The sequence below is a fragment of the Paenibacillus sp. XY044 genome (assembly GCF_002257645.1).
Classification (GTDB): Bacteria; Bacillota; Bacilli; order Paenibacillales; family Paenibacillaceae; genus Paenibacillus_AQ.
The window spans coordinates 461,371-519,041 of sequence record NZ_NQMO01000005.1 but is presented as its reverse complement, the minus strand read 5'-3'; the positions used below and the strand labels follow the sequence as shown (position 1 = coordinate 519,041).

Sequence of the window (57,671 nt, the reverse complement as noted above, 5' to 3'; positions counted from 1 at the left end):
CCCCCGCAAAATCTGGAGGCGGAGCAGGCGGTTCTAGGTGCGATTCTGCTGCAGAGCGAAGCTATGATCACCGTGATGGAGCGGGTAACGCCCGAGGATTTCTACGATGTCCCGCATCAGCTGATTTATGAGGCGATGATCCAGCTTGGAGAAGAGAACCAGCCCATTGATCTCATTACCTTAACCTCGCGTCTGCAGGATAAGGGGCAGCTGGAGGAAATCGGGGGCGTCAGCTACCTGGCGAAGCTGGCACATGCGGTGCCGACGGCAGCTAATGTGGAGTATTACGCCCAGATTATCGAAGAGAAGTCCATGCTGCGGCGGCTCATCCGCACAGCGACACAGATCGTCAGCGAAGGCTACACCGGCGGCGAAGACGTATCCGGCATGCTGAGCGACGCCGAGCGTCGCATCCTGGAAATTTCCAACCGGCGCAGCGGCAGCGGCTTTGTCGCCATCCGCGACGTCCTGATGGAAGTGTTCGAACGCGTTGAGGTGCTGCATCAGCAGAGCGGAAGCACCAGCGGCATACCGACAGGATTTGTGGATTTGGACCGGATGACTAACGGATTTCAGCGTTCCGACCTGATCATCGTGGCTGCACGTCCTTCCGTCGGGAAAACGGCGTTTGCCCTGAACATTGCCCAGAACGTGGCGGTGCGCGCGAAAGAAACGGTCGCGATCTTCAGTCTGGAGATGTCGGCGCCCCAGCTCGTCAACCGGATGATCTGCGCCGAAGCGAACCTGGACGCCAACCTGATGCGTACCGGTGATTTCAAGACCGATGAAGATTGGGCCAAACTGACCATGGGGATCGCTTCCCTGGCGGAGGCCGAAATTTATATCGATGATACGCCAGGCATTACCGTTGCGGATATCCGTTCGAAATGCCGCCGTCTGAAGAAGGAGAAGGGGCTTGGGATGATCGTGATCGACTACCTGCAGCTGATCCAGGGACGCGGCAAAGCAGGCGAGAACCGTCAGCAGGAAGTATCCGAAATTTCCCGTACCTTGAAACAGATCGCGCGTGAGCTCAGCGTGCCGGTTATTGCACTGTCCCAGCTCAGCCGGGGCGTGGAGCAGCGGCAGGACAAGCGTCCGATGATGAGTGACCTTCGTGAATCGGGTTCCATCGAGCAGGACGCCGACATCGTTTCGTTCCTGTACCGCGACGACTACTATAACCAGGAGACGGAGAAGAAAAACATCATCGAGATCATTATCGCCAAGCAGCGTAACGGTCCGGTGGGCACCGTCGAACTGGTCTTTATGAAGAATTTCAACAAATTCGTCAATTATGAGCGGACGCATACCGACGCATTCGCGATGTAGCGAAAGCCGGGCGTTGTCGTTCGCGAGAACGGATAAATGGATCAAATCGGCCTTATATACGGTAATCCATATTTCTGAGAATGCTTGTCTTATTTCCGAACAATTGTACTTTAGACAGTGCAATTGTTCGTTTTTTATTTGACTTTGAAAATGGGGACTGTTACACTGGTAATGCTGCTTTAGCACAGTCCAGCGCTCATCTTCGCAAAAGAAGTGCCGGGTCTTTGTGTGCCCTTAACCGGAGGCAGCTTGAAATGGTGCATAATCAGACTTGCAGGTAAACATAATGAAATAAGCTTTTAATTAAAATGCGGTGGTACACACCAAGCGGGGGAATGAACATGTCAACAGTAGTCGTTGTGGGAACACAATGGGGAGACGAGGGCAAAGGCAAGATTACGGATTATCTTGCAGAAAGCGCCGATGTGGTGGCCCGGTATCAGGGCGGCAACAATGCCGGTCATACCATTCTGATTGACGGTAAAAAATATAAGCTCAGCCTGATTCCATCCGGCGTATTTTATTCCGATAAAATTTGCGTCATCGGCAACGGGATGGTTATCAATCCGGCGGCACTGCTCGAAGAGATCAAATACATTCATGATAACGGATTTACGACGGACAATCTGAGAATCAGCGATCGCGCGCATGTCATTATGCCGTATCACATGGTGCTGGATGGTCTGGAAGAAGACCGCAAAGGGCCGAACAAGATCGGCACGACCCGGAAAGGGATTGGCCCATGCTACATGGACAAGGCGGCTCGTAACGGCATCCGGATCTCCGATCTGATGGATCCAGAGGAGTTCGAACTGAAGCTCCGCCATCTGATGAAAGAGAAGAACCAGGTCATCGAAATGTACGGCGGGGAGTCGCTGGACGTGGAGGAAACGCTGAAGCAGTACCTGGACTACGCGGAGCAAATCCGTAAGTACGTTACCGATACCTCGGTCGTCCTGAACGACGCGATTGACGAAGACAAGAAGGTGCTGTTTGAAGGCGCGCAAGGGGTCATGCTGGACATTGACCAAGGCACATACCCATACGTTACTTCGTCCAACCCGTCCGCGGGCGGCGTATGTATCGGTTCGGGTGTAGGCCCGTCCAAAATTCAGCAGGTCATCGGCGTGGCCAAGTCCTACACGACCCGTGTGGGCGACGGACCGTTCCCGACCGAGCTGAACAACGAGATCGGCGATTATATCCGGGAAAAGGGCCATGAGTACGGCACCGTAACCGGTCGTGCGCGCCGTGTCGGCTGGTTTGACAGCGTTGTGGTTCGCCACGCCCGCCGTGTCAGCGGCCTGACAGGACTGTCGCTGAACTCCCTGGACGTGCTTACAGGACTGGATACGGTCAAAATCTGTACCGGATACAAATACCGTGGGGAAATCATCACGCACTACCCGTCCAGCCTGAAAATGCTGGGCGAATGCGAAGCGGTGTACGAAGAAATGCCGGGCTGGCACGAAGATATCTCTGGCGCGAAGACGCTGGACGATCTGCCGGAAACGACTCGCAACTATGTCAACCGCGTATCCGAGCTCACAGGCATTCCGATTGCCATCTTCTCGGTAGGACGCAACCGCAACCAGACCAATCAAGTGCTGACGATCTATTAATCGTCAATAGGCCTGGAAGCAGGCGAATATATATCAGCTTTTATCGAGGAGGTCACCTCGCTGCCAATTGCGGCGGGGTGGCCTTTTTTTGATTTATAGAATTTATATTTTCCGGAGTCCCACGAAGTACCTGAGTAAGCATCGAAGCCAAAGCCTCACGGTGTGGGGTTATTTTGCGTACCGCAGGATTGAATCCTCCCCATCCCGTCAATACTGCTAGATATATAGAATGAATTGAAGTTTACAGGATGTCTTCAGTTCATTCTATAGGGTAGAGCCATTTCATAGAGTTCAGCCATGTGCCTCTGACAGAGTCGGAGCAAGGTAGATTCGGGGCGGCTTGGCCCAAGGCGTTTATGCTCTAATCAATGGACGATTTTACGTATCGGCAAGAATGGGTCGCAAGGACTAACGGCTCGATTCCGGGAAACGCCCGGACAAGGGCCGGAAAGGGCAAAGGAGGAGGGACGTCATGAAGATTGCGCAATGGCTGCTGAAAACGGTGCTGACTGTGGTGCTGATCAGCGGCTTGACGGTGCTTACGACGGGAGCCGTCGTGAATATGTATGTCCAATCGCTGCTGGCCAGCTTTAACATTCAGTTGGAGGGCCAGCCGGTGGGGTTTGGGGGCATGATGAAAGGGATGCTGGGTTTGAATACCGCCAAGGATAAGAAACCTGTTCAAAAGACGGCTAGTACTGCTGAAACGGCGGGCGATAGCAAGACCTCGGAGGGAAGTGCGAATACAGCAGAAAACGGAACAGGCAGCACGGCGGGAGCGGGAGAAACTACCGGGTCCGAGGCTGGAACCTCCGGCAGTACGGCCGGTACGGAGACGGGGGGAACCGCGGATGCTGAGGGTGCGGATGCCCCGGATGATGCGCTGCCCGTTATGGGACAAGGCTTGAGCGAATCGGCCATGGGCGGACAGTCTGCAGCGGATCAGCAGGTCGTCATGAGTCCGGACGAAATGATTCAGAAGAAGGATGGGCTGACCGCGTCCGAGAAGGAGCAGATTTTTAACATTTTGATGAAAAAGCTGCCGCAATCGGAAATGCAGAAAATTTCGGCTGCCATGGAGGACGGCCTGACCGAGCAAGAATTATCGACAATAGAAGACACGATTTCCAAGTACTTGACGAAGGAAGAATATGCCGCGCTTAGCAAACTGCTGGAGCAATAGACAGCTGGAAACACTGGGCGATCAAACCCAGTGGAGGAAGTTGTAACCTTTTAATAAATTAAAGCGATGCAATCCACATATAGGTAAATAACAAAAACCCGCGCCGGATGCGGGTTTTTCGCTTTGTACCGAGAGTTGAATTGTTTGTAAACGTTGTGTTAAAGTATAGATTGTGTTAAAAGGTATCAAAAATTTAACTTTTTCGTCATTTTTGAAAAAGCATACAAAGCAAACAAGGAGAGACTTATGAAGGGTTTTAAGGGTAACCGCTGGAAGGAGAATAATCAAGTTTCGACAAATTCCGCGCAACTCTCCGGAAAGCAGGATGAACATCAGGATATGGGCGCTGCGACGCCTGGAACCGAACCTCAAGGGCGGAAATGGAGCGCTCCACGGAAATGGATCGCGGGGACGGCCGGTGCGGTCATCGTTATCGCTGGACTTGTGTATGCAGGCAATCAGTACGTCAATGCCAATATGGTCCCGTATTATCATGTCCTTGTACATAATCAGGAAATCGGGACGGTCAAGGATCCCTCTCAAATCGATAAGCTGTTCAACCAGAAGCAGCAGGAATATCAAGATAAATATCCGGGCGTGGAGATGGTGCTTCAGACAGACGGCATCACGACGAAAGTCGAGAAGGCGTTTCAGGCCAGTCCGGATACGGATAATACGCTCAAGAAGCTGGACGGCATGCTCAAGGCTTACGCCGAAGGCGTGGAGCTGAAGGTGAACGGCAAGGTCGTCGGCATTGTGAAGGACCAAGCCACGGTAAATACCGCGCTGGAACAGGCGCAGATGAAGTTCGCACCAAAGGCTGTAGTCACGGCGGCCAGCGGGAAGGATAAGGCGGAAGCGAAGTTGAAGAACATGGCAGCCACCTCCTCCTCTGCGAAAGTCGAGAGAACGCCGGGAGCCTCGGTCCAAAAGGTGTCTATTGAGGAGAAGGTGACAGTGGCGCCGGTCAAAGCCGACCCGAACAAAGTGCTGACCGCAGCGGAAGCGGCCAAACTGCTAACGACGGGGCAAGAAGCGCCGCTCGTGTACACGGTGGAGGAAGGCGATACGATCAGCACGATCGCGAACCAGTTCAAGATCAGCCAGAAGGAGATTTTCAGCAACAACCCGGATGTGAAGGAAAAGTACCTGCAAATCGGGGATCAACTGAAGCTGACGGTACCGAAACCGCCGATTACGGTCAAGACGGTGGAGAAGGTGACCGAGCAGGTATCGACCGCGCCGGAAATCGAAATCCGCAAGAGCAAGGACCTGCCGGCCGGCAAGACCAAGGTCGTTCGTCCCGGACAGGAAGGCCTGAAGGTCATGACCTATCAGGTCACGAAGGAGAACGGGCAGGTCGTCAACGAGCAGTGGCTCGGACAATCGGTCGTGAAGGCTCCGCTGAAAGAGATCGTCCTCCAAGGAACAAAGGTTCCGGGCAAAGGCTCCGGACAGTTCGCCTGGCCGGTGAGCGGCCATATCATATCCAGCTCCTACGGCACCCGCTGGGGCAAGATGCATAAGGGCATCGACATGGTATCCGGCAACCGGACGATCATGGCGGCCGATGACGGCACGGTAACCTTTACAGGCCAAATCAGCGGCTACGGCAACGCCATCATCATCAGCCACGGCAACGGCTATGAAACGCTGTACGGGCATTTGAAGAGCATTTCCGTTCACAGCGGCCAGAAAGTGAGCCAGGGTGAAAAGATCGGCATCATGGGCAGCACCGGGCATTCGACCGGCACCCATCTGCATTTTGAAATCCACAAGAACGGATCGATTCAGAACCCGATGAAATATTTGAACTGAGTTTTGTGCAGTAACGTTAAGCTGGTCCGGAATATGGCTATCATACGTTTTATATTCGAAGCATGGTCTCCTGAGGGAGGCTGTGCTTTTTTTATGTCATGAGCGAAGGTTTGCAAGAAATTTTCATGAAAAGGAAAGGATTACTGTCAAAACTGCGGTTATGCGGGATGTGACGGGCTTCCAGGTATGGTAGAATAAAAAGGACAGTTTCAATAAGTACGGAGAGAAAACGAGGTGGGGTCAGCCGATGCAGGGAACCATTTTGGTCGTGGATGATGAACAGCCGATTGCCGATATTTTGAAATTTAATTTGGAAAAAGAGGGGTACGAGGTCATCTGTACCTTTGACGGCGTCAGCGCCGTGGAAATGGCCTTGTCTGCGCAGCCGGACCTGATGCTGCTGGATCTGATGCTGCCCGGCAAGGACGGCATGGACGTGTGCCGCGAGGTGCGCGCCGCCGGGATGGAGCTGCCGATCATTATGCTGACGGCCAAGGACGAGGAGATCGACAAGGTGCTGGGCCTGGAGCTTGGGGCGGATGACTATGTCACCAAGCCGTTCAGCACGCGCGAGCTGCTGGCCCGGGTCAAAGCGCAAATGCGGCGCCAGAACAAGCCGGGTGGTACGGAAGCGGCCGCCGCGCCTGCCGCGGAAACGGCTAAGCAGGGCGTGCAGCTGTTCAGCCTGTTTATCGATACGGATATGTATTTGGTGTACAAGGACGGCGAAGCGCTGGATCTGACGCACCGGGAGTACGAGCTGCTGTATTATTTAGCCAAAAATGCGGGCAAAGTCATGACGCGGGAGCATCTGCTCCAGGCGGTATGGGGGTTCGAATACTTCGGCGATGTTCGTACCGTCGATGTGACGATCCGGCGCCTGCGTGAGAAAATCGAGGAGAATCCGAGCAAGCCGGAATACATCCTTACCCGGAGGGGGCTAGGTTACGTCATGCGGAGCCCCAAAAACGGAGGCCTGTAAATGAAATGGCCCTCCTTTTTCCGCACGATTCAGGCGAAGCTGATCATCATTTATGTGCTGCTCATTCTGATCGCGATGCAGCTGATCGGGGTGTATTTTGTCAGCGCGATGAAAAATTCCCTGACCAGCAACTTTACGAAGGACTTGCAGGAGCGGGCCGAGCTGCTGTCGGTGCTTGCGGCGGATAAGCTGGGCGGCACCGGGGACACGGGAGAAAACAATCCGGTGGAGAGCCTGGGGGCGATCGTCAACAACCTGTTCAATCTGAATGGGGCGGAGATTCAGGTGCTTGACGCCAGCGGCAAGGTGCTGATCACGTCTTACCCGTCGCATGCGGACTATGTCGGGAAGAAGAACACGCAGACGGTTGTGAGCCGGGCGCTGCAGGGCATCAAGGACAATGAGGAATATGTCATCGATGAAGACAATGTGCGAAAGAAGGTCGTCGCGAAGCCGGTCATGAACAATGGGAAAATTGTGGGTGCCATCTACATCGTCGCTTCGATGAAGGAGCTTTACGACACGATGGGCCGGGTGAACAATATTTTTATCTCCGGCATCCTGCTGGCGCTGGGGATGACCTGCGTGCTCGGCGTCATTCTGGCTCATACGATCACTCACCCGATCAAGGAAATGACCAACCACGCCACCGCTGTGGCCGAGGGCAGCTTCGACCAGAAAATGCCCGTATTCGGCAACGATGAAATCGGCCAGCTCAGCGAGGCGTTTAACTATATGACTTCACGGCTGCGCGAAGCGCTGATTCAGAACGAAGAGGAGAAGGAAAAGCTCGCTTCGATCCTGACGAACATGAGCGACGGCGTGATCGCGACGGATGACGCCGGCAAGGTCATTCTGATGAACCGCCGTGCCGGAGCGATTCTGGGCGTCGACGAGGATGAGCTGGCGGGAAGCGATATCGCTCAAGTGCTCGGGCTGACGCCGGAGCAGGCGGATACGTTCACGGAAGGGACTTACGTGACGATGCTGCTGCAAATCAGTCCGGAAGAGGAAAAGGAGAAATCGCGCCATTATATGGTGCGCGTAACCTTTACACCGATTCACCGCCGCGAATTCGGCATCACGGGCACGATCGCGGTACTTCAGGACGTGACGGAGCAGGAGAAGCTCGAGGCGTCACGCCGTGAGTTCGTGGCGAACGTGTCGCATGAGCTGCGCACGCCGCTCACGACGATCAAGAGCTACACCGAAGCGCTGGATGACGGTGCCCTGGACGATCCGCCGCTGGCGGCGCGGTTTGTCGGGGTCATCCAGAACGAAACGGAGCGGATGATCCGCCTCGTGACGGACCTGCTCCATCTGTCCAGGCTGGACAACAAGGAAGCGCTGCTGCGCAAGCAGCCGACCGATGTGCTGGAAATGCTGGAGGACGTGTCCGACCGGTTTTCTTTTCAAATGCGGCAGAAGGGCATTCAAGCGGCAGTTCGCGTGGAGGAAGGTGTCCAGAAGGCGCCGTTCGACCGGGACCAGATCGATCAGGTGCTCGACAACCTCGTATCCAATGCGCTGAAATATACGCCGTCCGGCGGAAGCATCACGATGGAAGCGGCGTTAACCGAAGGCCGCCTGCTCGCCATATCGGTGCAGGATACCGGCATCGGCATTCCGAAGAAGGACCTGGACCGGATCTTCGAGCGCTTCTACCGGGTAGACAAGGCCCGTTCCCGCAATATGGGCGGCACCGGCCTCGGATTGTCCATCGCCCGCGAGATCGTGCTCGCCCACGGCGGCACCATCTCCCTTCAGTCGGAGCTGGGGCAGGGCACGAAGGTAACGTTTACGCTGCCTCTGAGTGACGAAGGGGGGAGCGCCTCATGAAGGAGAAGATGAAATCGATCCTGCTGGCGCTGCTCGTTGCCGGCAGCCTGGTGCAGAGTTATTATCTGATTTACCGGCTGCCGGGAGGGGACTCGATCGCCAAAACGGAGAACAATTATATCAAAACGGACAATATGGGACCGGAGGAGAGTGCCGAGAACCTGATTTATCCGGATAAGATGCTGATTCATATGGGAGAAGGCAAGCACACGGTCTTCTACCCGAACTCTACGTTCTATAACTTGATTTACTCGCGTCTGAAAGGACGCAGCTTCGAGAGCTTCCAGCGCCGCCCGGTGGAGAACACGGACTGGAACAAGATTAGGAGCGAGGATCCCGGCATCGAACTGACCTTCGGGTCGGGCATCCCGGTATCGCTGCTCCAGCGCGTCATGCAGATCGCGCCGGATTCGCTGTTTGAAGCCGAGCGGATCGACCGGATCTGGATTTACACGTCGCCGAACGATTCCAAGACGCATGCGATGTTTTTCAGTACCGAAGGCGACGTCGTCTATGAAGCCGGCAAAGTCGACCTGACGGTGCAGGACGTGCAGCAGCATGTTGATTTCGGAAAAGAATGGACGGCCTACTCCTCCGAGGCAGGCGGGAAGTATTATGTGCCGGAGTCGTCCGTCCAGATGGTGGAGGCCGAGGTCAATATCGGGGTCTATACGGTGGAGCAGATGCAGCAGAGCCTCTTCTTCGATCCCGGCATTACGCGGTACATCCAGGAAAAGGACGGATCGGAGATTTATACGGACAGTAAGCGGAGCCTCCAGGTGCGGCAGGAACAGAAATGGATCAGCTACACCGATCCGGCCGCGCCGCCGGCGGGTGAGAGCAGCGCCGGGAAGGATGCGCTGGCGGCCGTTGATTTCGTTAACGAGCATGGCGGCTGGAACGGGACATACCGGCTCGGCCAGTCCGGTACTGGAGAGGACCGGAGCCAAATCGTGTTTCAGCAGTATTACGGCGCTTATCCGATCCTGGACACGCTCAATTTCCATTACGGCACGATCCGGTTGAACCTGCAGCAGGGAACCGTTTCGGCCTATGAGCGGTCCCTGATCTATATGAAATCCGGGGAGCAGCATAAGACGATGGTGAAGCTGCCGGGCGGTGCCGGGCTCAAGGAGAAACTGAGTCAGATTGCCAAGGGTTCGGCGATTGAGGATTTGTATCCGGCGTATTTGCCGGTGCTGACCAAGACTGGAACGGGTCTGAAGCTGACGCCGGTCTGGGCGGTGAAGCAGGAGAGCGGAGCCGTGACGGTGATCCATTAAAGGACGCCATCCTTGGCATGATTCAGGTTGACCTATGGAAAAGTGTGGCGTAAGGTGGGAGTAGCCGGAAATGCTGCTTGGCAATCCTAATTTGACTACTGCAAAAGATGAGCTATACCGGACGCAGCATCAAGATACGAAGGTTTATTCGGAAGGAGCGCAGCTCCATTTTCATAACGATGGGAAAGACCCCGGGCTAGCTGAAGTTTTGGGAAACAAGGCTTGATCCAATTTCGGGTAAAAGGAGGGCAAGGGATGGATTGGGGAAGGGCCAAAAACGTGCTGATTTACGCTTTTTTGCTGTTGAACCTCGTGCTGGGCTATCAGCTGTGGGCCGACGTGCGCGAACAGGCGGACACCAATCTGGACTTTGCCTCCCTGGCGGACAGTACGCAGAAGGCGATGGAGGAAAAATCGATTCAGCTGCTGTGCCCGATTCCGAGCATGACGCCCGCGCTGCCCAAAATCTCCTACCACTACCTCAGCGGGGAAAGCATCGGTAAGCCGGTCACGCTGAAGAAGCCGGTCGAGAGCAAGCTGATCTTTATGGACACCGACCTGGTGGAAGCCATGGGTGACCAGATTCCCGAGTTCGGCAACTACCGGTATGACCCGCAGGCGAGTCAGGAAATGACGAATTCGGAGCTGGAACGGGTCAAGGTTGCCGGTGCCGCGGGCCGCTTCGTGCTGCATACGCTGGTGGACGGCAAATGGCCGCTGTTCAACGATCAGCTCGAGCTGTACTACAGCGAGCAGAAAATCGTGTCGTACCGCCAGTCACTGGTGGAAATCGCCCCGATGGGGGACGAGCAGGAGCAGAAGATTTTACCGGCATCCGGTGCGTTGAAACGGCTTGTGGATGCTTTTATCCCGGAAGGTTCGGCCATTAAGGATATTCAGCTCGGCTATTACGGCCAAGTATTTAACTCGGAGAGCCAGGTGGCTGCGCCATCATGGCGGTTTACGCTGGAGAGCGGGGAAGTCTATTACGTACAGGGGATCAGCGGTGACGTGACCGTGAACAGCCCCAAGAGTGAAGAGGGAAAGGAGCAGGGATAATGGGCATATCTTTTACTGTCCTGTCGAGCGGTTCGACGGGAAACGCAACCGTGGTCAGAAACGAAGACACGACGTTGATCATTGATGCCGGGCTTAGCGCCAAGCGGATTGACGAGTTGATGGAGCAGCGGGAGCTGTCGGGAGAGGAACTTGACGGAATTCTCGTCACCCATGAGCATTCCGACCATATTAAAGGGCTCGGTGCCGTGGCCCGCAAATACGACCTGCCGATCTATGCTAACGAGAAGACATGGGAGGCGATCAACAAGTCCGTCGGCAAAATCGCCGAGGAGAAACGCATCGTGATGGACAGTGGCGAGGTGCGGGACTTCGGATCGCTGCGGGTGGAATCTTTTCAAATCTCGCATGACGCGGCAGAGCCGGTGGGCTACTGCTTCTACGACGGTGACGAGAAGCTGAGCGTGGCCACGGACCTGGGCTATATGAGCGATAAGGTGAAGCAGGCCATCAGCGGCTCAGATGTGCTGGTGCTGGAGGCTAATCACGATATCGAGATGCTCCGGATGGGCCGGTATCCGTGGAACACCAAGCGCCGCATTCTGGGCGACCTCGGGCACTTGTCCAACGATGCCGCAGGCGAGGCGATGAGTGAACTGCTGACCGGAGACCTGAAGCGCACCTATCTGGCGCATTTAAGCCGGGACCACAATCAGATGGATTTGGCGAAAATGACCGTACGTGCCGGGATGGAAGACCGGGGATGCTTTTATAAAGACAGCGAATTTAAACTGTGCGACACCTATTACGACCGGCCTACACCGTGGGATAAGGTGAGTGAGCCATAAACGCGTCTAGCTCCGCCGCTTTTCTCTCCACCTCTTCGCGGGTGAGAATACCCTTGTCAATGAGCAGCTCGATGATGGTGCTTAGGGCAAGGGTGTTGCGGTAGTGCTCGTCCTTTAAATCCCCCAGCTTGGCCATCATATTGACATAATCCATAGAAGACGGAAAACGTTCCATAAGGCAGTTCCTCCTTGTCGTTTCATCATCATTTCAATTCCATAACCCACCAATTACGCAAGCGATAAAAAATTAGGGCAACCGCCGCACTTATGTTACAATAAAGTCTGCGAGGGCTTGCAGAAAGCGGGTTTGACTACGGAGTCCACCCTGCTGTAAACAGGTCATGCTTCGCCCATTTTCATAGTTTCATCAGGTTTTACTTTTATTCTAGTCTGTTTATCCTGGAAACATTCCTGTTTCTATGAAATAAATCTCATGTGCTATATAGATTGAACTAAAGAAAGCCACATTTTTGACACGGTTATTCCCCGTGGATCAAGGAATGACAAGTAAAAACTTTAATTCATTCTATATATATAGATTGAACTAGAGTCTTGCCTTGAACATGTTATAACGGCCCCATACGGCCAATAACATTCATTTCTTTAGTTTTATTCTATCTAGAATCCGAAATCGACGTGGGTGAGTCCCATACATATGTGAGTGACAGGCACTCGGTTGCTTCAAATTTGCTGCTTAGATTCAGCCCAATGTGGTAATGTAAAAAATAAAGGGTCTGCCGCGTGCAACCTTGATGTACTAGAAGCAGTTATTAATAATATAGGCAGTCCGAGTTAGAAGCTTACAAGAACATGCCGCCACGTCAAAAGTTATACAGAATCGGCCATAGGCGATGAAAGACTTTATTTCCGCCAAAGTCGTCTGTATGGATGAATCTCACACGATTTTCGGGATGTGTTACAACAAAGGGGAGAGGATCACATGGGGCTGTTTCGTGACGATTTTTATTCGACCAAAATTTCCAAACGGCGGCGAAGCCTTCGCAAAGTTTATCCTGCGCAAAAAGTCTGGGGCAGAAGCAGGCGCGGCCGGGGGACGTCCACATTATTCGTGGCGACGGTCAGCTCTGTCATCAGTGCGGTGGTAGCGGTGCTTCTCTTCAGCCTCATCACCGGCCTTCCTTCCCATACGAGGGAACTTGCCGCAGTCAGTGCGGTGAATTCGACCCCGCTGGACGGCAGCGGAGATCCGTTCGACCGGCTGGTTCAGGCAGCGGCCAAAGTTCGCCCGACCGTCGTCAGTATCGTAAACTATAAGGACGCGAAGGACGCGGAGAAGGGAACGACCGACCTGGAGGATTCGGCGCTCGGATCGGGGGTCATTTTCAAGAAGGCGAACGGCAAGGCTTATGTCATTACCAATAACCACGTCATTGAAGGCTCGCAGGACCTGGAAGTGATGACGGTCGGCGGGGATATGAAGAAGGCGACGCTCGTCGGTACCGATAAAGTGAGTGATATCGCCGTCCTTTCAGTGGACGACAAGAATATCACCGATGTAGCCGAAATGGGCGATTCTACGAAGCTTCGTCTAGGGGAGACGGTGTTCGCCATCGGTAACCCGCTCGGGCTCGGAGATACGCTGACGTCTGGTATTATCAGCTACACCAACCGGGTTGTGCCGGTGTCGCTGAACCAGGACGGCGTGTACGACTGGGAGCAGGAAGTGATCCAGACCGACGCGGCCATCAATGAAGGCAACAGCGGCGGTGCGCTGGTGGACCTGAACGGCAAAGTGATCGGCATCAACACGATGAAGATTTCCGATGCCGGCGTGGAGGGCTTGGGCTTTGCCATCCCGGTCGATCAGGTGATGAAGACGGTGGATGAGTTGATGAAAGACGGCAAGATCTCACGACCTTATCTGGGCGTGTACACCGTGGACCTGAACAACCCGTACGCTCCACTGGATGACGATCAGCGTAAGGAGCTGAAGCTTCCGGCTGACGTGAAGGACGGCGTGGTCGTGCTGGATGCTATCGGTCCTGCCAAGGATGCCGGGCTGAAGCTGAACGACGTCATTACGGAATTTAACGGGGACCCGATCAAGTCTACGCTGGAGCTGAAGAAGTATCTGTATGATCATGTGAAAATCGGCGATATGCTCAAGGTCACCTTCTACCGGGCAGGCCAGCAGGAGACCGTAGACGTCAAGCTTGCCGACAAGCCGGATTCCTAAAATAGGACGTGTGATCCGGTCCAAAACCGGATATAATGAGAGCCATAGGTTTTCGGATGTTCAACAGCCAGAAATACGTACATTGTGTGCAATTTTAGAGGGGATGCCATTCTATGTTTGTCGTTTGTAAAGACCATGTGGAGCTCGCGATCGATATGTTCGTCGACGAGTACGAGGACGCGCCGGATATCGTGGACCTGAAGGAGACGGAGTTCTCCGATTGGGACCCGCCCGTACAGTGCGCGCACTGCGATCAACCGGCCAAGTTCCTGGTCGTGTAGCCGCAGGGTCGGCAGGAAATGCTATGAAGAGATGAATAGCGATGGGGAGAGCGTGGAGACACGCTCTTTTTTACTTTCAGGGAGTGAATCGGAATAGGGCTCCGAAGAATAAATAGGGCCCTGGAATAGATAGGATTGTGGAATGGATAAAGAGTGGAGGGGTATTCATGCTGATTCAAATTATCGGCGTCGGCAAGCTGAAAGAGAAGTATCTGGTGCAGGGCATCCAAGAATACGCTAAGCGGCTGACGCCTTACATTAAGTTTCAGATGGTGGAGGTCGCGGATGAGAAGGCCCCCGACACCTTGAGCGAAGCCGAGGTGTCGATCGTAAAGGAGCGCGAGGGCGAACGCATCCTCGCGCACATTAAAGAGAGCGCGCATGTGATCGCGCTCGCCATTGGCGGCCAGCTCTGGAGCTCGGAAGAGCTGGCCGCTGAGATCGACCGGCTCGGCACCTACGGGACGAGCCATGTCGTGTTCGTGATCGGAGGGAGCCACGGGCTCTCCGATCCGGTGCTGCGCCGCGCTCAGCAGCGCTTGAGCTTCGGGCGCATGACGCTGCCGCACCAGCTGATGCGGTTGGTGCTGGTAGAGCAGATTTATCGTGCGGTGAAGATCAATCGGGGGGAACCTTATCATAAGTAGAGCGAAGTTTAAGGCTTTTACTGTGCAAAGTTCAGAAGGATACTGCGCAATTTTGAAGGCTGCCGCTAATGATCTGGCAACAGCCCAGCAACTTCCTCAGTACCTCGAATTATGAGACTAACTAACAGGATTATCTATTCTGTGCACACCTGCTCTACTCCCTTTCTGCTTACGTGTGACGGAAATCGCGGCGGAAAGGAAGGCCAGCAAGCCAAAGAGTCCGGCCGCCCAAGGGTTTGCTTTTACGGAATGATAGTTGACGATCGCACCTCCTACCGCAGAACCGATGGAGATACCCAAGTGCATAAACGAAGTAAACAGTCCGATCTGAATATCCGACGATTCAGGAGCCGATTGAATCAAGTAACTCTGCACCGGTGCCGCGGGCGCAAATGCGAGTGCTCCCCAGACGATAACGACAGGCAGCAAGCTGATGAGAGAAGTTGTCGCATACGGCAATAGGAGTAGAACAGATGCAAACAAGATAAGTAAAATGAGAAACGAACGGGCACCGCCAAGTTTGTCGGTCATCCAACCGCCGATCCATCCCCCTACTACCCCTCCCATGCCGAGTAGCAGAAATACAATTCCGATTGTGCCGGAAGAGAGCCCCATCGTCGATTGGAGGAAAGGAGATAAGTAGGTGTACATTGTAAAATGGCCAATGAGCATCAATGCCACCATGAGCTGTGCAAAAATGATTTTTGAGCTTCTCAAGGCAGCGATTTGCTTGGACAACGAGGCGGATGGCTGAGGAGGAACTTTGGGCAAATAGCGCCATAGGCCAAGGAAGACGATCAGGCCGAGTACGGCAATCAAGGCGAAGGTCATCCTCCAGTTCGTCAAGCCTGCGATTAAGGTTCCAATCGGTACTCCGAGTACCAAAGAAGCGCTAATACCGGTAAAGACGAGTCCCATCGCCCGCCCGACTTTGTCAGGAACGGTAATGTTCGCCGCTAGGATTAGCGAATTGACCACGACAACCGAACAGCTTGCCGCTGTAATTGCCCGGGCCACGATCAGAATCGAGAAATTGGGGCTCACCATGGAAACCACATTTCCGACGATAAATACGAACATCGCGGCTAACAGAAGCTTGCGACGTTCAATTCTGGAGGTTAAGGCTCCGATAATGGGCGTGCCTAACGCGAAGACCAGCGAATAAACCGTAACGAGCAAACCAGTCATGCCGATCGACACGTGCAGCTCTTGGGCGATGCGGTCCAATATGCCAGCTACGACGAGCTCGACAGTGCCGGTCACGAAAGTAGCCAAGACCAATAGATAAATGCCTCGATTCATCTCTCCACTCCTTCTCAACGCTTTAATCCTTGTTTATTATGTAATGATAACAAAACTGTTCTGTTCTGTTATCACCAAGATAATACAGTACTGTTCTGTAATGTGTCAAGCGTGGCAAATCGATTGCACACGAATGTATTCCAGAAGGGAATCGGTAAGATGCCTCACCCGTAGATGCCTCCAAACATGGAATCTCTTTCTGCCTTTTCTATGGAGGACTAGCCGGCCAAAATAAAACTTTTAAGTTTAGGTATTGACACGTTACAGAACAGTGCTGTAATTTATAGATCGAACATAAAACAGAACAGTTCTGTTTTATTATTTGGGGATTTTTATTATCCGGAAGGAGAATTACGATGAGAAGTTATCACGTAAAGAATGGCAAGGGACTAGAAAGTCTTGTTGTTACCGAGCGGGATATTCCAACACCAGGTTCTCATGAAGTTTTGCTTCGAGTGAGAGCCACTTCTTTTAATTACAGAGACGGCTTAATCATGAGCGGTGCATATCCGTTGCCGGTTAAGGAACCCTCTGTGATTCCACTGGCTGACGGGACTGGGGAAGTAGTGGCGGTAGGCTCGGGAGTTACGCGGGCCCAACCGGGAGGCCGAGTCGTGGTGAACTCTCTCGTTCATTGGATCGAAGGCCCTTTTATCGGTTGGGAAGAGCACGGAACGCAATTCAGCGGTTCGCTGGACGGGTTCCTGTCGGAATATATCGTGGTGAGCGAAGAGGTGGTTTTGCCTATTCCTGAACACTTAACCTACGAAGAGGCTGCAACCTTGCCAGTATCGGCTCTTACCGCCTGGAATGCTCTTACGGGTTTTCGACAGCCTACAGAAGAAGATACGGTACTGGCGCTAGGGTCAGGTAGTGTTTCCCTGTTTGCTATCCAATTCGCGAAGTCGTTTGGTGCTCGCGTCATTGCAACAACGACGAACGAGGACAAGATCGATAGACTTGCCGCACTCGGAGCGGAGGTCATTCATTCCCGAACGACGTCCAATTGGCATGAGACGGTAAGAGATATGACGAATGGACGGGGGGCTCAAATGATTATCGAGAATACGAATCCGGGAACGCTTGAACAGTCTATCCATGCAGCGGCGATATCGGGGCTGGTGAGCGTGGTCGGATGGATTCCTAGCAGCGTTAAGACGATGGACATCAGCGCTTTCTACTTTAATATGGTGACACTCCGACCTATCATGACCGGCAGCCGTAACCAATTCGAAGAGATGAATCAATTCATTGCCGAGCACAGGATTAAACCCGTTATTGACCGAATCTTTCCGTTCGAAGAGGCAAAAGAGGCTTATGACTATTATATGAATTCCCGGTCATTCGGTAAGGTCGTCATTCATATGGACTAAGCGTTGCGGTGATGAACGTGGCCCTTGCAGCAAAAGAAACATCCGTGATATTGTAAGATCACAGAACAGTTCTGTTGTGTGAAGGAGGATGACCAACATGGCCGCACCACGTTCATCGCCGCGTCAACGTCTTTTGGAGACGGCGAGCGATTTGTTCTACCGAATAGGTATTCGTTCCGTTGGAGTTGACACGATCTCCGAACAATCGGGAGTGGGGAAACCTACAATGTACCGACATTTCTCAACCAAGGACGAGCTAATATCTGCCTATCTAGAGGAGGAGAACCGGCGGCATTGGCAATGGTTCGAAGAAGTACTAACCGCTTATCAAGGAAATGCAAAGGCTCAGTTATTGGCTTTGTTAGAGGTAACTGCACAAATGATCTCCGAACCGGGTTATCGAGGTTGCGCTTTTCTCAACGTATTAGCCGAATTTTCCGACGAGGGACATCCCGCTCGTAGACAAGCAATTGAACATAAGCAGGAGCTTAATCGCCGATTGTATGATATCTGCCGGGAAGCAGGTGCACTCGACCCTAAGGTCCTTGCCGATCAGCTCTCGCTGGTTATTAATGGGGCTCTAGCTTCGGCTCCTATATTTGGAGCTGCCGGTCCGACCGGACAACTCACTGCAATTGGGACCCATCTGATCAATCTTCAGTTTAATGCGCCAAACGGATAATTTGAGTCCATACACGAACCGCAACGAGGGTGCCAAATTCGGTATCCCCGTTGCGGTTCTCTGCTTAACTGTGAGAGTGATGACATTCGCTCGGTCAGCCAAGGACACCTCATTGAGAGCGTCCTTCGTTTCGCTCTATAGATGATAAGGAGAACCGTATCACAAGTGACGCGAAAATTTTTGCGAGCAGGTATTGATCCATTTCACTGTTTATCGAGATAATATCGTTGAGATAAGGAGGGGTTGGATTGACTACTTATGCTCGTATTCTATACCCCGATAGAGCAGAAGACATAAGACAGAACCCTGCATTACGTCAAGGATATCGTATCACTGGCCTGACTTGATCAAATTTTATACGTGCTCTTATGATATAGTAGCCTGTGAAGTACCCTCAAATTCTTCAGGATGGTGCCTCTCTATTCGTGGTATACGTCCACGTGTATTCAATCGGTTCCCACGACCAATTCACGTCGCGCTTTAAGATCCGCCCCAAGCTCGGCCAGGGGAAATGATAGGCTAGCACCAGCAGTTGTTCCTCGGCAGCGCGGTTCAGCAGCATGCGCCGCGTGCGGACGGTCTGCTCAGGGTCCAAATCGAAGACGGTAAGCCAGTCGGGGTGTTCCGGCGTCAGCTTATAATGAGACCAAGCGTCGCCGACTACCAGCATCGAATCGCCTTTGGAGGAAACAAGGAACGCGCTGTGCCCGGGCGTCTCTCCTTTGGCGGAAATCGCGGCAATTCCCGGAATAATGACTTCTTCATCATCGATCAGCCTTAGTTTTGGTTGAAGGCGAGCAAGGCAGTCCTGAGCCAATTGCACCGTTCTTTGTTTGAGAGGTTCCGGGAGTGCTAGAGAACTTAAATCGGGCTGTTCCATCCAGAACGTCCACTCTGCTTTGGAGAGTACGTAAGTGGCGTTAGGAAAAGAAAATCGATTTTCTTCGTCGAAGATTCCGCCATAATGATCGGTGTGAGCATGAGAAAGGATGATGGTATTAATCGACTCAGGAGCAATGCCGAATGCTTGCAGGTTCGAACGCACCTTACCGATGAAGTCTGCTCTGCCGCTCGGTCCCGGCAAATGTCCAAGCCCCGTATCGATAAGAATTTGATGCTGTCCTGTATGAATGTACAGAACGCTAATCTGCATCGGCACATGCGTACTCGGCAAAGCATATTCTCTGAGGGTGGCAGCTACTTCTTCTTTGGTTGCATTTGTTATGAGAGAGGTAGGCAGCGAATAGCTTACCTCATCACTGATTACAAGGCAGTAGAAATCTCCGAGCGTTAAGGGATAGACTCCGGCAGGACGGATATCCGGCGTGCTTGATTGGAAATGATTCTGCATCATGTAGACTCCTTTTTCTTTGATTAAGATGGGGGATCTCAATGTTGTTTCGCTTGTTGAACTTGATTATACTGTATTTGTGCCGGCGGGACGTGGGCGCCTTAATCATAGGTTTCCTAGTAACAGTTAGGAGCGGTGGATATGAACGATAGCGAGCGACGCAAGGTGCTCGGCGAGTTTTTACGCAATAGACGGGCAAATCTTTGTCCGGGTAACGCAGGGCTCCCGCCCACCAAGCCCCGCCGGAAGCCGGGGTTGCGCCGCGAGGAGGTTGCGCAGATCGCCAATGTTGGCGTTTCCTGGTACACCTGGCTGGAACAAGGACGCGATATTCACCCTTCAGTGCAAGTACTGGAAAGCCTGTCCCGGGCGCTCAGACTTACCCCGGACGAACGGCGCCATCTCTACCTGCTCTCCGGGCAATCGCTCCCACCTCAAGTGAATCAAATAGAGGAAAAGACCGGCTCCTTATTGCAGCAAGCGGTCAATGAACTCGGATCGGCTCCTGCCATTGTGATCGGACGGCGCTGGGATTACTTAGTGTGGAACAAAGCGGCCAACGACATATTTGCGATTTCCCAGCCTGATCGGATAAACCCGTCTTACGAATTGAATTTGCTGTGGCAGTTTTTCGCCAACCCGGTATTGAAAGGGCGATTCCGGGCTTGGGAGCAGGTCGCGAGCGGCGTGGTGGCGGAATTTCGCACGGCAAAAGCCCGTTATTTGGAGGATTCTTCGTTTGACGGGCTAATCGAGGATTTGAAGGCAGTCAATGCCGATTTTGGCCGGCTATGGCTGCAACACCATGTTCGCAGCGTCCTTGATGGATATATAGCGTTGGAGCATCCTGGGCTAGGGATTCTGGAATTCGAGCATATCACGCTGCAGGTTCCCAGCGATCCGGACATCAGAATGATGATGTTCTTGCCGTTACAGGAAACGCGAAACAATCTGGTTCATTATTTTGAACGCAATCTGTAAGGTGATCCACGTGCACCTCAAAGTGCCTCGCCACCGAATCGTCAGCCTGTCTTGCAGATCATAGAAATAAAATCCATGTGAGCATCAACGAAGGAGCATGCTGCGGCAGCTCCTTTATCGATTTTCGCCGATGGTACCGTTAAGGAGAACCGTATCACAAGTAACGTCGAAAAATTTTGAGATAAACTCATAATGAGGAGTGAAGCTTTAACCAGCTTCACTCCTTTTTTTATCGGTTTTATCAATGAAAAGTAAGTTTAGATTGACGATTGCATTAAGATAACGGGCAGAGTAGCATTGTCGGATGACAAGTATATGCTCCGATTGCCGAACCGATAATCAGGCCGCCGATTACTTCATTTTTCGGCGATAGCCACCGTGTCATGAGGTGGACGAAATTTACCTTCGTAACTATTGAAGAATTCAATAAATTACTTCTCACCTGAACTTGAAGAATATATTTCCTTGAGGGTTGCTGCTGGAATGAGAAAGTCCCGAAAGGTTCCTAGGTTAGTTTATCCGAAATCGGTTGGTATGTATAAGAAGTATTTAATTAAGTAAAGAGATAAATTTATCGGTCTAAAATTGGTAATTTAAGGTATGATGGAATTGAGATTACTAAATGGGGGGTACAAAGCATGTCTGAATCATCTTCTATAAAGTATTATTCCGACGCCGTCAATTTGAATGACCTAGAAGCGCTAGAAGCCAGATTGCAGCAGATGCTCCAGCAGGGAATTAAGTCCGTTGCCGATTTGGAGGAATGGCTCGAGGGGGAGAGGAAGTTACGGGAGGAGATTGGAGAGGCAATGTACGGTCACCAAATCGACTTCTATCGTGATACTATAAATGCTGTCATGCGCGATATCTTTTCACACGATCAAACCGCTGTGCAGCCAATGCTGATGAAATATCAGGCAGAATTCGACAAGAAGTTATTGGACAGTTCGTTTCACGAACAGTTGGACGATAAGAAATACGGCCTGATGCTTAAAGTGCGGCGAACGAAGGCGGAACTATTTCGCGAAGAGAATATTCCGCTTACCGTTCGGGAGCAAGAACTGGTCACTGAGTACAATGAGATTATGGGTGGTTTGAGCATCGAATGGGATGGCAAAACAAAACCTTATTCATTCGTGGAGGGACAATTGGACAGTCCGGATCAAGTAATTCGCGAACGAGCTTGGCGTGCATTGGCCGATGCTAGGTTACGTGTAAAGCCGCAAATGGATGAAATGATGAACGAATTGGTGAGTCTTCGGCACAAGATGGCTGTCAATGCTGGTTTTGATAATTACCGCGACTACATGTTCACGATGAAGAACCGCGAATATAGCATCCAAGACTGTTATGACTTCCATGATTCTGTGGAGAAACACGTTATCCCCGCATGGGACCGTCTTGCCGGCATTATGCAAACAAGCCTAGGCGTAGAATCTTACCGCCCATGGGACAAAGGCCCGTGCTTGATGCAAGGTGCGCCGTTCCAAACGGTTACCGAGTTGATGGACGGCGTGGATCAGATGCTTGGCATGACCGATCCCTATTTCCAGGAAAGATTCCGTCACATGCGCGGGAATGGGCTGCTCGATCTGGAGGTTCGTCAAGGAAAGGCGCCCGGCGGGTTCTTAGAATTCCTGCCAGCGTCCCAAAACGCATTTATATTTTGTAATTTCAGTCCATCGTTCTTCGCGCTCATTGCCCTGATTCACGAAATGGGTCATGCGGTGAACGCGTATCTGCAGTACGAATCCGGGGAAGGGATTCAAGATCACCAACTTCGTGCGGAAGTAGCAGAGCTTTACTCCCACGGTTTGGAGCTGTTGCTGCTCGACAAGCTTCATTTATTCTATACCGATGATAAAGAATGCAGGAATGCACAACGTGAAGAACTTAGCCGAGCATTCACCATGCTTATCGGGCCCGTCGCAGGCGACTTGTTTCAGCATTGGCTCTATACGAATCCGGATCATACACCGGAAGAGAGAGATGAGAAGTATTTAGAATTAGAAAAACGCTTCACATATCACCCTGTAGATATTACGGGTCTTGAGTCTGAAGTGGCAACCAAGTGGACCGCTATCATTCACTATTTCGGTTATCCGTTCTACAATATCGAATATTCAATGTCGATGGTGGGCGCTCTGCAGTTATTACAAATCTACCGGGAAGATCCGGCTAGAGCGACGTCGTTATACAAGCAGGGAGCAGGTGCGGATCCCAATCAAACTATAGCCGATATTTATCGCGATACGGGTATTGAATTTGACTTTACGGAACGATGTCTGGCGAAGACCTCCAAATTTGTGATGGGTTTGATTAATGAGCTGCAGTAACAGGATCAGTTCGAATGCTATATGTTTACATACGCTATTTGTCACACTCTTTGGGAAATAAATGTACAGTAGTGTTTTTTTTCGCCTTTTTGCTTGGGGATTACTATTCGCCTACTAGGCTGGCTTCTTCTAAGTCATTCCTTAAAATTTGACTTGTAGACGCAATCAGTAGTACCGTCTCTGTAGTTTTTACTAGCCAAAATATGGGGACATCTCGGTCAACTAGTAAACGCTAGCAAGATTATGAGCTTAGTAAGCAAAAACTACTGCGGATTTTTCGCCGGTAGCCCTGTTAAGCTGAACCGTATCATAAGTAGGGCGGAATTTATGCAGTTATGGTATTGAATGAGAGCCGTACCGTCAAAAAGCCCCAAAATTCTTGCTATGATTAATAAGTTGAGTCTGCACTAAACTTTTAGGTACAAAGGAGGATAACGGAAGTCAAGCTAGAATTAGTAAGCCATCACCCAAAAAAGGAAGTGCATATGGATGTCATACTTCTTCGGTACAGTTCCCAATATAATAAACAATAGAAAACTAAGGGAGCCACAAATCGAGGCTTATATAAAAATTAAGGATTACTATGAGGCAAATCCTCAAGGTGAAGCGTTAGTTGTCCTCCCTACAGGTACTGGTAAAAGCGGATTAATATCAATCGCACCATACGGTGTGTCGAATAAAAGAGTTCTTATAATTACACCAGGACTTGTAACTAAGAAAAGTGTAGTGAAAACACTTCACCCACTTGAAGATAACTTTTGGCTCAATCAAGATGTGATTTTCTCCCCAGAAGATATGCCTGTTGTAGAAGAATACGAGTCTGATATGTTAATGTCGAGTTTAGAAAAATGTAATTTTGTCATTACCAATGTTCATAAACTGGCTAAAAGTAACGCAAACTCACTGTTGAATAAAGTGCCACAGGACTTTTTTGATTTTATTATTGTTGATGAAGCCCACCATTCTGTCGCAAACACATGGGTAGAAGCGTTGGAGTATTTTTCGGGTGCCAAAAGGCTTCATGTTACTGGTACACCATATAGAGGTGACCATAAAGATCTTCCAGGAGAGGAAATTCATAATACTTCATTATCCGAAGTTATGGCTTTGAGATATGTTAAATGGCTTAGAAAAGCTACTATTAATAATGATAATTTGTTTTTCTCTATTCCAGGGGACTCTAAAAAATACACCAAAGATGAAGTACTTACAATAAAGGATAAGGAATGGGTCGAAAAATCTATAGCTTTGTCGAAGGAATGTTCCTTGGATGTCATAAATGAAAGCATTAAGCAACTACAAACAATCAGAGACGCATCCCCGAGTGTACCTCATAAAATATTAGCGGTTGCTTGTAGCATTGAACATGCTAGGGATGTGTCTCAATGGTACAAGGATAAGGGATGTGTAGTGCGGATTGTACATAGTCATATGCATTCAAGTGAGCTTGAACAGGCATTTTTAGATATCGATAACCATAAATGTGATGTTGTAGTGTCTGTAAATATGTTAATGGAGGGGTATGACCATAAATATTTGACTGTACTCTCTATATTTAGACCCTACAGAAGTTTGAATGCTTTCGCACAGGTTGTAGGAAGAATACTTCGAGCAATTCCTAATGAGGAAATAACTGATTTTGCTATTGATAACAATGCGGTTGTTATTTTCCATGAGGAAATAGGATTGAACACAATGTGGGATATATTCTCTAAAGAAGTGGAGAAAAGCAAAAAAATCCCAGTTAAAGACTATACAATACCAGGTGGCGAGTATAAAAAAAGGGAAATCGTATATGCAGGAATCGAAAAAGACGAGTATTTTATTAGTGATAAAGAATCATATCTTACAGGGCTTGATTTTAATGAAATGTTCGAGCAAGCAAGGCGTCAGATTGAGCTTGACTTAGAGAGTAAAATGCAGAAGTTAAGAGATGCTGGCCTAAGTGAAGCGGAAGTAGAGATCGCTAAAGAAGCAATTAAAAAACAATCTGTAACATCCAAAAAGTCGGAGATTGATGAGCTCCTGCTATCTAAGAGGCCGGAACTTCTAAGAAAAAAATCGAGAAGCTTCTTATACAACAATGCTAATGAGGCAGTGCAATCGATACTGGAAGAGAAAGGGATAGATCCCAAGGGGACGGAGCTATTTCCTAAGTTCTCTAAGAGCATTCGAAATTTAAAAAGTGATTGTCCCAATGATGGAATATTAGTAAGATATATTAATGCGAGGCTATATTTAAAATACGGTCCAGTAAATAAGCGAGAGCCAGAAGCATTATTAGACTCTCAAAAATACCTTGTTCAGATTGTTGATGAATTGAGGAGGATGATCTAAAAATGGAAAAACGGATTAATATGATTACTAAGAAAATTGATGAGTTAATAAACTTGTTGCTTACTAAAGGTGTGCAACCTAGTGACATTGCTAGTAATATCTTTTTAAACGATTACAGTAGTATCTGCTATAGGAAGATAGATGGAAGGGTGGTTGGAGAACTGCTTATTCAAGAGACAGATATTAGTAGTTCTAAACTTCGCTACTATTATAATCTTACTCAAGAAGTAATCAAGATAGAGGAAGAGTTTATGGGGGTCACCTCAGTTATTTGGGATAGAAACTTTGCAGAGTCAAAAATAGTCAATGAACTAGTAAGTTTACTCAAAGATGTCTATGATGAAAGGCAGATTTCTAAATTTATTTCTACACTTCCTAAGTCACTGCAAAGCAAGGTGATAGATGAGGTAAATAAATTGACAGCATAAATTTGTAATTAGAGCAGAATGTATAAACTCGATTGACAAGATCGAAAATAGGAAAAGAAAGAGAATATTAATTTCACAATGATAGAACTGTTGTTGCTTCTTTCGACAAAGTACTTTTAGAACAAATAGAAGGTTGACCATAGACTAATGGGCAACCTTTTTGATTTAGGCTTTAGCCAGTTGAGTGCGTGAAACGCGCGAAACAAAAAAACCACCCGCTATGCGGGTGGAGGATTGAGGGTTTGACCAACCGGAGCTGCGATTTTTGATAGCGGATATTACACTAGATCTGGTGCAAGTAACGATCCAAATCCTGTTTCGCCGGAAAGTATGCCTGCCTTTTTTGCCCTCCCGACAAGTTTTAGTCGGGAGATTTTTAACTGTGATTAATAATTGTCTTAAATTAAAGTTAGATGCGAAAAAAAGATTGGCGATGCGACGGCATGTAAAAAACTGCACTCTTAGAATTCGCCAGTATCCCCGTAATGATGAACCGTTCACAAATAAAGCAAAATTCCAATAAAACAGTATTTCCGTTACAAAATGTCGGCATAAGGCTAAGGAATAATATGTAATTAATGCCGATATAGAAATTGTAAATACCTTTTCAGTATGGGATTAGTGAAATAAATACATCTGACTTTTCACGAGGAGGGATCAAATTGGGCTTTTATAAACTCTTGGCGGCAGCCCCAAGCATATCTGAGGTCTCCAGCTTACATGCGCATATTTCTTTAATAACACAGCGACATAAACATGCTATTGATGAGATAGATATATTACATTGGCTGGACAACTTTGAAAAAGCGGATCGGAACATTGCTTTGGCACTACTCAACAAAGTAGATTATCTCGATGATGCCCAAATAATAGAGGCTTACAATGCTCTCATTGAGCGTTTACTTGCATCATACCCAGGTAATTCTACATTTTATATATTACCTATTGGCGATTTTGGAAAAAGCGCTACCGCAATGATTTATTTTTTTAGAAAAACCCAACAATATGATCAAAAACAAGATAGACTAATAATAGTAAAGCATAAGAATATGTTGAAAAAAGTTCTAGGTTCTAACGAGTATCTAATATTTATTGATGACTATTTTGGAAGTGGTCGTTCATGTGTCAAGTTCTACAAACAACATATAGAATCAATATATAAAAAACACCCACTTTCAGAAACAATATGGCTGTCAATAGCAGCCCAAGAACAAGCAATTGAATATTTAAATGCTAATGTTCCCAATCCAAAAGTATTGACATGGATGCCGGTAGAAAAAGCGTTTAAAAGAGACCGTTCTCCTTTCGGTAATTATAATAAGATGAAAGAATACAGAGAGCTTGCATACAAATATGGTTTTATATTGGATACTAAAGGGCCCTTAGGATATGATAATACCCAAGGACTCGTAACATTTTCATATGGTTCGCCCAATAACTTACTACCGATATTTTGGTCGTCAAAAAGGTTACATGGCGGGAATAGGTGGAGACCTTTGTTTCCCCGATATTCAACTGATAAAATACAAATGGCAAAAGAATATAGAAAAGAGACGATGTATTGGCTAAGTCTTACTGAGACGTTAGACCATGAACTATTCGAGTTATTTGCAACAGGGAAGAGGTTGAATAATGAGAAAAACTTTGAGTATAGTTATATCCAGCGGATTGACTTCAGATTATTTGCACTGATACGATTAATACGGCAGCGTCGCTCTTTACCTGTAATTATGAAAATACTTGGAATTGTAGAAAGCGATTATCACGAGCTTATTATGGAAGGTGTTAAAAGGAATTTAGTTGACAAAGATGGAAAGTTATCTGAATATGGTAGTGAGTGTTATAAAAGAATCTCTAGAAAGATTTTGCTTTTTCAAGAAAATAATCATGTGACGAATTCTACTGACTTTTCGAAGGTTTATGTACCTTCATCTTTTCGGGGGAGCACTTGAAATTCGCTAGCATCGGCCTAATAAACCAGGCGACTAGGTTGAGTATACCTAGTAAGGATAATGTTTCTATTATAGCAACTTCTCTACAACCACGAGATACAGGAAGTAATTCGGAGAAGATGGTTGCAGAGAAGGTGCACACCGCAAAGAACGCGGTGCAATCAGCTCATAAAATAAGTAAATGATAGAGTAGGAGAGTAGCGATTTGGATATTCGTTTCCCCCGAGACGCTTTTGTTCAAGAAGCACAAAATCAAGGACGATCTCAGCTTTTTATAGAGGAATGTCTTCTATATGCGGACGGCCTTCAATATAAAAATCTGCCAGTTATCTTCTCCACAAAGCATTTATCTTTGTTATTGGAGTTAGAATATAAAGAATTAAATAATATTATTTTGAATAGTTACAGGTACTACAAAACATTCTCAATTGCCAAAAAACGTGGTGGAGAAAGACAAATAAAATGCCCAAACCATATTTTAAAGAGCCTCCAACGCTGGATACTAAATAATATTTTAATTAATGTAAGGGTTAGTAGCGCATGTAAAGGATTTCGCAAAGGGGAATCTATTATTACAAATGCGGATACCCACCTAGGGTGTCAGGCAATATTGCGAGTAGATCTTGAGAATTTTTTCGACACCATTACCGAGAATCAAGTTCGGAAATCCTTTATAAGGATTGGTTATAGTACTAATCTATCGGTGGACTTAGCAAAATTATGCGTAACCTCCCGACTTGATTCTACTACGGGCGAGTATGTCTCTTCGCTTCCCCAGGGTGCACCTACAAGTCCTATGCTAGCCAATATAGTTGCATACCGTTTAGACAAGAGACTTAGTAGCTTAGCCAATAAACTTGGAGTTAGATACTCTCGATATGCTGATGACTTGGTTTTTTCTGGAAATACAACGCAACTTCCAAAGATAGAATTATTGAAAAAGATAATAACTGAAGAAGGTCTCAAAATTAATAACCAGAAGACATTACTACGGAGAGAAGGCCAGAAGCGAATGGTAACAGGTATTATTGTCTCTGGTGATAAGCTACGTGTGCCGAAGAAGTATAAAAAGGATATATGGAAACACCTACATTATGCTTTGCTTTATGGACCAGATGGTCATACATCTAGGATTAAGGTCAATCCAGCAACATTTAAAGAATGGCTGCTAGGAAGAATTATGTATGTAAGATCAGTTGAAAAAGATGCTGCAGAAGATATGTTAAAGGTTTTTAACGAGATTAGTTGGGGGTTTTAGACTACTAGTTCATTTCGACTTTTAAGGCACCTTATAAGAAGGTGTCTTATTCATTCTTTCGAAGAATAAGTTTCGCCGTTAGCCCCGTTACGGTGAACCGTACCATAAGTAGGGCGAAAAGAAAATCACCGCTAATTCAAGCGTCAAAGAACACTTCAATGTCCTTGACGCTTCTCCAACGTTTACGTTGAAGGCCTCCGTTGGTTGTGAGATTTCATTTATTGAGGTGACGGGAAAATTGATATACCTTCTGCAATAGATATCCATGGACACACGAATCTATGGTCATTAGAAAACGATAGTTATGGACAAGTAACATGAATACGAAGATGACCAAGAATATGATTTAGTCGCAATCAGCTTAATTTGTATCTAAACATAGCATTCATGTTGAAAGGAGAATATAGATGACGGTAAAGTTTAACTTGAGTTATACGGATGGAGATTTCATCGACAACATAGAAGTTCCAATTTATAAAGTGTATCGCAAGGGTACCTCTTTTCAACTGTATCATTTAAATCGCAACCCTGCTCGTAATGAACACAAAGAATTGCTGGTTATCGATGAATCGGGGATAACACCAGAGAGCATGTTTAAAAGTGTTACAGAATTTTGTGAAAAAATTATCCCCTATTTATTGGATAGGAAAAATGAGTCGTTATTTTTATTTGGGGAGTACTATGATGCAGAGAAAGATAAGATGGTGGACATTGATGATATTGAGATTTCCTGTTTAATAGGCGGGACAGCCATCTCTACAACAAGATATCGATTTAAAGGCTCTTGAAGTCGCCGTAATTTTACCACTGGCAGAGTTGATTTAATGAACTTTTAAAGTTAGTATTTGAATAAATAAAAGAGAATTTTTATCCAGCAAAACCACTCCATTGTTAGAAGTGGCTTTGCTTTTATGTGGTCATAATATATTGTAACTTAGATTCTGCGGTAAAGAAATAAAAGACTAAAAGGCTTCATAGAATACTGGATAGATTTAAAGTCACTTCTGCTTTGATGTATCCACAAGTCGAATCGGTGTTTTAACAATATCTTTGATTTTTCTCCATTCAATTAAATGAGCCTGGAGATTTGTGACTAAACCATCAATTAACTTTAAAAAATCTTGTTTTCGGTCAATAGGTATATTCTCATATGAATAAATAGTGGTTAAGTGAATTGATCTATGACTGGGTATACTTGAAATTAAACTCTTCAATAAAACTTCTATTTCTGTAAAAACAGTGGGAAGGACAACATGATCCTCTTTATGCGATGGAAGTGTTGTAGCATTAGCAAGTCTTGGTTTATCAGCAAATCTCTGTTTTTCGATCTTTTTCTCTTCTAATATGGACCACGTCTCAACAATGTCGTGAAATGGCAATGCTAATAAAGTGAATTTAGATTCATCGTCGAGTTCCTTACTTGTATAAACTTGAGCAGCCCTTTTTAAATCATTGACAGATACCTGTTCTGATGCAGCTTTTAACGCTAATTTGTCTTTAAAAATAATGTCGACTTTTTTAAGTGAAAGTGCCTGTTCCTCATTTAATTTGTTAGGTAATATTTCTTTTTCAGCATGAATGATCTCTTGAACATCTTTTCCGAACTTCAGTAATTCTAACTTTCTCTTAATGTATCTTTCGTTTTTACCAATTTTCTGAGAAATGTATAATTCGGATTTATGAAAAACGGGATCGGTTGTTAACTTATAAAACAATTTAGCTTCTTCAATTGGAGAAAAATTTTCTCTTTCCATGTTTTCCGCAAGTTGCTGCAAATAAATTTCGGTTTCATCCTCAGTATTAGAAATATTGGCAGGTATATGAGTCTTTTTCAATAACTTGACTGCTTTGTATCTTCTAGCGCCTAGAATAATGCGATAATTTCCATTTTGAAGTTTCTTAACTGTGATTGGTTGTAAAAGTCCGATTTCGCTTATGTTTTTAGCTAGTTCCTCAATATTATCATGAGCATCCCTTGTTAAAATAGTTGATTCATCAATAAGTTTTATTGGAATCAATTCAAAATTCATTATATATTCTCTCCTTTCGAAGTTATACATTTTCCGCACGCGTAAAAGTAACATTTACTTCACCATTACTAATTAAATGCGGTGGGGCATCTATAAAACCCTGTTGAGCATGATTTAACCTTTTTTGTAATCCATCAATTCGAGATTGATAAAAGTCTTTAACATGTTGAAACTCTTCAATATATTTTGGAACGAAATAACCTCTTCCCAAATTGTATAGAAACTCTAACTGCGTGTAGGAATTCTTGATTTCTTTTAAATATTTTTTGAGGTAGTATTTATCTCTGCTTGTGCGGATTGGTCTCTTGAAGAATCTCATTCCTATATGCTGTAAGCTCCATGGGTCGTCATAACTAGCTTCATTAGTTAAAGCATTAACAAACTTTATAACCTCCGCGGTTGGTAATGAAAATGACAAATTTTCTTTTGTTGACATTAGAAACTTCCTCCTTTGTTTTATCAAACTATTTTTAGTTTTATTTTTATCAAAATATCGGAATTATATACTAGAATAATAGAGTTGTAATAAAATAAATAAGAGAACAATCGATGTGACGGCCGATAGGTCAAAAAGAGGATAGTTCAATACAAAGAAGTTCTACACAAAAACCACTCCTTCATTGGAGTGGCCTTGTCTTTATATATATTTTAAGCTGAACCATATCATAAATAAGGGTAAGTTTTTTTCCAGTTCATAAGCTTTGAGTAAAGCGTGTACCTTCTTAAAGGAGTCCTTGCTGTATTCTGGGGAGACTTGCCGAGAAAATCAAAACCTCAAGCACTAACTTTGTTGTAGAGCCAGATATACGTACGTACTTTTCTTCCCTACCAATCTCTCAAATTTTTTACATAGATTTGATATACTTTACGACTTCCATGATTTGATTTATGTTAAAATATCTCAGGATCAGAAATTGGAGAGGGGTTTTATAACTCATGTCATGGAAAAAAGTTCTGGGTAAAAGTACCATTCGCGTGGCTACTACTGCACTATTGCTTTCCCAGCTATTTGGCGCCGTAGGTTCTGTCTCTGCTGCAGGAACAGATGTAGAAGTACACTTGATCGGAATCAATGACCTGCACGGTCAGTTGGATACCACATCGATGGTTAGTGATAAAAAGGCAGGAACGGCTCCAATTCTAGCTACATATCTAAAAGAAGCTCAAGCAAAATATGAAAACTCCCTACTCTTCCATAATGGAGACTCTGTTGGTGCATCCGCTCCAGTCTCATCTCTGGATCGTGATGAGCCTACGCTGGAATGGATGAATATGATGGGCTTTGATGTAGGTTCTTTGGGCAATCATGAATTCGACCAAGGTACCGCTGCATTAAAAGCACAAATCTTTGGTGGCCTTGATCCAAAAGAAGGCAAGGTAACTCATGCTGGCGCAAAATTTGATTATGTAAATGCAAACGTCATTGAAACCTCCACTGGCAAACCATTGATTAAGCCATATGTGGTTAAAGAAGTGGGCGGAGTCAAAGTCGGATTTATCGGATTAGTGACGAAAGCTACACCTTCGAAAGTATCCCCATCTGGTACAGCAGGCGTGCGTTTCTTAAGCGCAGAAGAAGAAGTTGAAGCCGTTAATAAATATGCAAAAGAATTGCAAGATCAAGGTGTAGAAACGATCATCGTCCTGGCACATGATCCAGCAACAACCAAAGAAGGCGTAACCACTGGAGAAGCGGCTGATTTAGCAAAAGCTTTGCCTGCCGATTCCCCTGTTGACGTTATCGTTGCAGGTGACAATCATGCTTTAGCTAACGGTGAAGTGAATGGGAAATTGATCGTGCAGGCTTATTCTTATGGTACGGCATTTGAAGATATTAAGTTGATGATTGACCCTAATACGGGGGATGTAACCGAAAAATCAGCTACAGTTACAACGACTTTTCAAGAGGGTGTAAAAGAAGACCCTGAATCTTTAGCTATTATTAAAAAATCATTAGACAAGCATCCTGAGCTAACGAAGCCAGTAGGTACTACAGATGGTTCTGTGACTCGCACAGATGCTTATAATAACGAAGCACCTCTAGGAAACCTCATTGCAGATGCAATGCGTCAAGCAGACTTTGGTGATAAAGCAAGCGATGCTGACTTTGCATTTATGAATCCAGGTGGGATTCGTGCGGATCTGCCACAAGGCGATGTGACCTTTGCTGATCTTGCTAAAATCCAACCTTTTGGCAATACTCTGGTAAAATTAGAGCTGACTGGTGAACAAATACAAACCTTGTTGGAGCAACAATGGGGTACAAACGCGGACGGTACACCAAACACAAAAACACTACAAATCTCTGGCTTGAAGTATACTGCAGATTTCAATAAGCCAGTCGCAGAGCGTGTGACTAGTCTTAGTCTTGAAGATGGTACACCCATTGATCCTGGAAAAACATATACGGCTGTAGTTAACAACTTTATGGCAGCAGGTGGAGATAACTATACAGTGCTAGTGGATGCTAAATCATCCTTAGCTGGTCCTATCGATCTGGATGTATTCTACCAGTACATTGTAGATACCTTTAAAGGTGGCGCTATTCAAGCTAAAACTGAGGGACGTATTACCAACCTCGCTGCATCTGCAGAACAACCAGAAACACCTGTAACCACAGAAGTCATTTCTCGAGCTGAATTTGTAAGTGCTCTAGTAGAAATGTTGAAACTAAACGAAGTAACTACAGCACCTGCATTTAAGGATGTTGCTGCTGACGCTGCATATGCTGATGCAATCGCTGAAGCCGCTCATGCCGGATTCATTCAAGGCTACGGTGGTAACTTCAATCCTGATCGTGATATCACTCGTGAAGAAGCAGCTACAATTCTTGCTAAATTGTTGAACAATCAGGTTTCTGATAAAAATGCCGCTACGATTATTGCAGGTTTCGAAGATGGCAAAACCGTTTCTACTTATGCGGTTAAATCTATGGCAAAACTGATTGATAAAGGTATTCTAAGTGCAGCAGAGAAAAATTTGCTTCAACCTAAACAAGGTCTTTCTAATAACGATGCAGAAGCTTTAATTCAAAAAGCTGTTGCAGCAAAAGCTTCATAATTTAGATCTTATTCAAGCCTTATATTAAGACAGGAAAACACATCCCTTTTGGTAAATAAGTTTTCTTTTATCGATAAACCCTCAATTCTTCCTTCAATTCATGGAGAGGTTTATCTAGAAGAATGCTATATCCAAACTTAGGATGTGTTTTTTCATGCTTACATGACTGGTCAGAAAATGAAAATACGCACACCAGATCGAATTAAAACAAAGTAGCTGATAGTGGCAGTTCCTTCAGCAATTTCGCTGATCGCGATGCTAAGCTGAACCGTATCACAAGTGACACTAGCTTTTTATATAAAAATTTTTCTTGTAATGTAGAAATCGGAACAGCCCATACGACAATATAGTGCAACCCAATTCCAATACGGTTTTAAAGGGAGGAGTTTTAGTATGAGTTACACCTTAATGTTTTACGAGAGTCAGGAGGACTTTGCGGCAAGAATGGACCCGGCCCGGCAACAAGAATACTTGGCAGGCTGGACGCACTACGTGCATGCTTTGCGGCAGTCCGGAATTGTGGTATTCGGTTCGGGTCTCCATGCTCCTGAGACAGCTGCAACGATGAAGCGGCACGGCGGTGAGATGGTTGTTCAGGACGGACCGTTTCCCGAGACGAAAGAGCAGCTCGGCGGGATATTCGTGATTGATGTTCCGGATCTTGACACTGCATTAGAGTGGGCTGCTCGGGGCCCTGTCGATACGGTGGAGGTCAGACAAAACCTTCCCGCGCTGAAGTAATCATCTCTATGGAAGCTCATCAAGTTATTGAACAAACAGCCCGTAACGCTTACGGCCGTTTGCTCTCCTATTTGGCTGTAAATTGGCGGGATCTGCAGGCTGTTGAGGATGCCATTGGAGACGCTTTTCTCGCTGCGCTAGAAACTTGGCCGAAGATCGGCATTCCGGATAAGCCTGAAGCATGGCTCGTTACTGCCGCCAGGAGGCGGCTTATCGACCGTGCACGTCGTACCCGCGTTTCCGAAAGTGCGCTGCCGACACTCATTGCCATGTCAGAGGATGCACAACGGTTGGCATCTTCGAGTGCTGGCTTTCCGGACGAACGACTGAGGATGATGTTTCTTTGTACCCATCCGGCAATTGACCCTGCAATGCGTACACCGCTTATGCTGCAGACGGTGCTTGGAATCGATGCAGCCCGAATTGCGTCTGCATTCATTGTCAAGCCCTCCACCATGATTCAGCGTCTTACCCGGGTAAAGGCAAAAATTCGTGCCGAACGCATCACTTTTGAATGGCCTGATGATGAAGAAATTGCGAATCGTCTCGATTCCGTGCTGGAGGCCATTTATGCTGCTTACGGAAGCGGGTGGGACGAAGCAGCCGTTGCCGACTCGCCTCGCAGGAGATTGGCGGAGGAAGCGATTTTTCTAGGAAGGCTGCTTCTTCAATTCGCTCCACGCAAACCGGAGGTGAAGGGTCTGTTGGCGCTCATGCTGCACTGCGAAGCGCGACGTGAGGCCCGGCATGATGGAGAAGGGAACTTTATTCCCCTCTCTGAGCAGGATTGTGCCCGATGGGAACAAAGCTTGATCTTGGAAGCGGAGCGTTATCTGCATATCGCCTCGCAAGCCGGTGAGATTGGCCGATTTCAACTCATGGCCGCGATACAATCGGTGCATGCACAGCGTTTATGGACTGGGCGTACAGAGTGGGAGGCGATTGCTCAGTTATACGAGGGCCTCACTCGTATATCCCCCACACTGGGCGCATTAGTCGGCCGAGCCGCCGCGGTGGCGGAGGCTTATGGATCGGAACGTGGCATTGCTCTCTTAGAAGCCATTCCATCTGAAAGGGTGGTTAGCTATCAGCCCTACTGGACACTTGCAGGCCATTTGTACAAGCGGATGCAGCGAAAAGAAGGTGCCCGCTCGGCTTATAGCCGTGCCATTGGACTAAGCACAGATGCATCGATTCGGCAATTTCTAAATCGCCAAGCTAGTGAGATATAAAACGCATAGCGAGATAAATTTAAGGCACCCGAGAGGGTGCCTTAAAAACTTGCCGTCACAGACAGGGCGGAGAACGCTAAATTTGCTCTGTCCAAATGGTTAGAAATGGAAAAAATGCCAAGTTAACAATAAGTAATACTAGTCATCCAATCAAAAGACTCGTTCGGTATAATGAATTCCTACGGGTCTTTTTTTGTCTTGTAGTTTGGAAAATCACTTCAAATATAAACAACCATTAACGTTCCATTAAGGGTTATCCGTTGTCGAAAATATCACAAATAACAGACAGAAAACAACAATATCATTGTTAAAAACAGGAATTACGATATTTTTCGACGAATATTAGGTCATCTGATATTAAAGGGGAACTCGACTCATGTCCGCATTAAAAAACCGTTTGGTTTGGAAGCTGTCTATCGTTATTTTAGCGATACTGCTGCTTCTCTCATTTACGTTAGTTTACACGCAAATTCAAAATACGAGGAAGGCAAGCGAAGAAGCGATCGGAAATTTCAGCATTCATAACGTGAGTGCGTATGCAGGAAAATTCGACGTGGAAAAATATAAAAATTTCACAGAAAATACTCAAGAGAACGATCTATATTGGAGCATTCGGGGAGAGTTGAATCGTTACCGTGAGCAAATCGGAGCAATGTATGTGTATACGGTGAAATTCAATGACCAGGGGAAACCCATTCTCCTGATTGACGGTCAACCTAAAGGCTCGGAGACCGCATCCCCGATCGGCGAAGTCACGGATGTGCCGCAAAATGCTATAGATTTGATATTAAAAGGGGAATCCGCTAAATCGGATATTATCCACAATCCGGAATACGGGGACTACATTTCATCGTATGCCCCACTCCGCGATGCGGCTGGAAACATCATCGGAGCGCTTGGGCTCGATATGGACGTATCCGTATACGATTCAATTAATCGTCAAGTTATGGGGCAGAGCATTCCGGTATTCGTCTTGATGGGGATTCTGGCGCTTATTGTCTATGCGCTGATCGTCTGGTATATATCGCGGTCGTTGCGGCCTTTGGGTATCATTGTCAAAGGAGCCGAGGCTACTGCGAGAGGGGATGTCGCGGAAGCAAAAATAGTTCTGAACGGCGCACGAATTCGCTCGAACGACGAAATCGGACGTGCCTATTTCGCGATGACACAAATGGTGGAGAAACTTGGCGTTACGCTTAAGGAAGTGACTTCCGATATGGAATCAACCGCGCATAACCTCGTCCATTCCGTAAATCAGTTCAATTCAGAAACGAGTGAGATGCTCCATCAGAACGTGAACCTTGAGGAAGCTGTCACGCAATTAGCCCAAGGCGCGCAGCAGCAGCGACTAGGTACGGAAGAGAGCGCAAAGTCCATGAGCGAAATTATTTTGGCGATCACACGGGTATCTGAGGCGTCGGCCAGCATGTCGAGAATGTCCGGCGAAGCACTGGAACGGGCAGAGAAAGGACAGGATTCCATTCGACAGTTGAAACATCAAGTAGAGTCTATTTACGATATGACCACGCAGACGTCGATCACGATGGATACCCTGAACGAACGGATGAATGAGATTGATCCGGTGCTCCATTTGGTCGCGGATATCGCCGAACAAACGAAATTGCTGGCGTTGAACGCCGCCATCGAGGCTGCAAGAGCAGGAGAAGATGGTTCCGGCTTCGCGGTTGTTGCCGGGGAGGTACGTAAACTTGCCGATACTTCCGCTGTTTCCACGCAGCGTATTACTTCGCTTCTCCAACAAATCAGACAGGAGACCGCTCAGATTGTTGTGAGAATGAGAGAGGGAAGTGATGGAATACGAATGGGGACCGAGCTGTCGAATCAAGCGGAAGTACTATTTAACCGAACGATGGAAAGATTCGTTCATGTAAATAGTCAAATTCAAGAGATATCTGCAGCTTCGGAAGAGGTGCTGGCAAGTACCGAGGAGGTCACGGCCTCCGTGGAGCAAATTTCGAATATTTCCGGGGTTGTCGCTGAAAATACAATACTGGTTCAAAGCATGTCAGCATTGCAACTAAAAGCGGCGAAACGAATTGCTGAGACGACAGAGCTTTTGAAGCGGAGAAGCACAAGTTTGGAGGCTGCCGTCACGAAGTTCACCCTATAGGAACAAGGCACAGCGAGGGCAAGACGCTGGGGTGCGTATGAATTACTTGGAAAAGCAAAACTTTATGAAAAGTGACGACTCGCATTGAATCAAGATACGGAATCCAATATATATTCTCTTGTGGCAGACACAGCAAAAAAGGATGAAACGGTAGGTCCCTTCGTTCATCCTTTTTGTTATGCCTTTGTACAAGCGGCAGGAAGATCAAATCCATGATCTCGACAACGTCCTCATTGATCGGCGGTGTGTGAGTTGTGAGTAACTCGAATCTTATTAGAACTTCAACGATTTTCCGCATCCGTCAAAAATGGATTAAAGCTCTTTTGAGCATATTCCATAGCATCGATATACTCTTGCTGTTTTGATCGCTCTATCATTTCTTCAGGACTAACATCCTCTACTTTAGATGTTATCCACCACACATTCCCAAATGGATCCACCACTCTTCCACCCCGTTCCCCCCACGCCTGGGTGATCACTTTCGTCATGGATATAGCGCCTGCCTTTATAGCTTGAGCATAAAATTCATCACTGTTGTCCACGTACAGGCGAATAAAGCAAGGAAACGACGGCCATTCGGCAGGAGAATCGAACATAAGAATTTTTGAATCCCCGATGCCTACCTCTGCATGCCCTATGCTTCCATCAGGATTGTATACCCTGCCAAGTTCTCGCGCATCAAAAGCCGCAATCAAAAAGGCAATCAACTTTTCAGTGCTTTTTGTAGTGATCCAGGGGGTGATGGTATGGTTCTCGTTTTGCAATTTTTGTTTTTCATTCATTCGTTTCAACCCTCCATTTATTAATTTTGAACTGATTGTATCAGGGGTAATTTGACACCTGTATGTCATAGTTTTAGGATGGCTGGGGAGTGATATTGCAGTATTCAGCTACAGTCTGTTGACGTATATCGATAGAAAAAAAGAAGTAACCCGCCACAGGTTGGAGGCCTGACGGGTTACGTCTGTTCAGGGGCACCTGAGGAGGTGATCCCACATTAAATTATAATTTACCCTCGTTATAAAGGAACTGTTTGGGGGCGATTTGGTCGATCCCTCCAGCAAACCTAAATCCCTTTTAAAATCTCTTCCGTTGTGCGAATCCGCCCTATCCTCGGGAAAATGACATTCCGTACATGCTCATGCTCAGCCCTCGTAAACCCGGTCATGGCGTCGATCGCGAAAATGATATTATATCCATGCTGAAAGGCTTCCCTGGCGGTTGTATCTACACCGATCCCCGAGGCTATGCCGCAGATGACGATCGTATCCATGTTTCGACGGCGCAGCTGAAGATCAAGGTCTGTTCCGTGAAAAGCCCCCCATTGCTTTTTGGAGATGATGTGGTCCGTTTCGGTTACGCCGAGCTCGGGAACAAATTCATCCCAGCCTTCGATCATGTTCAGCTTAGGAGGAGCGGTATCGAGCTTGGGACTAAGCATATCTCTGAAATCCTTACTGGATACATGCACAAGCGTCACAAAAGCCCCTTTGTTCCGGAAATGATGGGTCAGCTTGGCTGCATTGGCAATGACCATCTCGGCAGAATAGGGTGCATACTGCTGACCAATCCATTTTTGGAGATCGATGACGACCAGAGCTGTCTTGTTCCAATCTATTAACGGTTCTCTTTCTCCGCTATTCGTATGATTATCGTTTAGTTGGTTCATATAAAAACCCTCCGCTAATCTTGTAGTATAGATGACTGCATCAGTATATATTAGGCCGTGGTGATTAACGAGAGGGGGAATTATCCTAGGAGTGTTACTCCTAGACAACATCGATTTGCTGAAGTTATCTGTAGGATTTTGACGAAAAGCGCTGAATATATAATGAGATGTTTGTTTCTACCAGTCTATGTAAATAATATTTAGAAGACTATCAAATTCGTCAGTCAGCTTGTGAAATATAGATTATTAGAATAAAGAGAAAACGAGGGATGGAAATGACGTATATCGTTGATTTTAAAAATGTGTCTACAGTAGGTTTGGAATCTTCGCCCGTCGCCGAAGCGCTTGCCGGTTTGCGCGCGAATGAAGCCCGTTACTTTATGAACAAATACAAGCATGAGTTTACGGTGGTGCCCGCCAGTGAAAGCCAGGACACTCTGGATTATGTGAACCGGATTTTGAAGGAAGAACGGGATATTGAATTTGCGGCCAAACCTTTAGAGACATCACGTTTTCAAGTGGAAAATATCCAATTCACCTACGTCTTTTATGAGGACGGTCTCGGGCTTAATGTCATGTATACGGTGGATGACCCGAAGAAGCGGGCCGTTGGTTTTAAGCTTTCTGAAGGGATGGAGGTACCCCAGGAGTTAGAAGGGAAGTTTAAGTTTGCCAGACAGAAGTCCAAGCTGGCCGGAACCATTCGAGGCTCATTCTTTGTCATTAAAGGAGAATATTAAGCAAGGCATAAGAGCGAAGAACTTATATCAAAAACATGAGCAGGACAGGCGGGGCAGATCGGTGCTCTCCTGTCCTTTGTTTTTGAAAGAACAGGCACCTCTGCTCCTTCTATCCTAGCTATTCTATTCCTCAACGGAAATTCCGGCAGCTTTCAATTGCCCATAGGTCACGATTCCACTGAACTGGGATGACACTTCGGTCGCAGGTAGAGGCCGGTCGTTTTTAATCCACCAAATGACGATCCCCATGAACGCCGATACGAGGTACTCAAGAAGCAATTCCTTGGACATCGCTAAAGGAGAATTCTCTTGACCAGGATTCCACCCCTCATCCAGTTTCTCCTTGATGATGTTCTCCATTTTCGCTCGAAACGGATAGATTCGACTCTCCTCAACCAGCATGGCATAGTAAAACGTAATACTCCCCGAAATGTGTTCCAACACGGCCTGCATGACGGTCTCTAGTCTGGACATACGAAAAGGGTTCATATGGAATGGACAAAGCACGACGGTCTGCTTTAATTCGCTCAACAGCTCGTCCATGCATATATCTAATAAATCCGGTTTGTTCTGGTAGTGAAGATAAAACGTGTTTCGATTGATCATCGCCCGGTCGGCAATATCCTGGATCGTGATCGCTTCATATCCTTTTTCCCGGATCAGCTCATAAAACGCCTTTCGGATCGATTGTTTCGTGCGTACGATTCTTAGATCGGTCTTCTTTTTGTTCATATTTTCGTTCTCCTAAAAAGAAATTTAAGACGTTAAGCGACATATCCGTGCGAATTGTATTTTATCCTGCAAAACTCAAAAAATTGAATATTGAGGGTTATATCGATCCTTATTATAATGAGCACAAGGTAAATAAACAACAAAATGTTCATTATTTATCTGATGACTATAAATGGTGAGAGATCAGGGCCGGTCCATCGCTCGCAAAAAGGAATTTTAAACTTTCGATAACATAGGGAGGATATTCCGATGACATTCAACGATCACAATGAGCTTGTCCGTAAGGCAACCGCGGTGCTGGAAAGTTTGGAGAGCGGCCGCCCCGAAGCGATTACGGCTTACGTTCATCCTGAAAAATATATTCAGCACAATCAAGCCTTACCCAATGGCCGTGAAGCCATGCTAGGTGCGTTAGATCATTTGAAGGAAATCGGTACGAAGGTCAGCATTAAGCGTGCTTTGGTCGACGGAGATTTTGTGGTGTTCCATTCCGTATATGATTTTTTCGGCCCTAAGATCGGCATTGATATTTTCCGTTTTGAGAATGGGCTGATCGTCGAGCATTGGGACAACTTGCAGGAGATGGTGGAGAAGACGCCAAGCAGCCATACGATGATTGATGGACCGGTCACGATTCAGGATATCGACAAGACGGATGCGAACAAGGGACTTGTCAAAAGCTACGTCGAGAACATTTTGTTTGGGAAGAACCCGGATCTGCTTGGCTCTTACTTTGATGGGGATCGCTACATTCAGCACAGCCCGCATATTGGGGACGGCCTTTCGGGTCTTCATGCGGCACTCCAGGCACTGGCGGAGAAAAAGATTGAATTTCAATATACTCACCTCCACCAGGTCATCGGACAAGGCGATTTTGTGCTTACGGTGAGTGAGGGTTTGTTTGATGGCCAGCCGACGGCTTTCTACGATTTGTTCCGCGTAGAGGACGGAAAGATCGCTGAGCATTGGGACGTCATTGAGGCGATCCTGTCAGAAGAAAAGCGGAAAAATTCGAACAGCCGGTTTTGAGGCTTGTGCGGATGGGGTTGATAGAAAGGCATCGCCGAATCATTGCGGCGGTGTCTTTTCGTGCTAAGGTCACTACCGGAAAAGTGCCCCTGAAAAAGGGAGCGTGACGATGAGTCTCGAATACGATGAATATCACATCATTTACCTAAGTAGTTTAAGCTAATAGGTCATTTAGCATGGAAATGGATTTGGATAAGGAGGGCTTAGTTTGGAGTATGAAGTGCCTAAACAGTGTATTTCGGTATCAGCTCTACTCACTAATGAGAGCGGTGAGGTACTGTTACTGAGAACCCATTGGCGTTCAGATACATGGGAAATGCCGGGTGGAAATGTTGAATTAGGGGAACCTCTTGATCAGGCGATTTGCAGAGAATTTCTTGAAGAAACGGGTATTGTTATTAAGCCAATGGGTATAACCGGCGTCTATATGAACACAACAAAACAAGTTTTGTCTGTGTGCTTTAGAGCACAATACATAAGCGGAGACATCAAAATACAAGAAGACGAAGTACTTGAAGCTAGATATATAAAAATTGATGAATCCAATATTGGGAAATACATCACAAGACCACAGCAACGATCCAGATTTTTAGACGCCATGAATGCGAAATACTTTGTGCCCTTTGAAGCTTGGGAGGCAAACCCTAATTATAAGTTACTGCACAGATTAGAAGGGGACATGGAGCCATAATGATTTGTAAGCTGAACCCACAGAATATTAAACCCCGCACGGAAGAACAATACGAGTTAGATTACACTTGACACCATCGTGTCGGTGATATAGCATTAATCCTAATAATTAAACTACGTTGAAAAGGAATAGTACGGTTTTCTAAGCGAACAGAGAGCTGTTGGCCGGTGTGAAACAGCCGTGGAGAAAATTGGAACTCGCCTTGGAGTTGCTCGCTGAAATAGAAGTAGGTGGAGCCGGAGCCTGACCGTTATCATCAGGAGGATCCAGGTTTGTCCGTGTTTATGCAAACCGTATCCGTAGAGTGCATGCCGGCGTTGGCATGAATTCGGAGTGGTACCGCGTAAGATGTTAAAGTCTTTCGTCTCTGTTAATGGAGATGAAAGGCTTTTTTTGCGCCTCCGATCTTTGGCAGATTAGCATAGGAATCGACGAAAGGAAGGGTATCCATGAAAAATGTAAACAAATACGACAGAGGATATTTTATGCCGCCGGAGACCAGCCTGAATTGGACCCGGAAGGAATATATTACGGAGGCGCCGATTTGGTGCAGCGTTGACCTTCGCGACGGCAATCAGGCGTTAATCGTTCCGATGAATCTGGAGGAGAAGCTGGAATACTTCAAACTGCTTGTAGATATCGGATTCAAGGAGATCGAAGTTGGATTCCCCGCAGCCTCCGAGACGGAATTCGCCTTTTTGCGCACACTGATTGAGCAGGATTTGATCCCGGACGACGTGACGATCCAGGTGCTGACCCAATCGAGAGAGCACATCATCCGCAAAACGTTCGAATCGCTGAAAGGCGCGAAAAAAGCCGTCGTCCATCTGTACAACTCGACCTCCGTGGCGCAGCGGGAGCAGGTATTCCGCAAATCCAAGGAAGAGATTATCGCCATCGCCGTGAGCGGCGCTAAGCTGCTGAAGGAATGCGCGCAGGAGACGGAAGGGAACTTCCAATTCCAATATTCGCCGGAGAGCTTTACCGGAACGGAGATCGAGTTTTCGCTGGACATCTGCAACAGCGTGCTTGACGTATGGCAGCCGACGGCGGAAAATCCGGTCATCATTAATCTTCCGGCAACGGTATCCATGTCGATGCCTCACGTCTACGCCAGCCAGATCGAGTATATGAGTGAGCATCTGAACTTCCGGGAACATGTGATTTTGTCGGTGCATCCGCATAATGACAGAGGAACGGGCGTAGCGGACGCCGAGCTGGGCATGCTGGCCGGAGCTCAGCGCGTCGAGGGCACATTGTTCGGAAACGGGGAACGGACAGGGAACGTGGACATTGTGACGCTGGCTCTCAACATGTACTCTCACGGGGTGGATCCGAAGCTGAATTTTGAGAACATCCCTGCGATCGCCTCCGTGTACGAACGGTTGACCAAAATGAGAGTGAGCGAAAGACATCCTTACGGAGGCGAGCTGGTATTCACCGCGTTCTCCGGTTCGCATCAGGATGCCATTGCCAAAGGAATGAAATGGCGCGAGGAAAAGGAACCCAAGCATTGGTCGGTCCCTTATCTGCTGATTGATCCGATGGACATCGGCAGGGAATATGAAGGCGACATTATCCGCATCAACAGCCAGTCCGGCAAAGGCGGAATCGGATACGTGCTGCAGCTGAAGTACGGACTCGATCTCCCGGCAAAAATGCGCGAAAACTTCGGATACTTCGTTAAAAACGTATCGGATCAGCAGCAGAAAGAACTGATGCCCGAGGAGATCTACGCTATTTTCTTGAAGGAATACGTGAATATCCAAACGCCTGTCGAGTTTGTTAAATACCGCATGACCGACAATGAAGATTTCCAAACGATCGTCACGATTCGTACCGGCAACGAAGTTAAGGAAATTGCCGGCAACGGAAACGGCAGACTCGATGCGATCAGCAATGCCCTGCAAACCGAACTTGGACTGGATTATTCCGATTTGATCTATACGGAGCATGCTCTGGAAATAGGCTCGAAATCCCAAGCGGTGTCTTATATCGGCATCACGGCTACCAACGGCAGTGTATATTGGGGCTGCGGCATTGACGTTGATATTATGACCTCATCGGTAAAAGCTCTGTTTAGTGCTGTGAATCAGTTTAGTCGTTCCACAAACTGATCGCTTCCACGAAGGGAAATTTCTCGTCTGCAAGGATGGGAGTCTTCACACACATAAAATAAACCAAGGAGCTGCCTGTGGCAGCTCCTTTTGTTTACTCGCGGTTGGCGTTCAAGGGATTATTACGCGCGGAAAGTAAAAGCCCCTCCGCCGATTTGGTGGAAGGGCTTGTTCTATGTCGATCACGGTCAAGGCGGCGGGGCATTGCAAGACGAAGACTTTGCCTTCTCCGCCAGCCTAGTAATCGACTCGATGTCCTGATCCGTTAATTGATCAAAGAAATGCTTGCGTATTGCCTTTGAGACGATGGGACGGGCATCATCGAGTGCTGATTTCCCCGCAGGAGTGATGATGACTTGAACACCGCGATCCGTGTCCAGCGGTTTCCTCTTCACGAGTCCACGCTTCTCCATTCGTGTCAAATGATGTGACAGTCGGCTCTTATCCCAATCCATTGAGTCGGCTAATTCCTGTTGGCGAAGACTTCCGTCTCCTAACAGGTCTAACCGGTCCAATACACCATAATCACCTTCGGATAGTCCTGTGCTCTCGGACATGTCCTTGATTACGCGGCCGAAGATGGTCTGGAAGGAGCCTTTCCACATATGCCATATTCGCATTTCTTCTTCGTTTAGCTCGTTCTTATCCATAGAGACATCATATCATGGTTGACGCATCAACCACAACATGTTACAGTAGATACCAGGTTGATATATCAACCAGAGGTGATAATCTGATCAATAAGTTGACGTGTCAACCCAAGGTACCATTCCGGGTATTAGGTTGACACATCAACTCGGAAGTTTACAAATACCGCACTTCGATGCACGAAAGGGAGATGATTACGATGAATGATAAACCCGTCGCCCTGGTCACCGGGGCCAACAAAGGAATCGGTCTTCAAATTGCAAAGGATCTCGCATCACACGGCTTCACCGTGCTTGTCGGGTCACGCAATCTCGAGAATGGGGAGACGGCGGCGAATAGCGTAGGGACGGATGCCCGTGCCCTCCAACTTGACGTCACGAATCAGGCTTCCATCGACGCGGCGGCAGAGCGTATCCGCAGTGAGCTAGGCCGCCTTGACGTGCTCGTGAACAACGCGGGCATCTCGCATGCAGGCAAGCCCGGCAGGTCGCTCGAGGAGGTCGGGAAGTCAGGCCGGCCTAGCGTCGCATCTCTCGATGAGGTGCGGGCGGTATTCGAGACGAACGTATTCGGCGTTATCGCCGTCACGCAAGCAATGCTGCCGCTTCTGCTTAAGGCGCCGGCTGGACGTATCGTCAACGTATCGAGCGGTGCAGGCTCGCTGACGTTGAACGCGGACCCGACCAATCCGCACCGCCCGATGTTCGGTGCCGTTTACAGCCCGTCCAAGACCGCCCTAAATGCGATCACCCTCGCTTTCGCTATCGAACTCGAGTCCACAGGCATCAAGGTCAACGCAGTATGCCCGGGCTTCACTTCGACGGACCTCAACAACTTTGAGGGTACGGGCACGGTCGAGCAGGCCGCACGTCAACCCGTGCGCCTCGCACTTCTCGACGAGAACGGTCCAACGGGCACATTTTCAAATGAGAATCGCCTGCTTCCATGGTGATCGAGCGTGTGATTCAAACCCAATCTCTCTTCAAGAAAGGAACTTTATCTATGAATATCAACGTTAACACTCCAACTCCAGTCATTTCAGTAAAACCGGTAGTGCTATCCGCCCCGGAACGGGGTGAAGATCTGCAAGTGCGGGTATCTGCGCCCGTGACGGGACGCGACCTGCCTATTCTCGTTTTCTCCCACGGCTTTGGCTCGTCGATGGATGGCTACGCCCCGTTGGTTGATTTCTGGGCCGCTCACGGCTTCGTGGTCATTCAACCTACTCACCTCGATTCGAGAACGCTGAATCTTCCTCCTGAAGATCCCCGTACACCGCTGATCTGGCGCTTACGGGTCGATGATCTGAAGCGCGTCCTCGACCAGCTTGATCGGATCGAAGCTTCCGTGCCCGGCCTCAGCGGGCGCCTGGATCGAAGCCGCATCGCCGCAGCCGGCCACTCCTGGGGAGGACAGACGGTGAGCACGCTGCTAGGCGCGCGGGTCCTCGATGCCGACGGCCAGCCGGGAGAGGACATGTCCGACCCGCGGATCAAGGCGGGCGTGCTGCTTGCCACGACGGGCAAGGGGGGAGCTGACTTGAGCCCATTCGCGGCCGAGCACTTCCCCTTCATGAACCCGAGCTTCGAGGACATGAACACGCCGACGCTCGTGGTCGCGGGAGACCAGGACCAGTCCATGCTGTCCAATCGGGGACCGGACTGGTTCACCGACCCGTACTTCCTGAGCCCGGGCAGCAAGAGCCTGCTCACCCTTTTCGGGGGAGAACACTCGCTTGGCGGAATCCCCGGGTACAACGTCACCGAGACGACGGACGAGAGTCCCGAACGAGTCGCCCTGCTCCAGCGGGTCACATGGGCTTACCTGCGCAGCGCGCTCGGCCTCGACGATTCCAGCTGGCAAGCAGCCTGCGCGGCTCTGGGTGAGAGCGCCAACCCGCTGGGTCGCGTCGAATCAAAGTAAGGACCAGACAGGGCGCACGCACCGACCTGATGGCAACGCCGTGGAAAGCAACGGATGCACCATCTCGAAGTTGCATGTCGGCGTTGTCAGTCAAATTAACTTCCGAATCAATGGAGTTAGAAGAACTTTATGTACCGCATCCACGGATACACATCCACAACAAGCTCTTGAGCGAACACCCCTAAGGTGTTCGCTTTTTTATATGTTTTTATCTTAATTGCCAAAGGAGAAGTGGTATGGCACAGCGGCAGCTAAATCCCCCCATTCCGGCTGGCTGAAAAAAAGAAGTTGACAATGACGCTGGAATAAATTAATTTATTGGTAAATAAATAAACGAGGTGCAATATGGCCAGACATAAAGATCAAGACCTCGGCTCTCTCAATCGCAAGGGTCAGATATTGGACGCCGCGGCGAACTTATTCGCGAACAACGGCTTCTACAAGACGACGACGGCGATGGTGGCTGCCGAAGTAGGGGTTACTCAGCCTTATGTGTTTCATTTCTTTAAATCTAAAGAGCTATTGTACTTGGCGGTCCTAGAAAGGGCGATCGGCCGGCTGGTCGAGGCGTTCCGGGCCGTCGAGGCGCCGCCGGAGAAGTTGGCTGACCGGATGGGCAACGCGTTCAACGAACTGATGGAGACGCATCGCGACGAGATTCTGTTGTGCATGCATTCGTTCGCAACACCGGAGCCGGAAGTGCGAGCTTTTGTGCGTGAGCAGTTCGCGTCCATCCATGAATTTGTCGCCAGACGGTTTGCGGACGCCGGCTTGCCGCACCCCGGTCCGCTAGCAGCCCAGTTCATCGCCTGCGGGATGGTGATCTCGATGGGAGAAGTGCTCGACTTGCCGCAGCTTAAACGGCTGGACCCGGGAGATGGCGACGTCTGATGTGCGCGGAGACCTGCTGGCCGGCTTGAGAAGGCCGGTCTGCCAGGTACCGCTTGCATCCGTCGCCCTTCCGGGCAGGACCGGATAATGATCGGGTTCGTCGTTGGGGGCTGAATCGAGACGGAATACGGGGAGCCCGAGTGAATAGCGGGAAGCCGAATATGGAAAGGCCGGTGCAGATTGCCAGGTACGTTAAGCCGAATGCCGGGAACGGCAAGATTAAGTGTGGTCAGCCGAGGGAAGGCCCTATTTTTTTGCCGTTTTATTTATTTATCTATAAATAAAAATTAAAAAGAGGTGTATTTGAAAATGATGTCTGCCGCAGATCGAGTCCGCTTGTTGATCGTTACCTGCATTACACTGTTCATGGCGATGCTGGACAATTTGGTCATTGGGGTGGCGCTGCCGTCCATCCAGGCTTCCTTCCATGCTGGGATGTCCGACCTGCAATGGTTTATGAACGCTTATACGTTGGCGTTCGCCGTGCTTCTCATTCCGTTCAGCGCGCTGGGAGAGCGCTTCGGGCGCAAGCGCATGTTTCTGACGGGCGTCGTCCTGTTCACGCTGGGCTCGCTCGCATCGGCGCTCAGCGACAGCTCGCTGCAGCTGACGCTGGCCCGTGCGCTTCAAGGGATCGGCGCCGCGGCCATTATGCCGATCAGCCTGACGCTGGTGAACGCCGCGTTCCCGCCTGAGAAGAGAGCGGCCGCGATCGGCATCTGGTCGGGCATCTCCGGCCTCGGGCTGTCCGTCGGTCCGCTGGTCGGCGGAGCGATTATCGAGGGGGCGCCGTGGGAGGCGATCTTCTGGGTCAATGTTCCGATCGGCGTGCTGGCAGTGCTGTTCGGCATGCGCTGGCTGAAGGAGTCGAAAGGGGAACGCAAACCGATCGACCCGCTTGGCATCGCGCTGCTTGGCGCCGGCTTGTTCGGACTGATCTTCGGCATGGTCCGCGGCAACGACGAAGGCTGGGGCTCGTTTAGCGTCTGGGGTCCGATCGCTGGCGGCGTACTGCTGCTCCTTGCCTTTTATGGATGGGAACGAAGCCGCAAGCAGCCGTTCGTTCAGTTCAAACATTTCCGTGAACGGAATTACAGCGCGTATTTGTCCGCAGGGTTCTGGCTGAACGCCGGTATATTTGGAGCGATCTTCCTGCTTACATTATTCCTGCAGCAAGCTCAGGGCTACTCGGCTCTCGGCGCCGGCGTCCGGGAGATGGTGTGGACCGCGTGCACGATGGTCGCTGCGCCGCTGGCGGGTCTGTTCGTCGGAAAATTCGGCTCGAAACGAGTATTGTTGTTCGGCATGCTCCTGCAGGTCCTCGCCTTGATCGGCATTGCTCTGGTCATCATCAGGGAAGGCGCTGTCTTCCCGTTCGGGTATATCGTTCCGTTGATGATGGCCGCGGGAGCCGGCATGGGCTTCAGTTTCACGCCGCTATCGCACGGGCTGCTCAGTTCGGTGGCGGAAAAAGCGGCCGGTGAAGCGAGCGGGATGAGCAACACCGCTCGCGAGCTTGGCGGGGTGTTCGGCGTCGCCATCGGCGGCCTGGTGTTCGCGAGCGGCAGCGCTATCGCCACTCCGAATGATTTCGGTCATCATCTCGTACCGTCCCTCTTCGTGTTCGCGGCGATGATCGCCGTCGGCGTCCTCTCCGTTGCCTTCCTCGCACGGAATGACCGGAAGACGGCTGAAGCCGGTTCCCCCTCCGGCGCCGAGCTGAGCAGCTGATCATACGATACGGCAAAGCCATGAATGAATGAAGCGGACATCGCGCCTTTGTGCGGTGTTCGCTTTTTGCAGATCGTTCTTTGTGACGGACATGCCGATATGACAAAAAAGAAGCAGGATAAGCGATGACTTATCCTACTTGCGTGCTTCAGATCACTTAAAATTAATCGATGGAGACACCCGATGCAGCCTCGGTATGGAAAGCCCGGCGGCCGATCAGGCCAACCCCCAGTGCCAGCAAGGTTAGGACTGACGCAAACAGATACAAGTTCACGATGCCGAGCCATTCGGCTAGGGCGGCCATGACCAGCAGCGAAATGCAGAACACCAGATTCAGCAGGGAGGCTTGAGCGGACAACACCTTCGGCAGCATCCCTTTGTCTACGCTGCGCTGTATCAAGGTGCGCCGGTTGATGACCGAGAGCTCGGCGAAAGGGCCCATCAGAAGTACGAGAATAAGCGCGATGAATGGTTGGGTGTTGAGGGCGTAAACAGCGGTCAGGACGCCATACCCAGCCATGCCGATCAGCATGGCGGCCAGAAGGTTGCCGCCGATGGCGCGTGCGATGGCCAGAACCAGCAATCCGCCGCCGACCGTCCCCGCAAAATACGCCGCATTAATGAAGCCCCACCACTCTTCGCCCTGACCAAGCGCCACTTGAACGAAGGCCAGCGTAAAGGCGCCGACCCATACCGACCCGCCTAGCATGTCGATGATGTCCATAAAGGTAAGCAGCCGCAGGCGCGGCATCTGCCAGATCATTTTCCAGCCTTCGGTCAAGGTATGCCATCTGGAAGATGGAGCCGCCGCTGCGCTGCCGTCAGGCATTACATCAGTCTGCTGCGGTTCAGACTGGGCCTCCACCGGCTCCTTGACGCCCAGCGTAAAAGCCGCCGCTAATCCGTAGATGACGGCTGTCAGCAGCAGCGTGTGACTGGGTCCCAGCAAAGCGACGATCACACCGCTGAGCCCCCAGCCGGCAAACTGCACCACCTGGTCGCTGACGCTGATCAGGCTGTTGGCCTTGAGCAGGCCCTGCTCATGCGCGACGAGCCGCGGGACCAGGGCGTTGCGGGCGGGCACCGTCCATCCGTCGAGGAAGGACATGACAAAAACCAGCGCAAACACAAGAACAAACGAAGCGTCCTTTCCGGTAAGCTGCAGGTAAACGGCCAGGCCTACGAACAGCAGGAACTGGCCCGTCTGCGAGAGGAGCAGCAGGGCCGCCAGTTTGAAGCGGTTCATCAGCAGCGGTGCAATCAGGCCGCTCAGCATTTGGGCGCCGCTGCGCATTAGCGGCATAAACGCCGCCGATATCAGCGATTCAGTCTGGTTAAGCACCAGCACCGTAAGCGCCATAATGTAGAGCACATCCGCAGCGTTTGCCGCCGTCTGGGTGGTCCACAGGAAATAGAAAGGCCGGGTTAAGATCGATGATTTCATGGCGGTCGTAATCTCCATTTCTACGTGCATGACGCAACATGCTTGCAACTAAAATAAGGATACGGGAACTTGAAGGTTTTGACAATTCATAGAAGGCAGATTGCTTCGGCAAGTACCAAAGGCCCTCGGGAAACGATACCTGCTATAGCTAATAGCTATAACGTGCTATAACCTTTTAGTAGAACGTTATAGCGATTCGGATATGCTATATTGATCTTATTAATATTTTCCGAGGAGATTAACCGATGAGCACTCAAACCAAACCTACCAAACGAACCGTTACTCCGTTTCGATATGATATCGTTGGCAGCTTTTTGCGCCCGCAATCGTTGAAAGAGGCTAGATCCCAATTCAAGAAAGGCGAGATCACTTCCGAGCAACTGAAGGATGTGGAGAATGCCGAGATCATCAAGCTCGTACAGAAGCAAAAAGAGGTAGGTCTTCAGGCCGTAACCGACGGCGAATTCCGCCGCTCCTGGTGGCATCTGGACTTCTTCTGGGGCTTTGACGGCGTTGAACGGACCTTTATTGACCAGGGCTATCAATTTAACGGCGCAGAATCCAGACCCGAAACGGCCCGCCTGACCGGTAAAGTAAGTTACAGCAGCCATCCTTTTGTATCGCATTATGCATTTTTAAAAGAGACTGCAGGCGAGGACGTCGTTGCGCGTCAATCCATTCCTGCAGCCGCGCAGCTCCTGTTCGAGCTGGACCGGGCAGAAAATCAGGAAAGCACAAGAGCCATTTACCCGAATCGGGAAGAGCTTGTTGCGGATATTGCCAATGCTTACAAAGCAGCGATTTTTGCTTTCTATGAAGCCGGCTGCCGCAGCCTCCAAATCGATGACTGCACGTGGGGAGCGCTTTGCGACGAACAGTTTATGGCCTTCATGAAACAGGCGGGCGTGAACGTGGCTGATTATGCCAACGAATTTGCAAAATTGAACGAGGAAGTGGTATCCGGCCTGCCGGAAGACCTCGTCGTCACGACGCATGTATGCCGCGGAAATTATGTATCGACTTATGCCGGGGTGGGAGGAGGCTATGAGCCGATCGCGCAAACGCTCCTCAGCATCGATAACTACTCTGGCTATTATTTGGAGTTCGATACCGAGCGGGCAGGCGATTTTAAGCCGCTTCGTTTCCTGAAGGACAATCAGCAGGTCGTGCTGGGCCTGTTCTCTTCAAAATTTGGTGAGCTGGAAAATAAGGCAGATATCCTGAAGCGGATCGAGGAAGCGACGCAATACGTCGATCTGAACCGGATTTGCCTGAGCCCGCAATGCGGCTTCGCTTCCACGGAGGAAGGCAACCACCTGACCGAGGAGCAGCAGTGGCGCAAGCTTGCTTTTATTAAAGAAATCGCTGAAGAGATCTGGAAGTAATCCATATTATCGGAATAGAATAAGCACCAATATAGCCGTATGGATGATGATCCGTGCGGCTAAGGGTGCTCTCTGAGTACTTCACGAAATGAGGCGGGCGGACATTGCCTAAAGCATATTCGTCGGTAGGAAGTATACTAGAGGAGCAGTTAGTTCCTGGTTTTAACGGCTAACCCACTAAATGATATAGCCACATCTACTCTTGTATTTGCAGCAACGTTTTCTGCCGTGACAATGTAAGCATGGGTACCTGCCTTTACATTTCTATCCTCAGCTTGAAAGGTAACTACATAATTTTGTTCGGAGCCTTTGGATTCGATGCCTTGTTGTGTGTTGAAAATTTCCGTATCACCGCGGAAGACTCTAAAGGGGATTTGCCCAATACCTTTGATGCCTCTGACGCCAATGGTTGCCACCAAATCTACCCGGTTGGGTTGAGATTTTGCTGGAATCCGTATCGGGATTGTGGCGATGCCGGACTTTGACGGGGAACGTCGAATAGTAAACGATTTGGCCGGGTTGAAACGACTAAGCGACTGAACGGCCGCTTTATCAAGAATTCGCACCATAATATCAACTCCTCTTTTTAATACTCCAATCTATGTAAGAGATCAAGAGGAGGGTTGGACTCGTTTAGTATAATGACATTTCATATGATGATTGTCTCAACAAAAAAGGATCCGCCGCGGCGGATCCTTTTTGATCTTCCGCACATGAACAAAGGTTACTTATAGATTGTCACTGGCCAACTTGATCCGCATGATGCCGCCCTTTAGGTACGACCAAGGGAGAGCCCGATACGGGATCCTCGATCACCATGCAATCGAGTCCGAAAATGTCCTTAACAAGCGTGCTGGTAATCACCCTGGATGGCGCACCCTCAGCCATAAGCGCTCCTTTATACAGCGCAAAAATATGGTCAGCGTAACGTGCAGACAAATTGATGTCATGAAGAACCATCACGATCGTTGTTCCGTACTTTCGGTTCAGATCGGTGAGCAGGTCGAGGATTTCGACTTGATAGGTGATATCCAGAAAAGTCGTCGGCTCATCGAGAAATAAAATATCGGTTTGCTGCGCCAAAGCCATGGCAATCCAGACGCGCTGCCTCTGGCCGCCTGAAAGCTCGTCAATATGCTGGTTAGCCAGCTCGGTGATGTCCATAATCTGCATCGCTTCGGCAACGGCCTCGTAATCCTTTTTGGTCCATCCGGTGTGCCAGGATTGGTGCGGAAATCTTCCGCGTCCCACTAGATCCGCGACCGAAATCCCTTCCGGCACTACGGGCGATTGCGGCAGCAAACCCAAGACTCGTGCCAATTGTTTCGGCGGAATTTTACCGATGGGCTTTCCGTCCAGCGTAATGCTGCCGGATGATGGCTTATTGAGCCTCGCCATGGTTTTCAGCAGCGTAGACTTCCCGCAGCCGTTGGCTCCGATAATGACGCTTATTTTATTGCTCGGTATCACCAGGCTGACGCCTTGGATGACCGTTTTATGATCATAGCCGGCTACGACTTGTTCGGCCTCAAAAATATGTGTCGGTTTCATTATAATTCTCCCTTTCGATTCATTCGGATGAGCAAGAAGATCAGATACGGCGCTCCGAGTAATCCGGTGATGATACCCACAGGGAATCTGTACTCAAAAGCAAACTGTCCGATGAGATCTGCCGCCAAAACCAAATTAACACCAACCAGACCCGCCGGAATGATGTTGGAGAAGCCGACTCCGACCAATCTTTTCGCGATCGGTCCCGAAAGGAAGGAGACAAAAGCAATTGGACCTGTGGTAGCGGTCGCAATCGCAATCATGCAGACGGAACTCACAATGAGCGCAACTCTGGTCTTGTCCGTGTCCACGCCGAGAGAAGAAGCCGATTGTTCTCCGAGTTCCAAGATGTTCAGATGTTTGCCCAGCGCGATCACGATCGGCGCAAAAATAATAACCGTGATGATCAGGGGCGGCAGCTCGCGCATTTGCGAGCCATTGAGGCTGCCGGTGAGCCATCGCAGTGCGGCGGGAATATCCTGCTGCGCGCTGACGAGCAGAAGATAGGATATCACGGCGTCTAGCATGGCTTGGATACCTATGCCGACCAGAATCAAACGCCCGACCGAAAATGACTTACCTCTGGATAATACATAAATCAATAGTACGGTTGCCAGACCGGCAATGACGGAAGCAACGGAAACGACAGCTCCGCTTGCATGAAGCATAATAATGCAAAAGACGGCCGCCACGCTAGAGCCGGAGGTAATCCCGATGACGTTCGGGTTCGCCAGGGGGTTGCGCAGCATCGTCTGGAAGGTGTATCCGGCAATACCGAAAGCAAATCCGGCAAAAAGACCGGCCAGCATTCTCGGCAAGCGGATCGTATTTACTGCAAAATATACGCCTTTGAGATGCTCTCCGAAAAGGGCGCGGATCACATCCTGAACCGGATAAATGGTGCTCCCGAGTAAAAGCATAGCGCAGCAAAGCATGCATGCAAGGGCCGCAAGGAGACTGGTAACTAGGATCCATCGGCGGTGTCTTTGACGTCTGCCCGCCATAATAAATTCAATCGATTGATTTTTCATAATGAACGCACTTTCGATTTCATCGCTAAAATGATGAGAATTGGAGCGCCGATAAACGCGGTAACGACGCCGACTTCAAGCTCCCCAGGGCTGCCGATCAACCGGCCGCAAACATCGGATACCGTTAGAATGATCGCTCCCGAAATCGCCGACATCGGTATAACAAACCGCAAATCGGGGCCGAGAATCAGGCGGATGACGTGAGTGGCCAGCAGTCCGACAAAACCGATAGGGCCCGCCAGAGCGGTCGCTGCGCCGCACAGGAGAACCCCTGCCAGCGCGGCGACAAGCCTCAGCGTTCCTGTCCGAACGCCCTGACCGGTCGCAACTTCGTCACCCAGGGCCAGGGCATTCAGGGCAGGAGCCGTGAAAATAGCTGTCAGGATGCCAACGATCAGAAAAGGAACAAAGGTAGCAATCGCACTCCAGCTCGCCGAACCAACGCTGCCCACTTGCCAGAACCGGAATTGATCCATTACATAAGATCGTGGAATCATGATAGCGGTGACCAGGGAAGAAAGGGCGGCGCTGGTGGCCGCCCCGGCCAGAACAAGCTTAATGGGCGTGGCTCCGCCGCGCCCCATCGAGCCGATTCCAAATACGAACACCGCAGTAATCGCTGCTCCGGCCAAAGCCAGCCAGATATACTGGTTGGCCGTGCTGATGTTCAAGAACGCAATGCCGCAAACGACAAATAAGGATGCGCCTGTGTTCACTCCCAGTATGCTCGGATCGGCGATCGGATTGCGCGTGACTGATTGCATCAGCGCGCCGGAAACGCCGAGCGCCGCACCGCAGAACAAACTGAACACGGTGCGGGATATCCTCTTGCGAACGACGTTTGCCCCATAGGAGTCGACATCGTGGTGAAATAGACCATCGATCAGTTCATGGAAGCTCACCAGCCGAGAGCCGAAGACCAGTGAGGCGACCACGCATAAGCCCAGCAGGACAAAACAAATCACCAGAACGAGCGTGAAACTTCTCGGGACATGCGATTGATGTTTTTTTTTGAGTGAAAAACTACTCATTGATCTTGCTGATCGCTTCATCGATCAGATTGAGGTACTCATCAATCGTATAAGAGATCGAAAGCGGATTGGGGTTCCCAGAAGCCGCCAGAGGTGTGCCGTTGCCAATATTCACGACTGATCCTCTTTGGATCGCCGGGATTTTACCGAGTACGGGATCTGCTTGAACAGCCTTGTAGACGTCTTCGTCGTTATACCCGACCAGAATATCGGCGTCGTTCAGCATGTCTGCATTTTCGGCGCTTAAGTTCATAGAGTAGCTGGTAGGATCCTTGATCTGGCTCGTAACACTCTCAGGATAGACCATTCCCAGCTCCTCCAGGAAAGATCCGCGAGGGTCAGCAGGTGTATAGATATGTAATTTGGACATGTCTTTCGCCGAGAAGTTCACCCAAACGACTTTCTTGCCTTTGATCTGAGGATGCTCGCTAACTTTATCCTGGATCATTTGCTCGGTATCTTTAATGAGCTGCTCGCCCTCAGTTTTCATGCCCATGCCGGTTGCATTCAACATGACTTGCTCACGCCAGGTGGTCAACCATGGAGTGGTTGGGTAGGCCACGACCGGAGCGATTTGACTCAGAATATCGTAGTCTTCCTGGGTGATACCGGAGTAAGCGGCAAGAATGACGTCCGGGTTGGCGTCGGAAATTGCCTCAAAATCAAGTCCGTCCGTATCTTGGAACACGTTAGGATCGGTTGCGCCGAGTGCCTCAAGCTTTTTCGCTGTCCAAGGCAGCAGCCCACTGTCATCCTGAACGCCGTAATTCGCCGCCGAGAAACCAACAGGCACCACGCCAAGAGCGAGAGCCACA

49 protein-coding genes and 1 other annotated feature (2 of these 50 only partly in view) are annotated in these 57,671 nt (G+C 48.9%); of the genes, 34 read left to right on the top strand and 15 right to left on the bottom strand.

Annotation, left to right across the window (positions count from 1 at the left end):
* The 9 genes from dnaB to CJP46_RS22135 all read left to right on the top strand — a co-directional run.
* Nucleotides 1-1,332: the 3' portion of a replicative DNA helicase gene (dnaB, locus tag CJP46_RS22175; protein ID WP_094597800.1), read on the top strand. 30 nt of this gene lie to the left of the window's left edge; 1,332 of the gene's 1,362 nt are visible here — the last part of the coding sequence; its start codon lies off the left edge, out of view; the stop codon is at nt 1,330-1,332.
* Between the two features lie 341 nt (nt 1,333-1,673).
* Entirely contained in the window at nt 1,674-2,954 is a 1,281-nt protein-coding gene (locus CJP46_RS22170) for an adenylosuccinate synthase (RefSeq protein WP_094597799.1), read from the top strand.
* Between the two features lie 472 nt (nt 2,955-3,426).
* Nucleotides 3,427-4,137 (top strand): hypothetical protein, encoded by a 711-nt coding sequence (locus tag CJP46_RS22165; RefSeq protein ID WP_094597798.1) that lies wholly within the window; start codon nt 3,427-3,429, stop codon nt 4,135-4,137.
* Nucleotides 4,138-4,383: 246 nt separating this feature from the next.
* Nucleotides 4,384-5,955, top strand: coding sequence for a M23 family metallopeptidase (locus CJP46_RS22160; RefSeq protein WP_094597797.1), 1,572 nt, complete (start codon nt 4,384-4,386; stop codon nt 5,953-5,955).
* A gap of 247 nt (nt 5,956-6,202) precedes the next feature.
* The gene (gene yycF, locus CJP46_RS22155) at nt 6,203-6,937 is read left to right on the top strand and encodes a response regulator YycF (protein ID WP_094597796.1); all 735 of its coding nucleotides are present in this window, start codon (nt 6,203-6,205) and stop codon (nt 6,935-6,937) included.
* Nucleotides 6,938-8,776, top strand: a complete 1,839-nt coding sequence (gene walK / locus CJP46_RS22150) for a cell wall metabolism sensor histidine kinase WalK (protein ID WP_094597795.1) — start codon at nt 6,938-6,940, stop codon at nt 8,774-8,776.
* Nucleotides 8,773-10,059, top strand: a complete 1,287-nt coding sequence (locus CJP46_RS22145) for a YycH family regulatory protein (protein WP_094597794.1) — start codon at nt 8,773-8,775, stop codon at nt 10,057-10,059. The genes walK and CJP46_RS22145 overlap by 4 nt, the downstream gene beginning before the upstream one ends.
* A gap of 255 nt (nt 10,060-10,314) precedes the next feature.
* Nucleotides 10,315-11,118, top strand: coding sequence for a two-component system regulatory protein YycI (gene yycI / locus CJP46_RS22140; RefSeq protein WP_094597793.1), 804 nt, complete (start codon nt 10,315-10,317; stop codon nt 11,116-11,118).
* Nucleotides 11,118-11,924 (top strand): MBL fold metallo-hydrolase, encoded by an 807-nt coding sequence (locus CJP46_RS22135; RefSeq protein WP_094597792.1) that lies wholly within the window; start codon nt 11,118-11,120, stop codon nt 11,922-11,924. The genes yycI and CJP46_RS22135 overlap by 1 nt, the downstream gene beginning before the upstream one ends.
* On the opposite strand, the gene CJP46_RS22130 is transcribed toward CJP46_RS22135, so the two are convergent.
* On the bottom strand, nt 11,893-12,099 hold the full coding sequence (locus CJP46_RS22130; RefSeq protein WP_094597791.1) for a hypothetical protein: 207 nt from the start codon (nt 12,097-12,099) through the stop codon (nt 11,893-11,895). The two genes, CJP46_RS22135 and CJP46_RS22130, sit on opposite strands and share 32 nt — an antisense overlap.
* Nucleotides 12,100-12,864: 765 nt before the next feature.
* On the opposite strand from CJP46_RS22130, the gene CJP46_RS22125 reads away from it, so the two are divergent.
* From CJP46_RS22125 to rlmH, 3 genes are all read left to right on the top strand, one after another.
* Complete coding sequence (locus tag CJP46_RS22125; RefSeq protein WP_094597790.1) at nt 12,865-14,121, top strand: S1C family serine protease; 1,257 nt, start codon at nt 12,865-12,867, stop codon at nt 14,119-14,121.
* Between the two features lie 113 nt (nt 14,122-14,234).
* The gene (locus tag CJP46_RS22120; RefSeq protein ID WP_094597789.1) at nt 14,235-14,402 is read left to right on the top strand and encodes a CxxH/CxxC protein; all 168 of its coding nucleotides are present in this window, start codon (nt 14,235-14,237) and stop codon (nt 14,400-14,402) included.
* A gap of 167 nt (nt 14,403-14,569) precedes the next feature.
* Complete coding sequence (rlmH, locus tag CJP46_RS22115; protein WP_076172417.1) at nt 14,570-15,049, top strand: 23S rRNA (pseudouridine(1915)-N(3))-methyltransferase RlmH; 480 nt, start codon at nt 14,570-14,572, stop codon at nt 15,047-15,049.
* A gap of 117 nt (nt 15,050-15,166) precedes the next feature.
* Here the strand turns inward: rlmH and CJP46_RS22110 are convergent, their stop codons facing one another.
* Complete coding sequence (locus CJP46_RS22110; RefSeq protein WP_094597788.1) at nt 15,167-16,351, bottom strand: MFS transporter; 1,185 nt, start codon at nt 16,349-16,351, stop codon at nt 15,167-15,169.
* Nucleotides 16,352-16,707: 356 nt separating this feature from the next.
* On the opposite strand from CJP46_RS22110, the gene CJP46_RS22105 reads away from it, so the two are divergent.
* On the top strand, nt 16,708-17,724 hold the full coding sequence (locus tag CJP46_RS22105; protein WP_094597787.1) for a zinc-dependent alcohol dehydrogenase family protein: 1,017 nt from the start codon (nt 16,708-16,710) through the stop codon (nt 17,722-17,724).
* A 97-nt stretch (nt 17,725-17,821) separates the two neighbouring features.
* The gene (locus CJP46_RS22100) at nt 17,822-18,406 is read left to right on the top strand and encodes a TetR/AcrR family transcriptional regulator (protein ID WP_256992460.1); all 585 of its coding nucleotides are present in this window, start codon (nt 17,822-17,824) and stop codon (nt 18,404-18,406) included.
* 403 nt (nt 18,407-18,809) lie between these two features.
* Here CJP46_RS22100 and CJP46_RS22095 read toward each other — a convergent pair whose 3' ends face one another.
* Entirely contained in the window at nt 18,810-19,760 is a 951-nt protein-coding gene (locus tag CJP46_RS22095) for an MBL fold metallo-hydrolase (RefSeq protein ID WP_094597785.1), read from the bottom strand.
* 138 nt (nt 19,761-19,898) lie between these two features.
* On the opposite strand from CJP46_RS22095, the gene CJP46_RS22090 reads away from it, so the two are divergent.
* The 7 genes from CJP46_RS22090 to CJP46_RS36620 all read left to right on the top strand — a co-directional run bounded on the left by CJP46_RS22090 (nt 19,899) and on the right by CJP46_RS36620 (nt 29,837).
* Nucleotides 19,899-20,738: a helix-turn-helix transcriptional regulator gene (locus CJP46_RS22090; RefSeq protein WP_094597784.1), complete on the top strand. Its 840-nt coding sequence runs from the start codon at nt 19,899-19,901 to the stop codon at nt 20,736-20,738.
* Between the two features lie 638 nt (nt 20,739-21,376).
* Complete coding sequence (locus CJP46_RS22085; protein ID WP_094597783.1) at nt 21,377-23,074, top strand: M3 family oligoendopeptidase; 1,698 nt, start codon at nt 21,377-21,379, stop codon at nt 23,072-23,074.
* A 489-nt stretch (nt 23,075-23,563) separates the two neighbouring features.
* A complete protein-coding gene (locus CJP46_RS22080; protein WP_094597782.1) occupies nt 23,564-25,411 on the top strand; it encodes a DEAD/DEAH box helicase in 1,848 nt (615 codons plus the stop codon).
* Between the two features lie 2 nt (nt 25,412-25,413).
* Nucleotides 25,414-25,839: a hypothetical protein gene (locus tag CJP46_RS22075; RefSeq protein ID WP_094597781.1), complete on the top strand. Its 426-nt coding sequence runs from the start codon at nt 25,414-25,416 to the stop codon at nt 25,837-25,839.
* A 662-nt stretch (nt 25,840-26,501) separates the two neighbouring features.
* Entirely contained in the window at nt 26,502-27,791 is a 1,290-nt protein-coding gene (locus tag CJP46_RS22070) for a phosphoribosyltransferase-like protein (RefSeq protein WP_094597780.1), read from the top strand.
* Between the two features lie 205 nt (nt 27,792-27,996).
* The gene (locus CJP46_RS22065; protein ID WP_094597779.1) at nt 27,997-29,049 is read left to right on the top strand and encodes a reverse transcriptase family protein; all 1,053 of its coding nucleotides are present in this window, start codon (nt 27,997-27,999) and stop codon (nt 29,047-29,049) included.
* Nucleotides 29,050-29,456: 407 nt separating this feature from the next.
* On the top strand, nt 29,457-29,837 hold the full coding sequence (locus CJP46_RS36620; protein ID WP_179281265.1) for a hypothetical protein: 381 nt from the start codon (nt 29,457-29,459) through the stop codon (nt 29,835-29,837).
* Between the two features lie 210 nt (nt 29,838-30,047).
* Here CJP46_RS36620 and CJP46_RS22055 read toward each other — a convergent pair whose 3' ends face one another.
* Complete coding sequence (locus CJP46_RS22055) at nt 30,048-31,079, bottom strand: ParB/RepB/Spo0J family partition protein (RefSeq protein ID WP_179281264.1); 1,032 nt, start codon at nt 31,077-31,079, stop codon at nt 30,048-30,050.
* A gap of 22 nt (nt 31,080-31,101) precedes the next feature.
* Complete coding sequence (locus CJP46_RS22050; protein WP_094597777.1) at nt 31,102-31,515, bottom strand: hypothetical protein; 414 nt, start codon at nt 31,513-31,515, stop codon at nt 31,102-31,104.
* A gap of 500 nt (nt 31,516-32,015) precedes the next feature.
* On the opposite strand from CJP46_RS22050, the gene CJP46_RS22045 reads away from it, so the two are divergent.
* The 4 genes from CJP46_RS22045 to CJP46_RS22030 all read left to right on the top strand — a co-directional run bounded on the left by CJP46_RS22045 (nt 32,016) and on the right by CJP46_RS22030 (nt 38,243).
* Nucleotides 32,016-34,139, top strand: coding sequence for a bifunctional metallophosphatase/5'-nucleotidase (locus CJP46_RS22045; RefSeq protein ID WP_094597776.1), 2,124 nt, complete (start codon nt 32,016-32,018; stop codon nt 34,137-34,139).
* A 393-nt stretch (nt 34,140-34,532) separates the two neighbouring features.
* Nucleotides 34,533-34,880 (top strand): YciI family protein, encoded by a 348-nt coding sequence (locus CJP46_RS22040; RefSeq protein WP_094597775.1) that lies wholly within the window; start codon nt 34,533-34,535, stop codon nt 34,878-34,880.
* Between the two features lie 8 nt (nt 34,881-34,888).
* Nucleotides 34,889-36,112 carry an RNA polymerase sigma factor gene (locus CJP46_RS22035; RefSeq protein ID WP_094597774.1) on the top strand — a complete coding sequence of 408 codons (1,224 nt, stop codon included), beginning with the start codon at nt 34,889-34,891 and terminating at the stop codon, nt 36,110-36,112.
* A 376-nt stretch (nt 36,113-36,488) separates the two neighbouring features.
* Nucleotides 36,489-38,243: a methyl-accepting chemotaxis protein gene (locus CJP46_RS22030; RefSeq protein WP_094597773.1), complete on the top strand. Its 1,755-nt coding sequence runs from the start codon at nt 36,489-36,491 to the stop codon at nt 38,241-38,243.
* Between the two features lie 281 nt (nt 38,244-38,524).
* Here CJP46_RS22030 and CJP46_RS22025 read toward each other — a convergent pair whose 3' ends face one another.
* Both CJP46_RS22025 and CJP46_RS22020 read right to left on the bottom strand, forming a co-directional pair.
* Nucleotides 38,525-39,025 carry a VOC family protein gene (locus tag CJP46_RS22025; protein WP_094597772.1) on the bottom strand — a complete coding sequence of 167 codons (501 nt, stop codon included), beginning with the start codon at nt 39,023-39,025 and terminating at the stop codon, nt 38,525-38,527.
* 284 nt (nt 39,026-39,309) lie between these two features.
* Complete coding sequence (locus tag CJP46_RS22020; RefSeq protein ID WP_094597771.1) at nt 39,310-39,912, bottom strand: isochorismatase family protein; 603 nt, start codon at nt 39,910-39,912, stop codon at nt 39,310-39,312.
* 275 nt (nt 39,913-40,187) lie between these two features.
* Between CJP46_RS22020 and CJP46_RS22015 the strand changes: the two genes are divergently transcribed.
* On the top strand, nt 40,188-40,652 hold the full coding sequence (locus tag CJP46_RS22015; RefSeq protein ID WP_094597871.1) for a phage tail protein: 465 nt from the start codon (nt 40,188-40,190) through the stop codon (nt 40,650-40,652).
* Between the two features lie 123 nt (nt 40,653-40,775).
* Here CJP46_RS22015 and CJP46_RS22010 read toward each other — a convergent pair whose 3' ends face one another.
* Nucleotides 40,776-41,384 carry a TetR/AcrR family transcriptional regulator gene (locus CJP46_RS22010; protein ID WP_094597770.1) on the bottom strand — a complete coding sequence of 203 codons (609 nt, stop codon included), beginning with the start codon at nt 41,382-41,384 and terminating at the stop codon, nt 40,776-40,778.
* A 249-nt stretch (nt 41,385-41,633) separates the two neighbouring features.
* Here CJP46_RS22010 and CJP46_RS22005 point away from each other — a divergent pair, with 249 nt between their 5' ends.
* The 3 genes from CJP46_RS22005 (at nt 41,634) to leuA (ending at nt 45,221) form a co-directional block, all read left to right on the top strand.
* Complete coding sequence (locus tag CJP46_RS22005) at nt 41,634-42,413, top strand: nuclear transport factor 2 family protein (RefSeq protein WP_094597769.1); 780 nt, start codon at nt 41,634-41,636, stop codon at nt 42,411-42,413.
* 208 nt (nt 42,414-42,621) lie between these two features.
* Nucleotides 42,622-43,104: an NUDIX hydrolase gene (locus CJP46_RS22000; RefSeq protein ID WP_094597768.1), complete on the top strand. Its 483-nt coding sequence runs from the start codon at nt 42,622-42,624 to the stop codon at nt 43,102-43,104.
* Nucleotides 43,105-43,213: 109 nt separating this feature from the next.
* Nucleotides 43,214-43,476: a binding site (T-box leader), on the top strand.
* A gap of 77 nt (nt 43,477-43,553) precedes the next feature.
* Nucleotides 43,554-45,221 carry a 2-isopropylmalate synthase gene (leuA, locus tag CJP46_RS21995; RefSeq protein WP_094597767.1) on the top strand — a complete coding sequence of 556 codons (1,668 nt, stop codon included), beginning with the start codon at nt 43,554-43,556 and terminating at the stop codon, nt 45,219-45,221.
* Nucleotides 45,222-45,409: 188 nt separating this feature from the next.
* Here the strand turns inward: leuA and CJP46_RS21990 are convergent, their stop codons facing one another.
* The gene (locus CJP46_RS21990; protein ID WP_094597766.1) at nt 45,410-45,871 is read right to left on the bottom strand and encodes a MarR family winged helix-turn-helix transcriptional regulator; all 462 of its coding nucleotides are present in this window, start codon (nt 45,869-45,871) and stop codon (nt 45,410-45,412) included.
* A 173-nt stretch (nt 45,872-46,044) separates the two neighbouring features.
* Between CJP46_RS21990 and CJP46_RS21985 the strand changes: the two genes are divergently transcribed.
* From CJP46_RS21985 to CJP46_RS21970, 4 genes are all read left to right on the top strand, one after another.
* Complete coding sequence (locus tag CJP46_RS21985; RefSeq protein WP_306431066.1) at nt 46,045-46,821, top strand: SDR family oxidoreductase; 777 nt, start codon at nt 46,045-46,047, stop codon at nt 46,819-46,821.
* A gap of 50 nt (nt 46,822-46,871) precedes the next feature.
* Nucleotides 46,872-47,792, top strand: coding sequence for an alpha/beta hydrolase family protein (locus CJP46_RS21980; RefSeq protein ID WP_094597870.1), 921 nt, complete (start codon nt 46,872-46,874; stop codon nt 47,790-47,792).
* 345 nt (nt 47,793-48,137) lie between these two features.
* Entirely contained in the window at nt 48,138-48,683 is a 546-nt protein-coding gene (locus tag CJP46_RS21975; protein WP_094597764.1) for a TetR/AcrR family transcriptional regulator, read from the top strand.
* A 309-nt stretch (nt 48,684-48,992) separates the two neighbouring features.
* A complete protein-coding gene (locus tag CJP46_RS21970; RefSeq protein WP_094597763.1) occupies nt 48,993-50,414 on the top strand; it encodes an MFS transporter in 1,422 nt (473 codons plus the stop codon).
* 163 nt (nt 50,415-50,577) lie between these two features.
* Here the strand turns inward: CJP46_RS21970 and CJP46_RS21965 are convergent, their stop codons facing one another.
* Complete coding sequence (locus tag CJP46_RS21965) at nt 50,578-51,858, bottom strand: MFS transporter (protein WP_094597762.1); 1,281 nt, start codon at nt 51,856-51,858, stop codon at nt 50,578-50,580.
* Nucleotides 51,859-52,103: 245 nt separating this feature from the next.
* Here CJP46_RS21965 and CJP46_RS21960 point away from each other — a divergent pair, with 245 nt between their 5' ends.
* Nucleotides 52,104-53,243, top strand: a complete 1,140-nt coding sequence (locus CJP46_RS21960) for a 5-methyltetrahydropteroyltriglutamate--homocysteine S-methyltransferase (protein WP_094597761.1) — start codon at nt 52,104-52,106, stop codon at nt 53,241-53,243.
* A gap of 149 nt (nt 53,244-53,392) precedes the next feature.
* On the opposite strand, the gene CJP46_RS21955 is transcribed toward CJP46_RS21960, so the two are convergent.
* The 5 genes from CJP46_RS21955 to CJP46_RS21935 all read right to left on the bottom strand — a co-directional run.
* Nucleotides 53,393-53,812 (bottom strand): exosporium protein C, encoded by a 420-nt coding sequence (locus tag CJP46_RS21955; RefSeq protein WP_094597760.1) that lies wholly within the window; start codon nt 53,810-53,812, stop codon nt 53,393-53,395.
* Nucleotides 53,813-53,981: 169 nt separating this feature from the next.
* On the bottom strand, nt 53,982-54,794 hold the full coding sequence (locus CJP46_RS21950; protein ID WP_094597759.1) for an ABC transporter ATP-binding protein: 813 nt from the start codon (nt 54,792-54,794) through the stop codon (nt 53,982-53,984).
* Entirely contained in the window at nt 54,794-55,825 is a 1,032-nt protein-coding gene (locus CJP46_RS21945; RefSeq protein WP_094597758.1) for a FecCD family ABC transporter permease, read from the bottom strand. The genes CJP46_RS21950 and CJP46_RS21945 overlap by 1 nt, the downstream gene beginning before the upstream one ends.
* Nucleotides 55,822-56,856 (bottom strand): FecCD family ABC transporter permease, encoded by a 1,035-nt coding sequence (locus CJP46_RS21940; RefSeq protein ID WP_094597757.1) that lies wholly within the window; start codon nt 56,854-56,856, stop codon nt 55,822-55,824. The genes CJP46_RS21945 and CJP46_RS21940 overlap by 4 nt, the downstream gene beginning before the upstream one ends.
* On the bottom strand, nt 56,849-57,671 hold the 3' portion of the coding sequence (locus tag CJP46_RS21935) for an iron-siderophore ABC transporter substrate-binding protein (protein ID WP_094597756.1). Its footprint extends 272 nt past the window's final position; 823 of the gene's 1,095 nt are visible here — the last part of the coding sequence; the start codon falls outside the window, past its right edge; it ends in the stop codon at nt 56,849-56,851. Before CJP46_RS21935 ends, CJP46_RS21940 begins: the two co-directional genes overlap by 8 nt.

Excerpts from the sequence above, each read along its gene's own strand:
- CJP46_RS21980 (WP_094597870.1), top strand. The coding sequence starts at position 46,872 with ATGAATATCAACGTTAACACTCCAACTCCAGTCATTTCAGTAAAACCG.
- CJP46_RS21970 (WP_094597763.1), top strand. The coding sequence starts at position 48,993 with ATGATGTCTGCCGCAGATCGAGTCCGCTTGTTGATCGTTACCTGCATT.
- CJP46_RS22005 (WP_094597769.1), top strand. The coding sequence starts at position 41,634 with ATGACATTCAACGATCACAATGAGCTTGTCCGTAAGGCAACCGCGGTG.
- CJP46_RS22080 (WP_094597782.1), top strand. The coding sequence starts at position 23,564 with ATGTCATACTTCTTCGGTACAGTTCCCAATATAATAAACAATAGAAAA.
- CJP46_RS22075 (WP_094597781.1), top strand. The coding sequence starts at position 25,414 with ATGGAAAAACGGATTAATATGATTACTAAGAAAATTGATGAGTTAATA.
- CJP46_RS22120 (WP_094597789.1), top strand. The coding sequence starts at position 14,235 with ATGTTTGTCGTTTGTAAAGACCATGTGGAGCTCGCGATCGATATGTTC.
- CJP46_RS22020 (WP_094597771.1), bottom strand. The coding sequence starts at position 39,912 with ATGAACCAACTAAACGATAATCATACGAATAGCGGAGAAAGAGAACCG.
- CJP46_RS22105 (WP_094597787.1), top strand. The coding sequence starts at position 16,708 with ATGAGAAGTTATCACGTAAAGAATGGCAAGGGACTAGAAAGTCTTGTT.
- CJP46_RS22055 (WP_179281264.1), bottom strand. The coding sequence starts at position 31,079 with ATGAATTTTGAATTGATTCCAATAAAACTTATTGATGAATCAACTATT.
- yycF (WP_094597796.1), top strand. The coding sequence starts at position 6,203 with ATGCAGGGAACCATTTTGGTCGTGGATGATGAACAGCCGATTGCCGAT.
- CJP46_RS22010 (WP_094597770.1), bottom strand. The coding sequence starts at position 41,384 with ATGAACAAAAAGAAGACCGATCTAAGAATCGTACGCACGAAACAATCG.
- CJP46_RS22015 (WP_094597871.1), top strand. The coding sequence starts at position 40,188 with ATGACGTATATCGTTGATTTTAAAAATGTGTCTACAGTAGGTTTGGAA.
- CJP46_RS22130 (WP_094597791.1), bottom strand. The coding sequence starts at position 12,099 with ATGGAACGTTTTCCGTCTTCTATGGATTATGTCAATATGATGGCCAAG.
- CJP46_RS22045 (WP_094597776.1), top strand. The coding sequence starts at position 32,016 with ATGTCATGGAAAAAAGTTCTGGGTAAAAGTACCATTCGCGTGGCTACT.
- CJP46_RS22035 (WP_094597774.1), top strand. The coding sequence starts at position 34,889 with ATGGAAGCTCATCAAGTTATTGAACAAACAGCCCGTAACGCTTACGGC.
- CJP46_RS22145 (WP_094597794.1), top strand. The coding sequence starts at position 8,773 with ATGAAGGAGAAGATGAAATCGATCCTGCTGGCGCTGCTCGTTGCCGGC.
- CJP46_RS22090 (WP_094597784.1), top strand. The coding sequence starts at position 19,899 with ATGAACGATAGCGAGCGACGCAAGGTGCTCGGCGAGTTTTTACGCAAT.
- CJP46_RS22040 (WP_094597775.1), top strand. The coding sequence starts at position 34,533 with ATGAGTTACACCTTAATGTTTTACGAGAGTCAGGAGGACTTTGCGGCA.
- CJP46_RS22165 (WP_094597798.1), top strand. The coding sequence starts at position 3,427 with ATGAAGATTGCGCAATGGCTGCTGAAAACGGTGCTGACTGTGGTGCTG.
- CJP46_RS22135 (WP_094597792.1), top strand. The coding sequence starts at position 11,118 with ATGGGCATATCTTTTACTGTCCTGTCGAGCGGTTCGACGGGAAACGCA.
- CJP46_RS22085 (WP_094597783.1), top strand. The coding sequence starts at position 21,377 with ATGTCTGAATCATCTTCTATAAAGTATTATTCCGACGCCGTCAATTTG.
- CJP46_RS21960 (WP_094597761.1), top strand. The coding sequence starts at position 52,104 with ATGAGCACTCAAACCAAACCTACCAAACGAACCGTTACTCCGTTTCGA.
- CJP46_RS21990 (WP_094597766.1), bottom strand. The coding sequence starts at position 45,871 with ATGGATAAGAACGAGCTAAACGAAGAAGAAATGCGAATATGGCATATG.
- CJP46_RS22170 (WP_094597799.1), top strand. The coding sequence starts at position 1,674 with ATGTCAACAGTAGTCGTTGTGGGAACACAATGGGGAGACGAGGGCAAA.
- CJP46_RS22050 (WP_094597777.1), bottom strand. The coding sequence starts at position 31,515 with ATGTCAACAAAAGAAAATTTGTCATTTTCATTACCAACCGCGGAGGTT.
- CJP46_RS22110 (WP_094597788.1), bottom strand. The coding sequence starts at position 16,351 with ATGAATCGAGGCATTTATCTATTGGTCTTGGCTACTTTCGTGACCGGC.
- CJP46_RS21950 (WP_094597759.1), bottom strand. The coding sequence starts at position 54,794 with ATGAAACCGACACATATTTTTGAGGCCGAACAAGTCGTAGCCGGCTAT.
- CJP46_RS21985 (WP_306431066.1), top strand. The coding sequence starts at position 46,045 with ATGCACGAAAGGGAGATGATTACGATGAATGATAAACCCGTCGCCCTG.
- CJP46_RS22025 (WP_094597772.1), bottom strand. The coding sequence starts at position 39,025 with ATGAATGAAAAACAAAAATTGCAAAACGAGAACCATACCATCACCCCC.
- CJP46_RS21945 (WP_094597758.1), bottom strand. The coding sequence starts at position 55,825 with ATGAAAAATCAATCGATTGAATTTATTATGGCGGGCAGACGTCAAAGA.
- walK (WP_094597795.1), top strand. The coding sequence starts at position 6,938 with ATGAAATGGCCCTCCTTTTTCCGCACGATTCAGGCGAAGCTGATCATC.
- CJP46_RS36620 (WP_179281265.1), top strand. The coding sequence starts at position 29,457 with ATGACGGTAAAGTTTAACTTGAGTTATACGGATGGAGATTTCATCGAC.
- CJP46_RS21965 (WP_094597762.1), bottom strand. The coding sequence starts at position 51,858 with ATGAAATCATCGATCTTAACCCGGCCTTTCTATTTCCTGTGGACCACC.
- CJP46_RS21940 (WP_094597757.1), bottom strand. The coding sequence starts at position 56,856 with ATGAGTAGTTTTTCACTCAAAAAAAAACATCAATCGCATGTCCCGAGA.
- leuA (WP_094597767.1), top strand. The coding sequence starts at position 43,554 with ATGAAAAATGTAAACAAATACGACAGAGGATATTTTATGCCGCCGGAG.
- CJP46_RS22125 (WP_094597790.1), top strand. The coding sequence starts at position 12,865 with ATGGGGCTGTTTCGTGACGATTTTTATTCGACCAAAATTTCCAAACGG.
- CJP46_RS21955 (WP_094597760.1), bottom strand. The coding sequence starts at position 53,812 with ATGGTGCGAATTCTTGATAAAGCGGCCGTTCAGTCGCTTAGTCGTTTC.
- CJP46_RS22095 (WP_094597785.1), bottom strand. The coding sequence starts at position 19,760 with ATGATGCAGAATCATTTCCAATCAAGCACGCCGGATATCCGTCCTGCC.
- CJP46_RS22030 (WP_094597773.1), top strand. The coding sequence starts at position 36,489 with ATGTCCGCATTAAAAAACCGTTTGGTTTGGAAGCTGTCTATCGTTATT.
- yycI (WP_094597793.1), top strand. The coding sequence starts at position 10,315 with ATGGATTGGGGAAGGGCCAAAAACGTGCTGATTTACGCTTTTTTGCTG.
- CJP46_RS21975 (WP_094597764.1), top strand. The coding sequence starts at position 48,138 with ATGGCCAGACATAAAGATCAAGACCTCGGCTCTCTCAATCGCAAGGGT.
- CJP46_RS22160 (WP_094597797.1), top strand. The coding sequence starts at position 4,384 with ATGAAGGGTTTTAAGGGTAACCGCTGGAAGGAGAATAATCAAGTTTCG.
- CJP46_RS22100 (WP_256992460.1), top strand. The coding sequence starts at position 17,822 with ATGGCCGCACCACGTTCATCGCCGCGTCAACGTCTTTTGGAGACGGCG.
- rlmH (WP_076172417.1), top strand. The coding sequence starts at position 14,570 with ATGCTGATTCAAATTATCGGCGTCGGCAAGCTGAAAGAGAAGTATCTG.